Raw genomic sequence first — 57,108 nt, forward strand, 5'->3', positions numbered from 1 at the left:
ACCGGGCGCCCCCTCTGACACCCGGACCTTAAAACTCAAGCTCAGGGACCCCCTCACATACGTCCGACCGGGCAGTCTCGCCAGGCGGGGCTCCGCAACGCGCTGACGAGCACCACTACCGCATGCGTTCGTGCCGACAATTCGGCGGGAGTCAGTTATCCGGCCGGGACAACGCGGCTCGCTGCCCGCGTCTCTACCGTGAAGGCAGGAACATCGACGCGATGAGGAGTCGAAATGGCAGAGACCGTGCGGTCCGGCGCGCTGGGTTTGATCGAGACCAAGGGGCTGGTCGGCGCGATCGAAGCGGCCGACGCGATGGTCAAGAGCGCCAACGTCGAACTCGAGGGCTACCGCACACTCCGCAATGGGCAGGTCGCCGTGCTCGTGCGTGGTGACGTGGGTGCCGTCAAGGCCGCGGTCGACGCTGGGAGCGCGGCCGCCGGAGCGGTGGGCGAACTGTACGCCTCGCACGTCATCCCGCGCCCGCACGGCGAGACCGAGGGTGTCATCGGCCAGGCCGTGACCGGGCTCGGCTCCTAGCCCGCGGCGGCGTCTTCGGGGTCCTCCAGCGGGCGGGTGACCTGCAGCAGGCGCAGCGCGAAGTCGGCGCGCACGCGGTCCTCGTGGCGGGCGAGGTCGAGCCCGGTGAGCTGCTTGATCTGCTCCAGGCGATAGCGCAGCGTCTTGTAGTGGACGAACAGGCGCTCGGCGGCGACTCGCTGAGAGCAGTTCGCGTCGAAGAAGGCCCGCAGCGTGCGTACGAGTGCGCCGTTGTTCTCGCGGTCGTAGGCGACGAGCGGGCCCGTGAGTTCGTCGACGAACGTCTGCAGGTCGGGGTCGTCGCCGGAGCCGAGCAGGAGCCGGACGATACCGAGTTCTTCGTAGAGAAACGCGTTCTCGCCACCGAGGCGGCGTGCCGCGGCCAGTGCGGTCTTCGCCTCGTTCAAAGCGCTCGGGAGATCGACCACGTCTTCGTGCGCCCGGCTCGCTCCCCAGGTCGCGCGCAGCTCCGGCCAGTCCCCTCGGAGGGCAGTGGCGAGCTCGCCGACCAGGTCTTTGACCGCGGTCCGGTCGACGTTCACGGCGATGCCGGTGATCAGGTTTCCCCGCAATGCCGACAGGGCGACCACGTGATGGGTGTCGACCGCGCGGAATCTCCGCAGCACTTCACGGCGGACGCGGTCCGTTTGCGAGGTGTCCCAGCCGCTCTCGGCCGCGATTTCCTCCAGATTGTCGATGCGTCCGTAGAGGACGCGGAGCTGCCCGCGCAATGCGACGTTGAGCTGCTTGGCGCGAGTTCGCGCGGCGATGCGGTGTTCGACCGACCCCTGGAGCAGGTCCCACAGCAGCTGTTCGAGTTCCTCGGCGCGGGCACGGCTGGCGGCGTGCTCGCGCAGCAGCGTGAGAGAGCACGCCATCGCGACCTGGCCGACGATGACGTCCATCATTTCGGCCGAATGCTCGGCCGGGATGATGGCGGCCGAACCGACCTGGTCGCCGTCGGCGTAGATCGGCTGCAACCAGGCCGTGGCCGTGCTGCCGTCGGTGAGCGTTACCCGGTGGCGGCCCGGGGTCGTCCTGGTGGCCGCGGTCGACGGCAGCTTGCTGGTCAGGCTGCGGCCGCCGCAGGCGGCGACAAGGTTGCCTTCGGGTCCGTAGATGCCGATCCGGCAGTCGAGCTCGGTCGCGACCGTGCGGGCGATGGCCGGGAGACCGACGCCGGAGAGCACGGTCGCGAGCAGCTTCTGCTGCAGGCTGGACGAGCGCTTCAGCACCGAGACCTGCCGTTCAAGGGCGTCCCGGGTCTCCTTGAGCTGTTCGACGGCGTTCGCCTGCCGGTCGTTCAGCCGGGCGTTGTCGATCGTGATCGTCACGAAGTCGGCGAGGGTGACCATGCGCTGCACGTCCCGGTCGGTGAAGACCGACGGGCGGCGGCGCCACACCTCGAGGACGCCGATGAACTCGCCCTGCAAACGCAGCGGGACAGCGAGGGCGGAGAGCGTCTCCTCCTTCTCGGCCAAAGACATGAAGTCGTGGCTGATCGTCTCGTCGGCCAGGTAGTCGTCGACCTTCGACGGTTCGCCGGTGAGGAAAACCAGGCCGGCGACTCCTTGGCCGCGGGACATGCGCAACCGGGCCGTCTCGACGGCCCGGTTGCCGACGCAGGACTTCATCGCGACTTCGTCGCCGTCGACGAGCATGACCCCGCAGATGTCGGATTCGAGCAGGTGCAGGGTGCGATCGGCGATCGACAGCAGCACCTGGTCGAGGTCGCGCACCGTGAGGAGCTGCCCGACGACGTCGCGAAGGGCGTTCATCTCCTCCCCGGCTTGCTGGGCTTGCTCCCGGACCGCGTCGATGGCCAGGGCGGCGGCCAGCCAGGCGCAACCCTGGCGCAGCAGCGTGGTCACCGCACTCGACGGCTGCTGCGGGGAGCACCAGCGCAGGGTGGCGTTCGCGCAGTCGACCCGCTGCCCGCCCGGACCGGCGGGTGCGGGACCGGCGAGCAGGCAGTCGCCCGTCATGACCGCCACGTCCGCGCCGAGGGCGGCCGATGCTGCTTTGGCAAGGGCGGGGGCGGCGAGCGAACTGGTCGTCGCGGGCTTGGTCAGCAGAGCGCGGAGAGCGCCGGTCGCGTCGGCAACGGCGATCCGTTTCTCCGCACGTGACGGCGTCATTGCCGTTACCTCCAAGCTTTACAGCCTGATCAATGCCTTGAGCGTACGTCGTTCGGCCATTTGCCGGTACGCGTCGGGCGCGTCGGCGAGGAGAACCGTCGCCGAGGCGACCACCGCGGGATCGATGGCGCCGGCCCGGACGAGGGCGAGGATGTCGTCGCCGTCTCGCAGGAAGTCACCGATGACGAACCGCAAGGTCAGCTCGTCGGCGAACGCCTGGCCGGCCGGCAAGGGCCAGCTCTTCGCGGGCAGCCCGACGGAGACGATGGTGCCCCGGCGGCGGACGAGCCCGAACGCGGTGTCGAGACCGGGAGCGCCGCCGATGGCGTCGACGACTACGTCGGCACCCCGGCCCGCGGTCACCCGTTCCACCAGTTCACGGGCATTCTCCGGGGCCGCGGTGAGCGCCCCCTCGGCGGCCGCGGCCGCGCGTCGCGCTTCGACGGGTTCGACGAGAACCACGGTTCCGGCACCGCACGCCTGCGCGGCGAGGCTGGTCAGCTGCCCGACCGGGCCGCCCCCGACGACCACGGTGGTGTCTCCCGGGCGCAGCCCGGCGCGCTGGACCGCCGCGTGCGCGGTGGCGAGGGTGTCGCCGAGGAAGACCGCGGCGTCGGCACTGATCTCTTCGGGAACCGGACGCAGCGCAGCGTCAGCGAAGGGGACGCGGACCAGCTGGGCTTGTGCTCCGGCCAGCTCCGGCCCGAACGAGGTCCCGGTGCCGAAGAACTGCCGTCGCGGGCACTCCCAATGGTCGCCGCGACGACACCACCAGCACGTTCCGCACGCGGTGAAGTCGCCGCCGGCCACCCGGTCGCCGACACGGTGTGCGGACACGCCCGCGCCGGCGTCCACGACGCGGCCGGTGAACTCGTGGCCGAGCACGAACCCAGCCGGAAGATGCTCGCCGTCGGCGATCAGGTGCAGGTCGGTGCCGCATACCGCGGCACGCTCGACCTGCACGATCGCGTCGGCCGGGTCCTTCAGGACCGGATCGGGCACGTCGGTGACCTCGACCCGGCCGAGCCCGGCGTAGACGACGGCCCGCATCAGGACACCGCGGCGAGCTGGCGGAGCCGGTCCTTGATCCGCGTGGCGGCGTCGCGCAGCGCGCTCAGCTCGTCCGGCGTCAGGTCGAGTTCGACGATCTCCCGCACTCCGCCGCGGCCGAGCCTGACCGGCAGGCCGACGTAGACATCGCGAATGCCGTAAGTGCCGTCGGCCAGCACGGCGGCGGGCATCACCTCGCCGGTGTCGCGGGCCATCGCCAGCACCATCCGGGCGGCCGACATGCCCGGCGCCATGAACGCGCTGCCGGTCTTGAGCAGGCCGACGACTTCGGCTCCGGAGCCGCGCGAGCGGTCGACAACCGCGTCCAGGGCGGCGCGGTCGACCAGCTCGGTCAGCGGCCGGGCACCGCTGCGTGCCTGCGAGAGCGGGATGACCATCTCTTCGCCGTGGCTCCCGAGCGCGACGGCGTCGATGCCGTCCGCGCGGCCCGCGCCCGCGAGGGCGGACAGCGCCTGGAAGCGAGCGGTGTCGAGGACGCCGGCCATGCCGACGACGCGTTCGGCCGGGAAGCCGGAAGACCGCCAGGCGTGCTGGGTCATCTCGTCGAGGGGGTTGGTGACCACGACGATGACCGCGTCCGGCGAAGTTCGCGCGACTCGCTGGGCGAGATCGCCGACGATGGCGGCGTTCGTGCTGACCAGGTCGGAGCGGCTCATGCCGGGCTGGCGCGGGCGACCGGCGGTGATCACGACGTAATCGGCCGGACCGGCGTCCTCGACGGCGCCCGTCCCGCGCACCCGCGTGGCGAAGCAGCCGAGCGCGGCGGTGTGGGCCAGGTCGAGCGCGACGCCGGCCGCACGGCCCTCGTCGATGTCCACGAGCACGATCTCGTCGAACAGGTCCGCGCCGGCGAGCCGCAGCGCGGTGATCATCCCGACGTGCCCGGCGCCGACCACGATCACCCGGCCGGTGCCTCCCCCGCCGGCGGCCAGGCCCTGCGGCAGCGGGGCGCCGCGACGGAACAGCGCGCCGGACGGCGGCCGCATCGCCGGCACCGATCCCCTGCCCGAGGGAGGGCGGGCGGCCGGCGGTGCGTTCCGGGACGGTGGAGCCGCCGGTGGGGGTGACACCGGCGGCGCCGGTGGATTCGGCGCGGCCAGGACGATGTCGATCCCGAGCTCGCGAGCCCGTTCCCGCGCGAGCGGGGTCACGAGGTCCTGCTGCCCCACCCGCAGGGTGCCCGCGCTCGCGGCGTCGACGTCGCCCGCTCCCCAGACCTTCATCGCTTGTCCTCCCTGCCGTGCATGTCCTCAAGCGCGGCGACCGCCGCGTCCCGGGCCGTCTGCACCTCGCTTTCGCTGCCGGACAGGAACATCCGGCCGAACCGGCCGACGGCGCGCAGTTCGATGACGGTGATCGCCGCGGCCTTCTCCGCCTCGTTGGCGGCGACCGAGATGTAGGCGGCCGGCGCGACCTCCATGACGAACAGGCTCTGCCCGGGCAGCAGCATGCTGCCCTTGCGCCACTTGTTGAGCAGCTGAGCCTGGTAGGGGTGCACGTTGGTGATGAACTGCGTGGAGGCGATCGCCGGCTTGATCCGGTCGGACTCGGTCATGCCCAGCTCGTCCAGGATCGCCTGGCCGGACGCGAGAACCTCGGCCTGCTGCTCCGAGTGGATCTCCAGCAGCCCGAACTCGCGCTCGATGATCTGCAGCGCCGGGCGCACCCCGGCGGCTTTGAGCGCGATGTCCGCGGCGCGGAACACCTCGTTGCCCGGCGCCATCTCGATATAGAGCTCGGCCATTCCGGCCAGGGGGACGTCGCCGGGGCTGGTGGCGGCGATGTGTGCCGCGCATTGCGGCTGCATCCGGTCGACGAACGCGTACGTGCGCAGTGTGGGCCCGCTCATGCCGCCGACCTCGCGATCCCGAGCGGGGTGATGAGCAGGGCGTGCGGATAGGTCATGACCGGCCTTTCCAGGTACTTGGCCAGCACGTCTCCCGCGCCGGCGATCATCAGGGCGCCACCCGCCAGGTACAGGGGGAGTTCCTCGGCGCCTGCGGTCATCGCCCGCACCGATTCGGCGATCCGCTGCAGGCCGGGCACGAGGATCGGCAGCGCCTTTTCCGGGTTTTCCCGCTTGTACGCTTCGGCGTCCTCGACGCTGACCGCCAGGGCGCCGGCGAGCATCAGGTCGAGGTGGTGACCGCCGCCGGCCCGGTCGTCGAGCGCGACCAGCTCGCCGCCGCGGAACACCCCGGTCCCGGTCGATCCGCCGCCGACGTCGACGACCACCCCGTCGGACACCTCAAGGGTCCGCTGGGCGGCCGTGACCTCGTCCACCAGTACCGCGTCCTCGAATCCGGCGGCCTCGCAGACGTAGGTGCAGGCCTTCGCGTCCTTCTCGGGGATGCACGGCGGGTACGCGGTCGCGGTCGAGGTCAGCGCCGTGCCGAGGACTCCCTCGGCACGGCCCTTCAACCGCCGGACCGTCTCCGCGGCACGGGCGAAATCGACCACGACACCGTCGCGCAGCGCGCCGGAGGGGTAGCTGTCCACCCAGACCGGCTGGTCGTCGCCGTCGAGCACGACGAGCACGCAACTCGCCGTGCCGAGGTCGACACCGACCCGCAGGGTGTCCGCCGAGACCTCCGCGGGCGGCCGGGCAGCACACCGCGCGCCCGCCCGCAGCAGCTCGACCACAGAGCCCGAGGTGTTGGCGACCGCCGGCATCACAGCTCCACCGGGTCGTACACGGTCCGCCAGGGGCGCACCTCGTGGGCGATCCGCTTGATGTTGATCAGGTGCAGCGGGGTGACGTTGTCCGAGCAGATCGAACCGCTCCATGTGCCGGTGCCCAGCTGGAAGGACGGGTCGACGTCGGTGGAGTAGCCCATCCCGCCGAACAACGCCGGGGTGTTGATCACGATCCGGCCCGCGGGCAGCGTCCCGAACGGCGCGATCTCGGCCGGATCTTGCGCGTGGACGGCGCACGTGTGGCCTTCGCCGCCGAGCGCGAGGATCTCCCGGCAGCGCCGCCGTCCCTCCGCGGCGTCCCGGACCCGGTAGACCGACAGCACCGGCCCCAGGATCTCGCGGGAGAGCAGAACGTCCTCGCCGACCTTGTCGAGCTGTGCGGCCAGCACCCGGGTCCCGGCCGGCACACCGAAGCCGGCCAGCTCGGCGAGCCGGGCGGCGGTCTGCCCGACCGCGGCGGGCCGCAGCCCGCCGCGCTCGTCGAACAGGACGCGAGCGAGCGCGTCTTGCTGCCCGGCGTCCAGGAACACCGCTCCCCGGGACTGGAACTCCCGGGAAAACTCCGGCGCCACGGCCTCGACGACCACCACCGACTGCTCGGCCACGCACGCGGTGCCGTTGTCGAACGACTTCGACGTGATGATCATTTCGGCGGCTTCGCCGACGTCGGCCGCACTCGCTCCGACATAGGCCGGCACGTTGCCCGCTCCGACGGCGATGGTCGGCTTTCCGCTGGAGTAGGCCGCGCGGACCATGCCAGGCCCGCCGGTGGCCATCACGAGAGCGATCTCCGGCCGGCTCATGAGCTCGGCGGTGGCCGGGAGAGTGGGGTTCTCCAGACACGAGACGAGCCCGTCCGGAGCACCGGCCGCGACCGCGGCCTCGGCCATGATCTCGGCCGCACGCAGCGTGCACTTGGCCGCGCGGGGGTGCGGGGCTTGCACGATCGCGTTGCCGGACTTGACCGCGGCCAAGCTCTTGAACAGCGCCGTGGAGGTGGGATTGGTGACCGGGATGATGCCGGCGATCACCCCCATCGGCACGCCGACCGCGGTCACCCGCGACGGCTCGTCGACCCAGAGCACGCCGACCGCGCGGCGCTCGAGCATCCACTTGGCGACGAATCCGGTGTTGTACCGGTTCTTGTAGATCTTGTGCTCGTAGACCCCGTAGCCGGTCTCGTCCACAGCCAGCCTGGCCAGTTCCTCGGCCGCTGCGGTACCGGCCAGCGCCATCGCCCGCACGTAACGGTCGAGGGTCTCCTGGTCGGTGCCCTCAAGCTGGTCGAACGCGCGTCGCGCGGCCCGGGCCTTGGCCCGGACATCGGCCAGACCGGCCAGGTCGGCGTCCAGTGAGGCGGTCATGGGCGGACCCCTCTCAGCTCTTGGGGCGGGTCAGGATCGCGAGGATCCCTTCGGTCTCGTCGTGCGGACGCGGGATCACGTGCACCGAGACGACCTCGCCTGCCTTGCCCGCGGCGACCGCGCCGGCGTCGGTGGCGGCCTTCACCGCACCGACGTCCCCGCGCACCATCACGGTGACCAGGCCGCCGCCGATTTCGCGGTGGCCGAGAATCTGCACGTTGGCCGCCTTGACCATCGCGTCGGCGGCTTCGATCGCCCCGACCAAGCCCTTGGTTTCGATCAAGCCGAGCGCCCCGCGCAGCGCGGGCGCGCCACCGGCGGCGGCCGTCGTTGTAGCCATCCGTTCCTCCTGGATTTCCGTGTTCGCTCCGGTCACGCCTTCTGGTACGTGACTTCTCCCGCGCGGACGACCGAGTCGACGATCGCCACCACTGCCCGGTCCGTGGGCACGTCGGGACCGACGGCGGCTCTGGCCGCGCCCCCACGCGCGACGAGCACGACCTCGCCGGTTCCCGCACCCGATTGGTCGACCGCCACGTACACCGCGCCGCCCGGTTGTGTGACATCGGCATCCACAGCGTCCTGCACCAGCAGCAGCGTGAAGAGGCCGAGCTTCGGTTCCTTCACGGTCGCCACGACCTGACCAAGCACTGTCGCGAGCTGCATGCCCGGTCACCTCCGTTGGCGCGGATCGCGGCGCGACGTGAACGCTCCGCCTGTGAGCCAGGACAGTAAGAGCGAGAGTGTGGTCGCGGCCCTATCCCCGCGGGACAACATCACCGGGGCCCGCTGTCTCCGCATTCCCTGGCCCGGGAGCGTTCCGCACGGGATGGTGCTCTTGACGCTCGGCACGACTGTCCGCACCACCAGGGCCAGGAGGGTTCACCGGTGATCCGTCCCGAAGACGCACAGTTCCACCCGCCGACCAGCGAAGACCCGTTATGGGCCGAAACCAACTACTTCGGCCTCTACGCCGGCCAGGACACCGCGACGCCGGTGAACATCGGCGTCTACGGCCTCTTCCGCGAGCCCCTCGGCGTCGCCGGTTCGACAGTGTCGGTCAACAGCAAGCGCGTGACGACGCCGTGGTCCGCCGACTACTGGGACGCATGGGAGCACCTGGCCCTGCCCAAACCGGGCAACCTGCTGCACTACGAGCTGGCCAACGGCCTGACCGTCGACTGCGTCGAGCCCAACCAGATCTGGGACGTCGCCTACACCGACCCGGCCGCCCAGCTCGACCTGCGCTTCCGGTTCTCCGCGCTGATGGAGCCCTACGACATCAACGACCCCGGCCAGGACCCGCTCGCCGCCGGCCGCGACATGGACCTCACCTGGGGCCACGCCTACGCCGGGCACTTCGACCTCACCGGCCGCGTCGAAGGGGAGATCTCGCTGCGCGGCGACCGGCTGCCCATCGACTGCGTGTCCACGATGGACCACAGCTGGGGCGTCCGCGCCGAGCGGCAGACCTCCCGGCTGAGCTGGCTGCACGCGCACTTCTCCCCCGAGTTCGCCGTGCACGCGCTGTTCGACTTCACCACCGGCACCGGCCCGGACGCACCCGGACCGCTGCAGCTGACCCACGGCTACGTGCTCGACCACGGCGAGGTCTACGGCCTCAAGGCCGGCGAGGGGACGACGTGGCGCTCCGGGTTCTATCCCGAACGCGTCGAGCTGCGCGTCACCGACTCCCGGGACGAGACCTTCGAACTGCGCGGCTCGGCGCTGACGACGTTCCCGTGGCAGGCGTGGCCGGGCACCGTCGGGCACAACAGCCTGCACCGCTGGACCTGCGACGGAGCGACCGGGTACGGCGAGATCATGGACTTCATCGGCCTCGGCGAACTCGGCGCCGCCTACAACAAGGCCTGATCATGGCAGCCCCGACACGCCCGGTACGGGCGGTGCTCTTCGACCTCGACGGCACGCTGGTCCAGACGAGAACCGCGTCCTGGGAGATCTTCTCCCGGATCAACGACCGGTTCGACCTCGGCGTCGACAGTCCGCAGCGGTACTACGAACTGTTCCAGGGCAATGTGTTCGAGTCGATCCGCCGGATCTGCCGCAATCAGGCTCACGCCGCGGCAGTCACCGACGCGTTCCTGGCCCTGCTGCGCGAGGACTATGCCCCGCCGCTGGTTCCGGGCGTGTCCGACGTCGTGCGCACCTTGGCCGGGCACTGCACGCTGGCGGTGATGTCGTCGAACGCCATGCAGGTGCTCCGGCGCGTGCTGACCGACAACGGCCTGGCGTACTGCTTCGCTCACGTCTTCGGCGGCGACGTCGCCCCGGACAAACGCACAGCGATCACGTCCTTCCTCGCCGACGCGGGCAGCGGGTTCGGCCGGCGGTGTTCGGCCGACTACGACGAGACCGGAAAGGTGCTCCCCCCGGACCCCGCCGCCACTGTGCTGGTGACCGATACGGCGGGCGACGTACGCGACGCGCTGGCCGCGGGCATCCGCGCGGTCGGAGTCGCCTGGGGCATGCACGGTGTCGAGGAACTGACCGCCGCGGGCGCCGAGTTCGTCGCGCTGTGGCCACAGGAGCTTTCCGCCCACCTTCTCGGCGATGCCGCCGCGGCGGGGCCGGTCGGCGCGTGCGCGCTGCCCGCGACAACCGCAGCACCAGCTCGGCCAGGAGGTTGCGGGTGCGGCTGTGACGGCAAGGACCAGACGCAGCCGTCGGTGGCGGCGCGCCGGCAGCGTCGTCGCACGGCGGTCGCTTCCCTCGCCGCTCCAGCCCCGATCAGCTCGGCGGTGCCGGACGAGCTTCTGGCTGCGATCGTTCGAGTCTGCGAAGGGGCTTGACATGCCGTTCGATCTCTCCCCCGGCTTGACCGGCGCGTACAACTTCCGCGATCTCGGCGGACTGCGCACCGGCGATGGACACAAAGTCCGCGCCGGTGCGCTGTTTCGCAGCGACACCCTTCAGGCGCTGACCGAGCAGGACGCCGCCAACCTGGTCGACGCGCTCGGCGTCGAGCTGATCGTCGATTTGCGCGGCGGAGCCGAAGCCGTCGAACAGGGCCGCGGGCTCCTCGCCCGCGCGGCGGTCTGCTACCTCAACGCCCCGCTGCGCGACGCGCCGGTGACCGACCTGGACCCCGCGGAGCAGACGCTTCAGTTCTACCTGCAGACGTTGACGGCCTCCGGCGCGATGCTGACGAACGTGGTGCGGTTCCTCGCCGCGCTGGCGGGCCGGCCCGCGGTGTTCCACTGCGCGGCAGGCAAAGACCGGACCGGTGTCGTCACGGCCCTCGTGCTGTCGCTGCTCGGCGTTCAGCGCGAGGAGATCGTCCGCGACTACCTCACGACGCAGCAGAACATGCCGCGCATCGTCGAGCGGTTCCGGCGATGGCCCTACTACCGCGACCACATGGCCGCGGTGCCGCCCCAGCTCTACCAGACCGACGAGAACACCATCCGGGCGTTCCTCGACCACCTCGACAAGCAGTTCAACGGCGCCAAGGGGTGGGCACGCACCCGCGGCGTCCCGGACGAAGTGATCGATCGCCTCAAGGCCGGCCTGCTGCAGACCGCCGCACCCTGATCGCGCCCCGGGCGGGTTCAGCGCCCCGTCCAGCCGGCCAGAAGTGCTCCGGCCGAGCGAGACTCCCGGCTTCGTCGTCACCGCTCAGGCCGTCCCGCGCCCTCGACCCGGGCCGGACCGGCCCGACCGCCGCTTCGAGGGCGGCCAGGCCGGATCACCCGCCACTCCGCGCGGTCAATCCGCACTCGGCCGAACACGACACCTCAATCGATGCCGGCGGGCTGGCGACTTCGCAGGGTCCGTCTTCGAGCGGCGATGCACCGGCTCCTCCGCGGCCGCGATGGCTGTTCCCCCGACGCGCTTCACCCTACCGGCGCAAGAGACAGGCGGAGTCCTCGGCGGCAGTACGCCCAGAACCGCACCGCGGGCAGGCCGATCACCCGCACAGCGCTGGGGTGATCGGCCCCGGGGTTCGGTCCGCCCTCACCCGGCTGCCGCGGCCTTGGCCAGGGCCAGCAGCGCCGGCCGGGTCTCGCCGGCGTCCACGGCGAACCGCCGGAAACCTTTGCCGTAAAGCCCGGCGACCAGCGATTCCGACACCGTTCCGGACAGCCGGACCCCCACGAGGCCGCTGCCGCGATCGGCGAGCGGTGTCAACGCCGTGTCGAGCGACGGGTCGATCCCGGATCGCGGATCCGTGCTCAGCATGCCGCGCTTGACATAGCTGTCCAGCGGCTCCGCCGTGAGCAGCTGCCGGGCCGGGATGCCGAACATCGCCGCCTGCAGCACCCGCAGCTCCAGCCAGATCCGATCGCCCACCGCGGCGATGCCGGCGAAGTTCGCCAGCGCCCGCGGGCTGGTGAGGTACGCCCCCACGCGCAATCCGCTCTCGTCCGGCGGACTCATCTCGTGCAGGGCGACGACTTCAGCCGGGTCCGAGACGTGCCGGATCGCGAGGTGGACCTTCGCGGGCGTCCCGGAGTCGCGGATGGCCCGCCGAAGCCCGGCGAGCTGGGCCTCGACCAGCGCCGGAATGCCCAGTGGCACCGCGAGGGCCGGGTATCGGCTGGTCAGGGCCGTTTGCCGCATCAGCTCGCGGGACTCGTCGGAGACCAGGTCGATGGCGCGTACGCCGACTTCGACGCGGCCGGCCTCGCGCAGCAGCGGCGTGAACTCCGCGGCGACGATGTCGGCGACCGAGCCGAACCGGTCGGCATCGGCTGCTCCGTCCCGCATCAGCGCCTCGACGAGCGCGTCCAGGTGGCCCGTCGCGGCGAGGACGTCGTCGAGGGCGGTCACCAGTCCGTGGGCGCCGGCCGACAGCGCGGTCTCGACATTGCCGGGCAGCGTTACCTTGCCGAAGACCGCGACGTCGGTCAGCTGGCGGCTCGCGGCGTCCAGCAGAGCGCCGAGGGCACCACTGGCCGCCGCGGGCGTTCCGCGTGTGAACTCGCCGGTGAAGACCTCGCCGGTGGCTCCGTCGAGGGAAACGGGCTCTCCCTCGGCCAGGACCTGTCCGTCGACGGTGGCCGTCCGGGCGGCCGAGTCGATCTTCATCGCCGAGGCGCCCACGACGCACACCTTGCCCAACGCCCGCGCGACCACGGCGGCGTGACTGGTGGATCCGCCGGTAGCGGTCACGATGCCCTGGGCGGCGATCATGCCGTGCAGGTCTGCCGGGCTGGTCACCGCGCGGGCGAGGACGACGTCACGGCCCGCCGCGGCCTCAGCCTTCGCTCGATCGGGATCGAGCACGAGGTTCCCGCTGATCTGGCCCGGGCACGCACCGGTGCCGGTCGTCAGCAGCCTCCCGCCGGCCCGAGCCCGTTCCACCTCGTCGGTGTCGAAGCCCGGCCGCTGCACCTGCCGGACGTGCTCGGAGGTGACGCGCGAAAGGACCTTCGCGGGCGAGACGGAGCCGTCGGCGAGAAAGTCGGCGGCGATCCGCACCGCGGCCTCGGCCGTGCGCTTGGCGCTGCGGACCTGCAGGAAGTACAGCGTCGACCGTTCTACGGTGAATTCGATGTCGAGGACGTCGCCGAGCTGTCCTTCCAGTGCCGAGCAGGTTCGNCAGGTTCGCTCCAGCTCTTCGAACACCGGTGCCGGCAGCGCGTCCCGGACCGGATCAGGCGTGCGCGTTCCGGCGACGACGTCCTCGCCCTGGCTGTGGGCGAGGTACTCGCCGAACAAACCCGGTTCGCCGGTGGCCGGGTCCCGGGTGAAGACCACGCCCGACCCCGAGTCCTGGCTGATGGTGCCGAACACCATCGACTGGACCACGACGGCCGTGCCGATGTCGTGCGGGATCCGGTGGAACTCGCGGTAGGTGCGAGCCCGGCTGTTGTTCCACGAACCGAACACCGCCCGCACCGCGCCGGCCAGCTGCTCCCGCGGATCTTCGGGGACCCGCTCGCCGGTTTCGTCCAGCAGACGCTCGGAGCAGGCCGCCCACACCCGGTCGAAAACCGCGCCAGGGTCGTCAGTCGCCTCGATCGCGACGAGATCGTCCAGCGACGTGTCGTCGCCGAACGCGCCGAGGACGATCTCCCCGTACATGGAGTGGAACCGCGCGACCAGATCCGCCACGAACCGGACATCGCCCGTCGCCGCGGCCAGGGCGATCGCAGCGTCGCGGCACACGCCGAGGTTGAGGATGGTGTCCATCATCCCCGGCATCGACACCGGAGCCCCGGAGCGCACCGAGAGCAGCAGCGGCGTCGGGCCGGCGCCGAATGTCTTGCCGGTCGCGGCCTCGAGCTCGGCCAGCCGCGCGTAGACCTCGTCCAGCAGGCCGGCCGGCATGCTGTCTTCCTCAAGGTAGTTCCGGCAGGCGTCCGTGGCGACGATGAACCCCGGCGGGACGCGCAACCCCTGCTGGGCCATGCGCGCCAAGCCGGCGCCCTTGCCGCCGAGGCGGTCGACCGCCTCCGGGTCGGCTTCGTCGAACCGGAGAGTGAACTGCGGGTTCTGCACCGGGTCCGCCTTTCCGCTCATTCGGCGCGTTCCCGGCCCAGCGTGCGCAGCAGGTCCTCGTGGAACTCGAACCAGATGTTGTGGATCGAGTCGGCGGTGGGCGAGGACACGAGCTCGTGTTCGCCGCGGTCGACCGCGTGAGTGGCGGCGGTGAACCGGCGCTGGTACATCGCGAACCGGCGGTCGTGCTCGGCGAGCGCGTCGAGCAGCGGAACCAGTTGCTGGATCAGCCGGCCGAGCCGGAAGACGACCTTGTCGTCGTAGGCCGAATCGGTGTGGGTGTTGGCGATCTTCTTGCCGCCGGCGTCGATCAGCTGCCACGAGGACATCGTCTTGAGGAAGTGCCGGTTCACCGTCTCGAATTTCTCGACCAGCGAGCCGACGAGCGGGTCGGTCCGGACGGAAGCGTAGATCCGTGCCGCAGCGTCGAGGAGCGCGGGCTCGGCCTCGTCGGTGGGCAGAGCCGCTCCCGAGGCCACGGCCACGAGACCTTGCGCGGCGAGGCGCTCGAACGCGGTCTCGACTTCGGCGGTGTCGCGGCCGCTTGCCCGCACGACGGCGGCGGGGGTGGCCATCTTCTTCAGCGTGATGGTGTTGAGAACGTCGTAATCGGTCTTTTCGAGAGCGGCCACAGTCATGTGCGTCCTTTGCCCAGGGGGACGGGGCCGGCGCGCCGGCCCCGTCCACTCGGATACGGAAGGGATCAGAGCCAGCGGTACTTCGATCGGCGCACGTCCGCGCCGTCCGGGAACGGCAGGTAGCCGGCGCCGGAGAAGATCTTGCTGGGCACCGTCTCCTGGGCGAAGCCGCGCTTGGTGATGTCGTAGTAGTAGTTCGCGACGCGCTGGTCGACCTCCCACAGGTCGTAGTCGCGGCAGGCCTTTTCGTAGGTGCCTGCCAGCCGCAGGTGCGGGAGGATCATGTCGACGTAGTAGACGTACTGACCGTTCCAGATCAGGTCGCGACGGCACATCTTCGACGTCTTCGCGTACAGCTTCAGGGTCGCGTTCTGCACCCGGGTCAGGTGGTCGCCGAGGTCGGCGATCTTGATCGGGTAGACCTCGCCCATCGGGGTGTTCCACTTCTCGCGGGCGAACACCGCGCCCCCGACGATGGCTTCGATGTAGTTCTTCGGCCGGGTGAACGTCGTCGAGATGTCGTTGACCCGGATCTCGTTGAGCCCCATCTTCTCCGGGTCGATGGTGAGGGCGAGGGTGTAGCAGTGCGGGAGCTTCTCGTCCTCGCACACGTCGCTCCAGTGGAAGACCTCTTCGTTGACGAACAGGTCCCGCAGGATCAGCAACCGGCCGTCCGGCAGCTCGTAGGGCCCGGTGTCGCCGAGCCCGAGCCGGCAGTCGTAGTGGTCCAGGAAGGACAGCAGTTCGGCCGCGGCGTTGAACTGCGTGAACGCCGAGTGGGCCGGGCTGCCCGCTTCCAGCGGCTCGCTCTGCGAGGTGATCTGCTCCAGGAAATCCGCTTCGTGGATGCGGCAGCGGTAGCGGTCCTGCGAGTTGAGGATGTAGCCGTCCTGCCGCTTGCCCCACAGCACGCGCTGCATGAACTTGAGGATCTCGTTGGACTCGCCGATGTACTCGTCGGGCTTGATCGCCTCCAGCGCGAGCAGGCCGCAGCGGCCCATTCCGAAACCGACCGCGCCGATGGCCCAGTCGTGCACCGCGTTGACCTTCGTGCCGATCTCGCGGCGGGCGGTGGCTCCGATGTCCATGACCCCCTGCGCGCCGACCTCGTCGGTGGTCATCCGCAGGAGTTCCGGCCAGCGGTAGAACTCGTGCATGAACGCCAGGATTTCGTACTCCTGACGCGGAATCATCCCCGAGACGCCTTCGGTGGCGCGCATGACCAGGACGTCCCAGATGTTCCAGGCCAGGTAGTTGTTGAGGTCGTTCAGCTCGTCGATCGTGAACTCGGCGCGCAGGACGTCCTCTTTGGACACCCGCTCCAGCACGCCGCTCTTGGCACGGGCGCGCATCATCTTGTCGCCGAGGATGCCGTCGGTGACCGGTTCCATGCCGACGAAGTTGCCGGTGTAGGTCAGCTCCTGGAATCGGAGGCCGTCGTCGGCGTCTTCGTAGCGCTTCTTGTACGTCGCCTTGCTGCCTTCAGTGGTCGTCATGCATGGACTCCTTCGAGGAAAGCGAAGTGGTTTCGATGGCGATCAGTCGGCGATGATCCGGCCGGTCTCGTGGTCGCTGCAGTCCAGCCGGACCTTGCGGCCGTCGAGCTCCTTCGCGATCTCCTCGAAGTGCGCCTCGTCGGTGTTGCCGACGACGTACCGCGACTCGCTGGCGGTGAGGTGCGCGGTCATCACGCACGGCGTCTGGAATTCCCGGGAGAGGATGCCCAGGTGCGACTCCGGCGCACCCGACATCGTGATCACGCCGATCGCACCCATGCTCAGCGCGGGGGCGAGGAAGGTCGTCGTGCCGCCGCGGACGAGCAGGATGTGGTCCTTGAGCTTGCCGGACTGGATCAGGGAGATCACTTCGGCAGGCGACGACAGGTATTTCACCGTCCCGCTCGGCGATTTCGTCGTATCGAAGACGTTGTAGCCCTCTGCCAGAACCTCGCCCATTCGTTCCTCCTTGAACTGATGGTGTGTCGCCCTCGTCACAGTGCCGCTCAGTGCCCGGCCGGCCGATGGAGCAGGCGGACAAAAGTCTCCGGCGCGGATGTCCGGCTGGGACAAGACGAACCGATCCGCCGCTCACGGTAGGCGGGCGCACGCTGTAGCGGCCCACCCGTTCGGGTGTGCCGCCGGACGCGCGGGTCAGGTCTCCGGTCGTCTCCGAGACGAGGAGGTCCCGTGAACGGTCCAGGTGACATCCCGCGAGCCGCGGCCGCGCGATTCGGCGGCAAGGCCGCGTTGATCACCCGGCGAAGACGCTGAGCTTCGCGGAACTCGACGCTCTCGCCGGCCTTCTCGCACGCGGCGTCCGTCCCGGGCAGCCGGTATCGCTGCACTCCCAGAACCGGCGGGAATGGATCGCCGCCTACCGCGGAGCTCTCCGGGCCGGCGCAGTCGTCGGCCCGGCGAACGTCATGCTCACCATGGCAGAACTGGCGTTCGAGCTGCGGGTCTGCGGAGCAGCCGCCGTGTTCACCAGCACCGCGGGTCGCCGAGCTGAGCCGCGATCTACCGGCCCCGCGGGCCGTAGTCGCCTTCGGCCGAGGCGCGGACGGCGCGCTCGGATTCGACGAGCTTCTCGCGGCCGAGGGCGAACCGCCCGCCTTCACCGCCGATCCGACCGCGCCCTGCACGATCGGCTACACCTCGGGCACGACTGGCCACCCGAAGGGCGCGGTCCAGAACCATCAGGCGGTTCTGCTCAGCCGCGCGCTGACCTCGACGATGCACGGCCGCGACGAACGGGACATCGTGGTCACCGCGCTGCCCGCTCCCCTAGTCTAGGGCGACGTCGCCCTCAACGGGACCTCCCTGGCCGGCGGCACGGTCGTGCTGATGGAACGCTTCGCCGCGGCCGAGGCCCTCCGGCTCCTCACCGAGCACCACGCGACGATGGCCGAAGGCATCCCGGCGATGTACCCGATGCTGCCTGTCCGCCCCGAACTGGACGAGGCCGACCTGTCCTCGCTGACCCGCTGCACCGTCGGCGGTCAGACGATCCCGCTGTCCACCATCGAGCGCCGGCAAACGCGCTCCGGTGCCCCGCTGATCGAGCTGCGGGGCACCCCCACACCCTCCACGCGCAACCGGTGCCAGGCTCCATCGGCGTGGCCCTCCCCGGGCTGAACGTCCGCATCGCCGACGTGGGACACGACGCGCCCGCGGGGAAGCCGGGCGAGCTGATGGTGCGCGGTCCACCGGGTGATGCTCGGCTACCACGGCAACGCCGAGGCGACGGCGGAGGCGATCGAGCCGGACGGCTGGTCGCACACCGGCGACATCGCCACGACGGACGGAACCGGGCACGTGTTCGTGGTCGATCGGCGCAAGGACATGCTCGTCACCGGCGGTTACCATGTCTGCCCGGCCGAGATCGAGCGGGTGCTGGCCGCGCACCCGGCCGTCGCGACGGCGGCGGGCCCGGTCGGCGACGAGGTCCGGGGCGACGGAGGAGGAGTTGCCCGCCTATGCCAGTGAACGCCTCGCCGCCGGCAAACGCCCGCGCCTGGTTCGCTTCCCGGTCGACCTGCTTCCCGCGACGTCGACCGGGAAGATCATGCGCCGGGAGCTGGTCAAGCAGTTCACTCCGCAGGACGGGCACGACGAACGGGACCGCATCGTGGCTGAGGCACCGGAACCGAGCAGCGACCACCTCGTCACGCTCCTCGATCGCAACGCAGAAGCAATGGCGAACCTGACCTCCGCAGACCGGTCCTTCCGCTCCCCTGGTTCGGCCATCATGCCCACGGCCCCCTCAGCCGATGCCCGGTTCCCCGAACAAATCACACGGCCGCCCTCGGCGCGCCCCACCGCTGGCATTGAGGACGATCGAGGGCCACACGGACGGCGCACCATACGCGAAGAAGCAGGTCCGCCCCAGCCCGAAAGTCCCCTTGCCGCCGGCACGACGAGGCCATGATGAGCGCCCTTTCTCTTGCTGCTGCCAGGCCAAGGCGTGGCCATGGGACCAGGGCGAGGAGGGCCGCTCGGCCCGGCGGCGCGGCGAGAACGCGGTCAGGCTCGCGGTGCTGATCGACGCGGACAACGCACGCCCCTCGAACGTCGCAGGGCTGCTCGCCGAAGTCGCCAAGTACGGCACCGCAGATGTCAAACGCGCCTACGGGCACCAACTTCAAAGGCTGGAAGGATCACCTGCTCGCCCAGTCGATCCAGCAGTTCGCTTACACCACCGGGAAAAACGCCACCGACGCCGCGACGGTCATCGACGCGATGGACCCGTTCTGCTCGGGCCGCTTCGACGGCTTTCTGCATCGTTTCCAGCGACTTCACCCTCCTCGCCGCACGCCTGCGCGAATCCGGCCCCACCCGCTACGGATTCGGCGATACGAGACCCGACATGGGCTTCGGCCATCGGTCCGCCAGAGACGAGCAGTGCCGGGCAAGGGTGCCTGGTCTCCTGGTGTGCGGATCGTATCTTCGTCTGCTTCCCGTCAGGAACGTTCTGGATGTCCGCACGGCCGTTGAAATTGCTGGACCCTACAACGCCGACGAAGATCCACTGTGGCATTGCGGCGGTTAGGCTGGGGTAGCGGCTTCTCTCCTGATGCACCGGGCTGTGGGCAGTCGGCGGACCATGGAGATCGGGTTGCGGATCGCGACCGGCGCGCAGGCTGCGGCCTCGGTCTTCGGACGGGGCTGCTGCTGCGGAGTCGCCGAGAGCTTGGTCTTCGTCGCCAGAGCACCTCGGACGTGGCGTCGGAAAGGTGCTGCCGGGCAAACAAGTCACGGCCGACGGCGACAACGGCCTGCCGGGTCCATCGAATTGTGCGGACTCGAGCCTGGACTGATTGGCGAATGTGCCGCAGCGGCCATCCCACCTTCCTTGAGATTCAGCCGGTCTTCGTGCCAACCGGCCGAATCCTGCGGCTGTGCGGCCGCGCGAACGGGCAAGCGAACCGGCTGGCGGACGTCGGGTCGTGTCCTGAACCCGCGGGGCGGGCTGGAGATTCGGCTGTCCCAGCGACCCGGGACTGATCGGCGGCCCCGCAATCCGGAGCTGTTCGGTCAGCCCTTCCGGCGGGATCGACGCGTGAGCGTCTCGGCCGCGAAGGAGATCACGAGCACCGCGATCGCTGCGGTGAGACTGCCGAGTGCGGCCTGGTCCCAAGGCTCGCCGAAAAAGACGGTGAATCCGAGCAGCAGCACCAAGAAGAGTGCTGGGGGCGCGAACAGCCAGTACGTCCGGGATTTCACGTTGTCCTCCTTCACTCGTTCGGTGCCGCTCGCAGGCGCAGCAGGGCCTTGCCCAGCCTGGTGCGCTCATGCAGGAACATGATTGCGAGCCCGGTGAACCAGACCGCGCTGAGCACCGCGAGCCCATTGCCGAGGACCGCAGCGAGCACGCTGAACCCGGCAGCCGACCAGCAGGAGATCAGCGCGCTCTTGCGCTGGCGGCGGTGCTGCGCCAGCCGGTAGACCCCCAGCCGAATGGCCGCTTCGCGCAGCCGGGGGTCGTCCGGCCCTCGCCCGGAGCGGCTGGCGCGCGCGGCGCCGCGGAACTGCTGCCAGTTCAGCTCCTCTCCGGCGGCCCGCCACATCCCGCGCTCCGCCCGGGCGAACGCCGGTCCCGCCAGCGCGCCGAACGCCGCGCCCGCTCCGATGCCGATCAGCGTCGCGCCCCAGAAAGGGGCTTGCGGCAACGACACCGTCGCCGACAGCACCGTCATGCAGGCCGCGAACCATGCTCCGGTCAGCAGCCCGATCATTCCAGCCCGGCGAGATCCTCCTCGCGTCGTCATCCGTCCATCCTCGGCCGAACCGAGTGCCGCCGCCCGGCGACTACGCCTCGTGGCCTAATCACCAGGCCGCTCGGGTGTTCCGGTCGGGATTGGCGGCGACTGAGCCGCTGGAATCCCTGGCGAATGGGAGCTTCGCCGGTTGATTCCCACGCTCGGCGACTCGCGCTCCACGCTTACCGCACTGCGGTGCCGGGTTTTCGGATGTTCGCCGGTGACTGCGGCCTTCTGTTGCCTGGCAACACGTACTCCTTGTCGCTCAGCTGGCGGCGCGGTGCCGCGCAGTCGGGCCGCATTCCGGCTTGCCCGGTGGGGAGCGACCGGGCTCGAACAGCCATCCGCAGCGCGGACCGCGCACCGGAAACCTCGACGACATCGCTCACCGTGGACGCGCGGATCGTCGTGGCCAGCATGGACACTTGCCCGCAGTTCGCCAATGCGTGCTTTGAGCGCCACGACACTGCCCGACCTGCCGGACGAGGGATTGAGAAGGGCACCCGAAGCCGAGCACCTCCTGGCGACTGCGATTCGCGACGCGGCCGCCGCGCTGCCCACACATATCGGGCCGTATGCGGAACCGGCGGAGCGCGATCTGATGAAAGCTGATGGAACATCAGGCACCGCGCCGAGCCAGGCGGGCTGACCGGCGAGCAGCAGGAACGGCCCGGCCTCGCCTTGCGGCCGATCGAACACCGGCTGACGGAGCTTTTGCGACCACTGCGGGCATTCCGCGGCCGATCTGAACCTCGACCTCGGTGCACTGGGCACCAGCTGTGACCGTGTCGCCATGACCGCAGGTGACGATCGCTTGGGCCCGGCCCGCGATGCGTCGAGCCGTCCAGAAAAGGAATTAGTTACGGTTTACCTCAATCAGGTGGACTTTTGACAGATCCGGACAAAGCATCGTGCTTCGCCGAAGCATTCCGAGCAAGCCAGCAGCGCTCGTCGTTGCTGGGCCTATTCAACGATTCCTTCGCTGGACGGCGTCTGCCCGGGCGAAGAAACCACGAGTCGCGGGAGGACGAAGACCAGAGGCGCTGGAACCCGGCCTTCTCAGCTCAGGAGGCCACCGTCGCGAAACCAGCCCGCAAGATTCCGGAAGCATTGTCTCGCGCTCACGCCACGGACCGGGAGCCGACGAGCATATTTCCCGGAAAAAGAGTGATCTTTGCACGATTTATACTCCGCCGCGCGGTTTCGCCGCCGCCAGTCAGACGAGCGCTATGAGAGCTGCTCGTTGTAGTCGGGGAGCTTGAAGCCCTTCTCGTAATTGCCTCCGGTAAAATCGCCGGGGCGGTTCCCGACGTTGGCGATGATGGTGTATCCGGCTGCGGCGTAGTCCTTGCGGCAGCGCTGCTTGGTATCGGTGGCGTGCTTCTCCGAGCTTTTCCGGACGCAGACCCGGTCCACCGGGTAGCCGGCGTCGACCAGTGCTTCTTTGGCGTCCGAGGCGCTGCTGCGGTAGCTCGCCACCAGCACGGCGACACCTTTTTCTTTTGCGTGCTTGATGAAAGAGAGCACGTCGGCGGTCGGTTCGCCAGGGCGGTAATAGGTTTCGAGGGCCGTGTTGTCGATATCCGTGACCACAGCCAGCTTCTCGCCGCCCTGCGCGATCCTGCCGTCGAGGTACGCTGCGCCGCCCTGCATCGCCGTGTGCACGTCGGTCAGCCAGGTCTGGTAGCTGGGGACCCGGCTCGCGGACACCGCGGGCGATGCGGCGAGACAGGTCATGGCGCCGGCGATCACGCCCGCGGCCAGGACTCTTCCTGCACTGCTTTTCCTCATCCGCCTGCCTTCCTCTGGATCGGATTCGCGCTGCGAGAACAATGCGACTGGAATCTAACCGGTCGCAATCGGCCGGGAAACCCCTCCGGGAGAGCTTCCGTAAACAGAGATAAGCTATTCCCAGGTCCAGTGCAGGCCGTGGACTCCAGGAGTCGCGTTGCGCCGCGCCAGGCGGACGGTGCGCCGGAGGTCGGGCCGCACGTCGATCCAGCCGGTCGTCGCTCCCTCGGGAGTGCGGGAGCGCCACGTCCGGCACGCGAGCGGTTCCGCGCCGGACGCGAAAACGAAGCGGGCTCGGTAACGGGCGACTGATTCGGCGATCCGGCGGTGATGGCGGTCGGCGAAGGCAGGCCGGGGGTATTCCTGCACATAGGAAATGGCGAGCCGTTCACCGCGCCCGAGCGTCTTGGCCAGCACCAGTTCGGTCAGGGAAAAGCCCTCTTCCAGGAGGGTGAGGACGGTGCCCGGCCGGCACTGATCGCCACGCGAGATCAGCGGGGGCGGGGCGCCCGGCCGGCTCCGGGCCGCGACAATCATCGTGCGCGTCTCGTCGCGCCTCGCTTCGACCAGTTCCCGGACCTCGATTCGCTGGACGCACCGGTCCGCTGTCACGTGCAACGACTCGCTCAGATCGACTTTGCGAACAGGATCTTCCACGCCGCCGGGAAGCCGGGCGAGCAGCGACGGCAGGAAGGCAGGGAAGCCCCATGCGCGGTGAAGACGGTCGGCCGGTTTCGCCGAACGGACGCCACGGCCCCGCGGCCGGCCAGGACCGAGCAACCGAAGCAGGCATCCCGGGTGCAGCGCGAGTATGTCCTCCAGCAGCCCTACCGCCCGGAGCGATTCAGGCTTTTCCGGCAGGCTCCGCCCGCTCTGCCAGTAGCTCAGCGTCATGACGCTGAGCGAGACGCCCTTGGCACCGAGCCGGTACTGCAACTGGCGAAGACTCAGTCCGCGGCTGCGCGCGGCCGCGGACAGGGCGCGGCAGAACGGCCCGGCTTGCAGCGCTTCGGCGAGTTCGTCCTTCGTTGTCATGGTTCACCTCGCCCCGACAGTCTGAGAGACGCCGCCGGACCACACCACCGTCCTTCGTCTGGCCAGGACTTCCGGCCCGCCCGGACCTTGACGCTGTCCCGAGCCGTTGCCCACGGCACGCCGACGACCGGCTCGGCCCGTACTGTCACGCGGCTCCGGAACCGGCGCACTCCCCTGCCCGCCGAAAGCCCGATCGACCATCGTCAGCACTCGCATCCGCAGGTCCCCAGACCGCGATTCACGGCGGACTCCACCCGGCGCGCCCCGGTTCCGCGACGCTGGTACCCGGCGGCCAGCGTCCGCACAAGAGCACCCGTCCAACCGCCTCCGTGCCGCCCGGAATGCCGGACGAAGCGGACTGGATTACACGCACCCCGGCCCGCGTCGCCCTATCGGCATTTTCGCCGACTGCGGCTCCTTGGAATCCGGCCCGCGCCGGAGGCGCGACGTCCGGCGACCGGGCGCAGGTCCTGGACCTGCGCGGGCGCACAGCGTGCCGAAGCCGCGATGACGCATACGTTCGGCGCGGCCCGGACACGGCGATGCGGTCAGTCCGTTTCGCAGCAGTGGCCGGGAATGCAGACTTGCCGCGTCGGCCCGGAGTTCGGCACCGATTTCCCGCTGCGCGGAGAATCCTCTGATCAGCAGGCTCGGCAGGCACTCATGTTCTCCGGGCAAGAAGGAAGGCGCGCGCTGCGGTTGTCCGAGAAGTACGCGACTCCGGGCAGCGACGGCACTTCCTGCCCAGGAGTGAACGGAAAAACCGAACCGCCGCATGATGCCGGAGAGTTCTGCCGCCGCTTCGGCGGTGCCGGGACTGGCCGATAATGTCCTCAATGGACAGACCCCGATGCGAGACGGCGCGGAAGATCCCAGCCGAGGACCGCACGTAACCGATCATCGTCAGCGGATCGAGCGGGGCGGGAACTGGCCGCCTAGGGGATCTTTCACTGTCCGCGACAGGCAGCACCGTGGTCATGTGGTTGCCTCACCAGCGGTCCGGGGTGCGGAATGGTCGCTGTTCTGACTCGTGCTGCCGCAGCGCCAGCGAGCCAAGATCGGCTGCGGTGAAGTGCGCGCTGCGGCAAGTGTCGTCCACGGCAGGTCAAGGCCCGCTGACGTGACAGGGCATGGTTCACGAAGTGGCGGGACTCTTCACGCCGGGAGGACGTCCGGGCGCGGAAGAAAGCCAGTCTCGCGAAAAGGACGCGGACCCGCCCGCCGGAGCGTTCACGCCGTCGCACGGCTCTCAAGACGGTGCGGACCGACACACCTCCAACCGCTGGACAGACCACCGCGGGAGAACTCGCGCGGTGAGCAAGGCTTCCCAGCTACTGGTCTCAGCGGTCCCACCTTGACGATGAAGCACACGCAGCGCGGCCACCGTACGGGCCGCGCGCCGTCTCCGGACTTGTCATTGGTCGAGCCGTCCGTCACAGTCATCGAGGAGCGTGGGGCGAAATCACCGCTCGCCCAGCTGGACCTGCGCTGACCCCTGGTGCGCACCCGGTTCCAGCGGATTCTCCTGATCTCCGCGTGCGCGATCGATAGGCGGTGGCGCGCTCGGCATTGCGAGTAGCCAAGCCTCGGCATCGTGCCGTCTCGGCGAGCTGGCTTCCTTCGTGCAAACTGTTGCGCCAACGCGGAGCTTGCGCGCGCCGTGTTCGTCTCGCGTCAGTCCATGAACCTGGTGCTGCGTGGACTGGTCGCCCGCCCGGCGAGCACATCGCACGGCAGAGCCTTGCCCAGCCACCTCACCCTGGCAGGCCGAGAGCAGCTTCGGGCAGCCGGCACCGTCGTGGAGTCGGTCGAAAGGCGGATGCGCGCGCCGCCCTCCACGGCGGGGCTGGACCGCCTGCGCCGACGCACTGGCGCACTCCCGAACAGTGAAACCAAATCCGACCTGGTTGCTAACCTGCCCGCACTCGATCGTGCGCCAGAGCACCGGGACCGGCCGCCACCACCAGGCGCTGTCGCAACTGGCTTGCCGAGGCCGTGGTGCCCACCCGCTCCCGGCGACGGCCGCGCAACGACGCTGCGCCCTCGGTGACGCCGAGCAGAACCGCCGGCACCTCCTGCGCAGGACCGGGGTTTGACGGCGGCGCACGACACAGGACGTCGCGATGTTCGTCATGCGGTGCCGCGCGGCCTGTCGGGCAGCATTTCACTGGTCGATCATTGTCATGCTGTGCGTGCCGTAGCGGTCGCCGCGGGCACCCGCTGGGGGAAGGGCGGCGTCGATGCGGGCCAGGTCGTCGGGGGTCAGGCGGAGGTCGATGGCGGCGAGGTTGTCATGCAGGTGGGTACGGCGGGAGCTGCCGGGGATGGGAACGATGTCGGTTCCTCGGGCGAGAAGCCAGGCGAGGGCGAGCTGAGCGGGCGTGGCGCCGAGGTCGGCGGCGATCGCGCTGACGGCCTCGACGGTGCCGAGATTCGCGGTCAGGTTGGCTCCGGTATAGCGCGGGGCGGTGGCACGGAAATCTCCGGACGCGAAGCGCGTGCCGGCGCGAACCGCGCCGGTGAGCAGGCCCCGGCCGAGCGGGCTGTAGGCGACCAGGCTGATCGACAGTTCGCGGAGGGCGGGCAGGACATCGTCTTCGACGTGGCGTTCCCACAGCGAGTATTCCGTTTGCAGCACGGTGATCGGGTGCACCGCGTGGGCACGGCGCAGAGTGGCTGCCGAGACTTCCGACAACCCGATACGGCGCACCTTGCCCGCCTCGACCAGTCCGGCGAGCGCACCGACCGAATCCTCGATCGGTACCTGGGGGTCGATTCTGGCGAGGTAGTACAGGTCGATGTGGTCGGTTCGCAGCCGGCGCAGCGAGGCGTCGCAGGCCTGGCGCAGGTAGTCGGGGCGGCCGTCTGCCACCAGCCCGTCGGCGGTTCGGCGCACGCCGGTTTTGGTGGCCAGGACGGCCTTGTCGCGACGGGAGGCGAGGGCCGAGCCGAGTAGTTCCTCGTTGGCGCCGTCGCCGTAGAAGTCGCCGGTGTCGAAGAGAGTGATGCCGCCGTCGAGAGCGGCCGCGAGGGTGGCCCGTGCCTCGTCCGGGTCGGCGGATCCGTAGCTGCCGGCCATGCTCATACAGCCGAGCCCCAGTCGCGAGACGACCGGACCCGTGGTTCCCAAGTTGGTGGTGCGCATGGACATGTGATCTCCAGGTTGAGTGCGGTTAGCGCCGCGAAGTGCGGACAAGAAGCAGGAACACCAGTGCGATGAGGCCCAGGTCTGCCAATGCGATCCACTGCATGGCGCGGACCGTGCCGTCGTGCGGGACGACGGCGAAGAAGACGCTGCCGAGCGCCGCGACCCCCGCTGCGGCCGCGAACTGCTGGGCGGTGGTGAGCACGGCCGCGCCGATCCCGGCGTGTTCGTGCTCGACATCGACCAGACCCAGGCCGATGAGTCGCGGGAGTGTCAGGCCGTTGCCGATCCCGACGAGGGCGAGCGAGGCGATGACCCAGCCCAGTGCCGTCGCGATACCGGTGGTGTGCAAGCACAGGACGAAGCTGGCCAGTCCGAGTCCGGTCAGGACGGCCCCGACGGCGACGGCGCGGGCTCCGTGCCGGGCGACCAAACGAGAACTGAGGACGGAACTCACGGAGAACAGCGCGCCCATGGGAGCGAACACCAACCCGGCGGTGACCGCGTCCAACCGCAGACCCTCCTGCAGAAACAGGGTGAGGGTGAACAGAAACGACGCGAAGTAGGCCATGAATGCCGTGACGGTCCCCAGCCCGGCCCGGTAGGACGAGCGGCGCAGCAACGCCGGTTCGATCACCGGTGTGCCGCCGCGAGCGTGCAGGCGACGCAGCCACGCCGCCGTCCCCCACCCGGCGGGGATGCTCAACCCGAGGCAAGCCCAGGTCCAGGGCGGCCAGCCCTGGCTGTGGCCAAGAGTCAGCGGCACCATCACCAGCGCGAGTGTCGCGGCCAGGCCGATGGCGCCGACCGGGTCTTGGCGGCCGGGTCCGCCGGGGCCGGTGCGGGGCAGCAGCCGGTGCGCCAGCAGGACGACCGCCACGCCGACCGGGACGTTCACCAGGAAGATCACCCGCCAGCCGAGGCCGAGAAGATCGGCGTGCAGCAGCAAGCCGCCAAGGACCTGCCCGGCGATCGAGCCGAGGCCGCCCGCCACGCCGTACCAGCCGAGCGCACGAGTCCGCGCGCCGCCGCGACAGCTGACGGTGATGACGGCGAGCACCTGCGGCACCATCACGGCACCGGCCAGGCCCTGGGCCAGCCGGGCGGCGATGAGCTGGTCCGGGCTGGCCGCCAGCCCGCACAGCAGCGAGGTCAGCGCGAATCCCGCCACGCCGGCGACGAACACCGGCCGATGACCGAACCGGTCGCCCCATCGGCCGCCGGTGATCATCCCTGCCGCGTAGGTGAAGGCGTAGCCGCCGACAATCAGCTCCAGCGCGCCGGCGTCAGCGTGCAGACCGTGCGCGAGCGAGGGCACGGCGACGTTGACGACGAACAAGTCGAACTGGGCCAGAAACCACGCCGACAACAGCACCACCAGCGTCGGCCCACGCAGCCGGACCGCCGGGCCCAGGGTCGTCGTCGCGGTCACCAGCATCGCCCGGCAGCCGAGACGAACCCGTCGAAATCGTCATGGTGGATCACGTGCCCGGCCCCGGGCACGGTGCGGACGACGAACCCGTCGCCGGCCAGCCGAGCGGCGGCCTGCGGCGGGACTACCGGGCTCGGGTCGGCCAGCACGACCAGCGCGCTCGTCCCGGACGCGACGGCGGGCCAGTGTGCGAGCTGACGGCGGACCAGGCCGGCCGTCGCCGGGTCCCATCGCCCCAGCGCGGCGAGTGTGGCCTGGCGGGCTGCCTCCGGCCAGCGGGGAGAGGCCGCCCGCAGCTGTTCGGCTGTCGCGTTCCGGCGAGCCTCGAACGCTCTGGCGACCTCTTCGGTCCCCGCGGACCAGGCCGGGTCCTCGTAGATCACCTTGGCGGGACGAATCCGGTCCACGGCCATCGAGACCAACCGCCCGCCAAGGGAGTGGCCGACGATCAGCTCCGGGCCCGGCGGCACCGCGGCCACCAGCGCGTCGGCCATCTCCTCGAACGTGTAGCCGGGCCATCGCGGGCTCCGGCCGTGACCGGGCAGGTCGACCGCCAGCACCTCGTAACCGCGCCCGGCCAGCTCCGGCCCCAGGCGCGACCAACTGCCCGAGTCGGCACTCATGCCGTGCACCAACACCGCCACCTGGCCGCCGGCACCCCACCGGCGGACGTGCAATCCGCGCACCTTCACCCCAGTTATTACAGACATTTAATGACCGGAATAGCTATACTCGGGTCATGAAGCTTTCGCAAGGAGTGGAGTGGGGCCTGCACTGCGTCACGCTGCTGGGCCTGGCGCCCGCGTCCGCCAGCGTCCGCCGCGACACCCTGGCAGGACACTACGGCCTGCCCGAAACCGTCCTGGCCAAGCATCTGCAGGCCATGGCCCGAGCGGGGCTCCTGCATGCGGTCACCGGCCCCAAAGGCGGCTACCGGCTGGCCCGGCCGGTCGCCGCGATCACAGTGCTGGACGTCGTCGAGGCCATCGAAGGATCGGCCGCGCCCTTCGTCTGCCAGGAAATCCGGCAGCGCGGCGCCGGCGCCCTGACCACGCGCCAGTGTCGCGAACCGTGCGCCATCTACGCGGTGATGAACGAGGCCGACCAGGCCTGGCGCGCGTCTCTGCGGTCGGTGACCGTCGCCAACCTCCTGGACCGTCTTCCGCCCGGCATCCGCGAACGCAACCAGTCCCTGCTCGCCGAGGCCGTCTCGTGAAGCCCGCGAAGTCCTCGGAGACCGTCGATAAACCTCGGCGCGCTGGGCGCCGCGGCCCTGCTCGGCGAGACGGCCGCCTGCGCAAACTCGGACCGCGCGTTCATGCCAGTTTTCCGGAGCAGAACTTGAGCAAAGCCATGCTTTCGAGGACGCCGGCCGGTGTTGCTCCTGCGGACTTGCGATAACCGCAGGTCAGTGACATCCGGCCACCGCGATACGGGGCAGCGCCACAACACGCGCGACCCGCCGGACGCGCTTCGCCATGCCTATCAGCGCGGGAAAGAAAATTCCCGGCGGCAATGAAGTTGAACTCTCGCGGCTTTAGCTCGATCGTCGCACCCATGAGGCACCAGTCAGCCCCTGACCGCGATTCACTACTAAATCGCCCCCGCTTGCAGGCAAGGCGAAGTCCAGGTCGCCGACTTGGGCTTGGCCCGCCGCGCGGGCTCGAACCAAGAATCCGCCGGTTCATTCTTCCAAGCAGCTTCGCGAAATCGATGAAATTCGATCCAGCTGGGACAGCTTCACCTATCCATGACCTGATTCGACGGCAATCAGCCTCGCCCGATCGCCGCCCTGGCGCTGGGCGACGCGGTGCGCGGCCTGCGCCCGCACGACGATCCCGGTGATCTGGTGCTCGACCAGGTCGTGCAGCTCACGCGCGAGCCGCAACCGTTCGGCGGGCAGCCGCGGCACCGGCGCGGGCGTCGGCGTCACGCAGCAGCAGCCCGACAGCCAGCGCCGCACCCCACGCGACGGCGGCGGCCGCGGCGAACAACGCTGTGGGCGAGCCGAGCACCGTCGCGACTCCGCCCAGCACTGCCTGCGCGAAGGCGGGTCGCGGCCGCAAACGGTGGCACGCCGAGCCGACAACCAGCGCGATCGCGAGCGCCTCCGCTCCGCTCGGCTGGGGCGGCAGCCATTGCCCGAGCGCGGCGACAAGCGCGGTGCTGACCAGCGATAACCGCGACACCGCTGTCGCAACCGCCGCGACGTGCCCGGGGAACCGTCGCCGCAGCACGGCCACGACCGGACCGAGACCGGGCGCGAACTCGGCGGCGACCGTCGCTAGCCACCCGGTCGCCGGACCGGAACGCGCGAACAGCACGGCGTCGACGGGCACCAAGGACGATCAGCACCGCGATCTCGGCCACGAGCGGGCCCCGCCTGCCGGTCCACGGGATAGCGCTCATGCACCGATCGTGCCCGGTACCGCTCCGGACCGCCTCCTGCGGGTGCGAACCCGAGTCGGCCGTGCGAGCGAGGCACCGGCGTGGTTCACGGTCCGCGCCGAGACGCCGCTGCCGCCGGACATCGGCCTCGGTGTCCACAAGCGACAGATCCAGCGCATGGGAACAGCCGCGGGCACGCCCGGCCATGCCCGCACGAAGCCCCGTCGCACCGGAATTGCCCAGTCAGGCCGACGAAACCCGCTCCCGCATGCGCGAGGGACGCCGGACGAGCTGGATAGGTGTCCGACGGCAGGGCATCAGGCCCGGCGACGAAGAAGGGCTACCGGCGGCTGTGGTCGGCGCTGGGGTCGTCGGTCGGAATCGGGTCCAGCGGCTCCAGCTTGGACCCGGTCCAGTGGTAGCGCACGTCCGCCGCCCCGCCGGTGTTCTCCGCGTTGGGGTCATTCGCCTGGTACAGCTGGTAGGAGAGGGTGATCGTGGTGCTGTCCTGTGCTTTCTTGCTCATGTTGGCGCTGGGCGTGGCGGTGTCGGTGCCCAGGAACCGGCCGTCGTGGAAGAAGAAGGCCATCTGGCTGGACGAAGTCTGCGCGTCGGACTTGAGCGCCACGATGACGTTGAGGTCCTTCGGCCGCGGCCAGGAGGTGTCGGAATTGGGGGTGTAGCCCTTGCTGCGCACGAGCTTCTCCGCCGCGGGCAAGGACGCGTCCGCGGGCTGCTCCGCCGGGGCCGCCGCGCTGCGGGAGGGCCCGGAGGTCTTCGCCGAGGCGGGAGACGGGTCGTGCGGTGCCGACTTCGCCGCCCCGCCGGCCGCACTGCTGGCGCTCCCGGCTCCCGCCTGGTTCCCGCCCCCGGCACAGCCCGCCAGCACGAGTGCGAGTGCGCTGATGCCAGCAACGCCGATGACGCGGCCGGTAGCCATGATGCCTCCTAAGTCAGGTTGCCAGCTATTGTTGATCACTGTTCAGGAGACGCGCGAGGCGGCTGACAGTTGCCCCGGCGGCCGCCGCTCCGCTGACCGGGCCAGTTGGCCGCGGTGTCTCGCGGGCAGATCTTCGCCGGTGATGTGCGAGATGGCCGGGCCGGCAGGGCAGCCGACGTCTCCGGTGCCGCCGCTGCGAAGGGTCCTGGCCGGCACGCCCGGCCACGACGCATCGGGACCGTCGCGACGATGCGCGATGCAGGATCTCTTGGGCACGACGGCCTGGCCTGCGCTTCGCTCTGCAAGCGTGCTCGCCAGCTCGATCGTCGCCACGGCGCACCGTCGAGTGCGGACTCCCGCTTCACGGCACACGCGAGGACAGCTCAGTCTTCTCCGAACCGTCAGTGCCGCCTAGGCCGGTTCCGCCAGCAAGCGCGGGCAGGCGAGCAACGGGCCGAACGCATGCTCCACCGCCCCGCTGAGGACCGGGCCGGCGACGGTTCCCGCCACCACGGCCGGATCTTGTGCGCGCGCCACGACCGAGGCCGCCAGTTCCTCGTGAATCCGGCCCGGGGCGACCCGGAGGTACTCCCCCAGCACCCCGCTCAGCACCATCCGGTCCGGGTCGAACAGGTTCGCCAGGCTCGCGAGTGCCCGGCCGAGGCACCGGGCCGCCGCACCGATCCGCTCGGCCGCCCCCGGCTCGCCCGCCGCCGCCCGGCGGAACAGCTCCTTGACCTCGGCCGGGTCTCCCGGGTCGGCGGGCGTCCGGCCCAGCAGGGCGCGGCCGTCCGCCGAGACTTCCAGGCAGCCGCGCATGCCGCACGGACACCGCGGGCCGGCCGGGTCGACCACGACATGCCCCGCCTCGACCGCGTTTCCGGCCCCGGTGAACGAAACCCCCTGCTGCAGCACGGCTCCGCCGATGCCGATGTGCTCGCAGGCCAGCATCAGCAGGGTGCGCGCACCGCGGCCGGCTCCCCGGCGGTGTTCGGCGAGCGCGGCGAAGGAGGCGTCCTTGCCGACGTCGACCCGCGGGATCTCCGGCAGCTCGGCGGCGAGGATCTCCGCGGCCGGGACCGCGGTCCAGTTCAGGTGCAGGGCCGAATGAACCAGCCCGTCGGTCGCCCTGACCATGCCGGCCAGCCCGACCGCCGCGCCCGCGCACGGACGGCCGCTCTCCTCGACCGCCTGGCGCATCCGGGCGGCCAGCGCCGAGAGCGCCCGTCGCGGGTCGCTTCCCGGCGACGGCAGCGGGATCCGCCGCCGGGGCCCGGCCGTGCCGCCCAGTCCGGCGACCGACAGTTCGGCCTCGCTGGAATCCAGTCTGCCCACGACGACGACCGGGCCCGCCGGGTCCGGGCGCAAGAGCGGGGACGGCCGCCCGCGCACGGCTCCGCCGCCGGCGGCCTGACGCGCGGCCGGGCCCAGCTCGATCAGCCCCAGTTCGACGAGTTCCGCGACCGCCTCGCCTGCGGTGCTGCGCGGCAGATCCAGCCGGGCGGTCGCCTCGGCCCTGGTCAGGCCGCCGGTCCGGTGGACAAGGTCCAGCAGCCTCGCCGCGGCGCCCTCGCTCGGTTGGGGGTATGCCGACGTGGTCTGAACCACTACTTTGTTCATCGGGCGAACATAACTGGTCGTGACCGATCCGGCCAGCCGTTCGCCCGGGAGGAGCGTCTCGGACGTCTCCCAACCCTCTCGTCGCAAGCCCGCCGGTGCGCTCGCGACCAGCGAACACTTCAGGCCATCAGCTGGTTCGGAGCAGAGGAGAAGGCCAGATGACCAGAAACGGACCACCCCGGATGCCGACGCTCGGTGTCGGGCCGATGTCGAAGAACGCCGTGGACGCCACCGTCGAGCTCGCGCGGGACCACGACACCCGGATCATGCTCATCCCCAGCCGCCGTCAGGTCGAATCCGCCGCGCTCGGCGGCGGGTACGTCGAGCGCTGGACCACCGACGAGTTCGCCGGCTACGTCCGCGACCAGGACAAGGACGGCCTGCTGCTGCTCTGCCGCGACCACGGCGGGCCCTGGCAGCACCCGGCCGAGCGGGCCGGCAACTACTCCGAGGAGCAGGCGATGGCCGCCAGCCTCGCCTCCTTCCGCGCGGACATCGAAGCCGGATTCGATCTGCTGCACATCGACACCTGCCTCGATCTCGACGGCTCCGCCGCGCTCGAACGGGCGATCGCCCGGCTGGTGCAGCTGTACGGCGAGTGCCACGAGACAGCCCGGGAACTCGGCCGCGAGGTGCGGTTCGAGATCGGCTTCGAGGGCCAGGGCGTCGACACGAACGACCCGGCCGAGTTCCGCGACCAGGTCACCGAAGTGTGCTCCCGGCTCGCCGCCGACCGGCTGCCCGCTCCCGAGTTCGTCGTCGCCCAGACCGGGACGAAGGTGCTGGAGACCGAGAACACCGGCGCGCTGCTCACCGCTCCGTCCGCGGTGGGGTTCGCGGTCGCGCAACTGGCCCGCGTGTGCGCGGACGTCGGCAGCTCGCTCAAGGCGCACAACGCCGACTACCTCCCCGCGGAGTCGCTGCGGCGGCTCATGCAGCGCGGGGTGGCGGCGGTGAACGTCGCGCCGGAGTTCGGCGTCGTGGAGACCCGGGCGCTGCTTGAGTTGCTGGACGAACTGGGCCTCGCCGCCGAACGCGACGAATTCCTGCGGATCGCCCACGATTCGGGCGCGTGGCGGAAGTGGCTGAAACCCGGCACCACGACCTCCGACCACGAGCGCGCGGTCATCGCCGGGCACTACGTGTTCGCCACCGGCGAGTTCCGCGAACTCAAAGACCGGATCGCCGCCCAGGCCCCCGGGATCGACCTCGATGCCCGGCTGCGCGCGGCGGTCTACGCGGCCCAGCTGCACTACCTCGTCCACACCGGCGCGAGCGTCGCGCCCGTCCTCGCAGAAAGCGTCCGCACGGCATGACTGTCTCCAGCGATTACCTGCACGAGATCTTCCCGGCGGCCGGCGCGAGCGGCCCGGGCCTGGCCACCGGCGGCCTCACGATCACCTCGCTGAACGAAGCGAAGGTCGTGCGCAAGGGCTGGGGCGAGGAGCGGTGGCTGGTCTCGGAGGACGCGCCGTTCGGCTTCAAAGTCATCCACCTCAAAGCCGGCGAACGCACCAGCTTGCAATACCACGAGCAGAAGGAGGAGGCGAACCTCATCGTGCGCGGCGAAGGCGTCCTCCGCTACGCCGACCGCGCGGGCGAAGACCTCGCCGCCCGCGCGTTGGCCCCCGGCGACATCGTGCACGTGCGGCCGCTCGCCGTGCACCGGATCGAGGCGGCCACCGACCTCACCCTGGTCGAGGTTTCAACCCCGGAACTCGACGACGTCATCCGGCTGTCCGACGATTTCGGGCGCGGCGACGGACGCGTCGCGGCCGAGCACGAGGGGCGGGACTGACGTGGCCGAATACCGGGTCGGCCGCTACGACTATCCCGGCCAGCTCCCCGGGCTGGACGACGAACTGCTGCCGTCGATCCGCGAAACGCTGCTGCGCGGCGACTACGTGCTCGGCGCGGCGGTCGACCGCTTCGAGCACGCGTTCGCGAGCTACCTCGGCGCGCGGGACGCGGTCGGCGTCAACTCCGGGACCGACGCGCTGATCCTCGCGCTGCACGCCCTCGGAATCGGCCCCGGAGACGAGGTGATCACCGTGGCCAACACTTTCCACGCGAGCGCACAAGCGGTGGTGCGCGTCGGCGCGACGCCGGTGCTCGCCGACTGCGGTCCCGGCGACTACCTCATCGACCTCGAACAGGCCGAAGCGGCGATCACGGACCGCACCCGGGCCGTCCTCGTGGTCCACCTGTTCGGGCAGTCCGTCGACATGGCGGCCGTGCACGCACTGGCGAAGCGGCACGACCTGCTCGTGCTGGAGGACTGCGCACAGGCGATCGGCGCGTATTCCGGCGGAGTGCGAGTGGGAACGACGAGCGACGCGGGATGCTGGAGCTTCGCGCCGTCGAAGAATCTCGCGGCGGCGGGCGACGCCGGGGCGATCTCGCTCGGCGGAGCCGACGCCGACCGCCTCGCCGCGGTGCTGCGGCGGCTGCGCCACTTCGGGCAGGACAAGCAGAACGAGCACCGCGTGGTCGGGTTCAACTCGCGGCTGGACACGCTGCAGGCACTCGTGCTCGGGCACAAGCTCCCGCAGCTGGACGAGTGGACCGCGCGGCGGGTGGCGGTCGCGGCCGAGTACCGCGAGCGGCTCGCCGGGCTGCCGGTGTCCTTTCAGGACGGTGCGGGCACCGGCGAGCATGTCTACCACCTGTTCCAGCTGCGCACCGAGCGAAGGGACGAACTGCTCGCGCATCTGCGGGAAGCGGGCGTAGACGCCGTCGTCCGCTATCCGCACCCGATCCACCTGCAGGAGGCGTTCGCGTTCCTCGGGCACCGGCGAGGGGACTTCCCGGTGGCCGAGGACCTCGCCGGCACCACGCTGTGCCTGCCGCTGTTCCCGTCGATGACCGCCGACCAGGTCAGCCTCGTCTGCGACGGTGTGCGGGAGTTCTTCGCCCGCTGACCGCTTTCCCGCACAATCAGGAGCGACCATGCCCATCAGCCTGACCCTGCCGGACCGCGTCGTCCTGTCCTGTCGCGCCGTGCTGTTCGATCTCGACGGTGTGCTCGTGGACTCGATGCCGACAATCGTCCGGCAGCTTCGGGAATGGGCGGCCGGGAGGGGCCTCGAACCGGACCAGGTCGTGGAACTGTCGCACGGGCGCGGCAATCTCGACCTGGTCCGGCTCGTCGCACCGGCCCTCGACGCGGAGCGGGAGGCGCGGCTCATGGAGGCACGGGAAGTCGACGACGTCGACGGCATCACCGCCCGGCCGGGCGCCCGCGCGGCGCTCGAAGCGCTGCCGCCTGCCGCGTGGGCGGTGGTGACCTCGGGCAACGACGGGGTCGCGCGGGCCCGGCTCCGCGTCGCGGAACTGCCCGTGCCCGGCGTGCTCGTCACCGCCGACGACGTCGCCAAGAGCAAGCCGGATCCCGAGGGGTATCTCGCCGCCGCCGCCCGGCTCGGAGCCCGGCCGCGGGACTGCGTCGTGTTCGAGGACGCGCCGGCCGGGATCGCGGCGGCACGGGCGGGCGGAATCCGTGTCGTCGGAGTGGCGGGCACCCTCGGCACGGCCGAACTGGACACCGAACACACCGTGCCCGATCTCGCCTCGGTCGGCGTGGTTTCGTGGCAGTGACCGGAGTTCGGGAGCTGCCGGGCGTCCGGCTGGGCAGCGCGGCCGCGTTCCCGCTGTTTCTGGCCCTCGGCGCGGCGACAGCGGGTCTCGGCGCCGCGCTGCCCGCCGTCACCGAGCGGTTCGCCCGCACCGGCGATTCGGGCGGGCTGCTCGTCAGTGTCTACAACGCCGGCGCACTGCTGGCGATCGTCGGCTGCGGCGTGCGCAAACGGTCTGTCGCACCCCGCCGCGAACTCGCTGTCGTGATCGGCTTGTTCGCCGCGGGCTGCGCGGGCGCCGGGTTCGCTCCCTCGTGGCCGGTCCTGCTGATCTCGATCACGGTGGCGGGCTGCGGCTACGGCGGCGCGGTGCTGCACGTGAACACCGCGTTCGCACGCGGATCCCGGCACCGCGCGGTACTTATGCTCAACCTGGTCAACGCGACGTTCGGGATCGGCGCCGTCGCAGGCCCCTTCGTGGTCGGGCTCATCCCAGGCCCGGACGTGCCCGCAGTGTTCCTCGGCGTCGGCGCGCTCGCTCTGCTGTCCTTCCCTGCGTACCGGTGCGCCGACGGCCCGGCCGGCGAACCTGGTGCCCGCGAAGGGAAACCGGCGTTCGCGGTGCTGGCCCCGTTCCTGGCGCTCGCGTTCTGCTACGCCGGGCTGGAGACCGGCATCGGGGCCTGGGCCGCGACGCACCTGACCTGGACCGGGCTGACCCCCGCGGCCGCCGCGCAGTGGGTTTCGCTGTACTGGCTGGGGATCACCGCCGGCCGGTTCGTCGTCCCGCTGTTCGCGCGCGGACCGCGGCGGATCGTGGGCTGGTGCCTGCTCGCCGCCACAGCCGCGACCGCCGTCGCGGCTGTGCCCGCCGCGGCCCCGTATGCCTATGCCGTGGCCGGGTTCGCGCTCGCGGCGGTCTTCCCGACCGTGATCGCGTGGCTGGCGACGCTGGTCACGACCGTCCGGCAGGCGAACGCGATGCTGCTGGTGGCGGAGATGGCGGGCAGCGTGACCCACCCGCTGGCGATCGGCTGGCTCGCCGGGGCGTCGCGACCGGCGACGGTCCCGCTCGCCATCGCCTGCCTCGGCGTTCTCGCGCTGGCGGCCTCGCGATGGGCCCCGCGCCCGGTGCCGGCATGAGCGTCTTCGGGTATCTCGACCGGTTCTCGTTCAAGCCCGGCGACGAGGTCGCGTGCCGGTTCACCTCGGCCGGCCCGGTCACCGCGGACCTCGTCCGGCTGATCCACGGCGACGCCTCCCCGGCGGGCCCGGGCTTCCGCAGCGAAGAGATCCGCGCTGTCCCGCCGGTCACCGCGGCCGGCGGCGAGCAACCGATCCACCCGGGATCGTTCCTGCGCGCCGAAGAGGTCGTGCCGGCCGGGACCGCCGCCGTCCGGCTTTCGGTGCTCGCCTGGCCTGCCCTGCCCGCCGCGGGCACCCCGCAGGGTCTGCTCAGCCTGACCACAGCGGACGGTTCCGCAGTGCTTTCCCTCGCCCTGGACGAAACCGGTCATCCGCACCTGCGCACGGGCGACGGCGCGACAGCGGCCCGGCTCGGCCGGCCGCTGCTCAAGCGCCGCTGGTACCGGCTCACCGCCACCGCGAACCAGGACAGCGCCGAGCTCACGGCCGTCCCGCTCGACCCGGTGCCCGGGGACGAGGAACCGGGTCGCGCGGTCGGGCCCGGGCTGAGCCTCGCCGGCGCGTCCGGCGCGGTCGCCGCCGCGGTGGCGGCGCTGCCCCGCCCGATCGGCTGTTATCACGGGAAACTCGAACGTCCCGAGGTCCGGGACGGCACCGGGCTGACCCTGGCGAGCTGGGCCTTCGAGCGGGAGATGACCGGCGACCGGGCGATCGATGTGTCCGGCCGGGAAAAACACGGGTGGCTGGTGAACGCACCCGCCCGAGCGATGACCGGACCTGGCTGGACCGGGCAGACGCTCGACTGGCGGACGGCGCCGGAGCAGTACGGCGCCGTGCACTTCCATGGTGACGACCTGGCCGACGCGGGCTGGGCGGCCGGTGCGCTCCTGCGCCTGCCCTCAGACCTCCGCAGCGGGATCTACGCGGTCCGGCTGCGCTCCGGCGGGCACACCGACCACATCCCCTTCGCGGTCCGCGCCACGGGCAAACCGGCGGACGTCGCCTTTCTGCTGCCGACGTTCACCTACCTCGCCTACGCCAACGAACAGACGGGCGACCCAGCGGTCATGACCCACCCGCTGGACGTCGCGCTGCGCGAGCATCCCGGCTTCGGCAAAAGCCTCTACGACCGCCACCTCGACGGCTCCGGCATCTGTCATTCGACAGCGCTGCGGCCCATCCTCACGCTGCGTCCGGACTACCGGCACTGGCATTACGACGCGCCGCGGCACTTCGGAGCCGACCTCTATCTCGCCGACTGGCTCGAACACGCCGGCGTCGAATTCGACGTTCTCACCGACCACGACCTGCACGCCGAGGGCGCGGCCGCGATCGAGGGCTACCAGGTGGTGCTCACCGGGTCGCACCCCGAGTACCACAGCTCGGCGACGCTCGACGCGCTGCACGGGCACGTCCGGGCCGGCCGGTGCTTGATGTACTTGGGCGGCAACGGGTTCTACTGGGTGACTTCGTCCCGTCCGGCGCGGCCGGAGATCATCGAGGTGCGCCGCTCCAGCGGGGTCCGCAGCTGGGAAACCGCGCCGGGCGAAGGGCACCACGCGAGCACCGGCGAGCCCGGCGGCCTGTGGCGGCACCGCGGCCGCTCCCCCAACGCGCTGACCGGAGTCGGCATGGCGGCGCACGGCTGGAGCGAGCGCGGCCGCGGCTACCTGCGCACCCCGGCCTCCCGGGATCCGCGCTGGGCATGGGTGTTCGACGGCATCGCCGAGGACGTGCTCGGCGATTTCGGCCTGGTGATGAACGGCGCGAGCGGCGACGAACTCGACCGCTGCGACCCGGCGCTGGGCAGCCCGCCGCACACGGTGGTGCTGGCGACCTCCCAGCCGCACGACGAGAACTACCACCAGGCAGTGGAGGACGTGATGGAGATCCGGCCCGGGCTCAGCGGCCCGGGCAACCCCGCCGTCCGCTCCGATCTGGTCCTCGTGGAACACACTTCCGGCGGCGCGGTGTTCTCGGCCGGTTCGATCGCGTTCCTGGGCAGCCTGTCCCACAACCGGTACCGCAACCCCGTCTCCCGGCTGATCGCCAACGTCCTGGACAATTTCCGCGGCCGCGGCCGGTAACCGCCGGACGCGCCGCTCGGGCTGATCACGAGGCCGCGACGGACACCAGATGCGCTCGATGTCCAGGCCGGTGCTCCCGGGTGGATCCGTGGCCGGTTTCCCGCCGCAGGCCGACCTGGTCACCGGCTCCCGGGCCGGCCGGCCGGCTTGTCCCGATCTCGCCCCGGTGCCGCGGGAAATCGAAAGACGCGGTTCGCCGGTCGCCGCGCAGATCGGTCCGCGCCGGTGGCCGCCACGGCCGAAAGAAACCGCCGTCTGGTCAATCCCGGCGGCGGGGCAGCGTCAGCCGGCGGCAGGATAAAGTCGGGGCGTGACGACGGCAGGCCAGCAGCAGTCCCGGTTGCGATCGGCTGTTCTCGCACAGGCTTGGCGGCGGATCCCGGGCGTCGAGGTTCTCTCCGCGGGCGACGGCGGACCGCTGACCCGCACGGTGAAGAAGATCATCGATCCGCTGGTGCTCCGCACCGCGGCGCGGCCTCGGCTGGGCCGTCCGCTGCTGGCTCCCGAAGCGGCGGCGGAAGTGACGGAGTTGCTGCTGGCCGACGCGGCGCGGCTGGGTGCCACGGCGGCGTGGTTCACGCACTTGAAGCGGCAGCGCCGCGCCCTGCGCATTACGGCGGGCAATGTTCAGGACGTGTGTTTCCCCCTCGCCTACGAACTCGCGACGAGTTTCGGCAGGCCCGACGCCTCCGCGCCGGAACAGGCCGCGGCGGCGTTGCGCGAGTGGCACGGCGAAGACAGCGCGGCCGCGGTCGATCAGTTGAGCGCGTACTTGGCGGATCCCCGCGCCACGGCCGACTTGACCGCGGAGTTGCGCCGCCGCTGGCACACGACGCCGGACAACCCGGTGGCACCGGACTTCGTTCCCCTGCTCGACGCGGTCGCGAACGGCTTCGCCGACGAGGACTGGCAGGCACTCGCCGGCTCCCCCGCCGGACATGCGTTCGGCCTCGCGCTGCGCCGCCCCGGCGGTGCCGCCGCCCTCGCCCGGGCCGTGCACGAGGTTTCCGGTCTGCCCGCGCCTGATCTCGGCCTGCAACGCGGCGACCGCACCGCCGTACCCCCGCTGAACCAGCGCGACGAGGCAGGCGGCGAACTTCTCGAACGCAGCATCGAACGGCGGGTACGCGCGAGCTTGCGCCGCCTCTCCGCCGCCGAACCGGCTTCCATCGCCGATCTGGTCGATGACGAACTCAGCCGGACGGCCGCCGGATTCGGGCTCGAAACGCCGGTGCTGGCAACGTGTTTCGTGCTCGGTGTGGTCCTCTCCCCCGCGCTTAGGCCCCTTGACGGCAGCGCGCCCGGCGGAATTCCCGCGTTCGCACAGCGGCTCAACGCTCAGGTCGCGCGGGAGGGATACGTGCTGTATGCGCGCCGAGCGCTGGCCGGTTCGACACCGCTGACCGCGCGAGCGGACGCCGATATCCTGCGAGAGCTGCGCGAGTTCGCGAAGCGATTCCTCGCCCGGCTCTGGGTCCGGCTGCACGGTTTCGACGTCAGTGGCCAGACTCCGGCCGCCGCGGCCGACATCCGGGACCTGCTCACCGGCGTCGTCCGGTCGACCTCGCTGGACCTGCGGACGAAAGTGCGCCGCGCGCTCGTGGCCGGCCTGCCCCGGCTGGAGGCGGTCTCGTGAAGCATCCGGTGCACACTCCGGTGATCGCGGCCGACGGCGGCGTCCTCCGTTTCGCCCTGGCCGATCTCCTCGGCGGCGAGGCGCAGTCGATGCGGATCGAACTCCTCGACGCTGACGCCGCCGAACCGTGGCTGACCAGGCTCATCGGCCCCGAAGCCAGCCTGACCGCGCTCCGCGCCGGGCACGCCGAGGTCCCGGCCCAGCCGGACTTGGCCGCTCTCGCGCTCCTGCTGTGGGCCCGCCGCTGGTGGCCCGCGAGCCCGACGCTCGGAATCCCGTCGCTCGATCCGGCGCTGCTGGACCTCGAAGCGGCCGTGGCGACAACAGCGGTCGAAGACGTCGCCGAGGGGCTGCTCGACGGGTTCGAGGCCAGTCCGGCCGAACTGTTCGACCAGGCGAGCAACTCCGGCCTGTTCGCGGCCGCGCGTCCGGTGCCCGGCGAAGTCCGGCTCCGGTGTGCGCGGCTTTCGGCCTGGTTCGACAGCCAGGACGACCTCGTGCGAGCCGAAGCGGCGGCCGGTCTCGCCGCGCGGTTGGAGTCCGTCGCGCCTGGTCGGCGTGCCTACGCCTTGGCCGCGGGCTCCGGTCCCGGCGCGTCCGGCGAGGGCGTGCTGGCCGAGGGACGCGCGAGCGTCGACTGGGCTCGGGTGCCGCCGGGCATACTGGACGCCGCGGAGGACACGGTGACCTGGCGGATCGTCGCGACCCCGGCTGCCGCCCGGCTTGAGGTCGAAGTGGCGGGAGCGCTCGACGACGCGTCCCTCACCGCTGTCGCGACGCACGACGGCGAACCGTTCGCCGAAGCCGCCCTCGATCTCGGCAGCGCCGGATTCGCCGGGACGGCCGACCTGGACGAGGCTGGAGCCAGGCTCGCCGCGACGCCCGCCCTCCGCTTCGATCTCGTCGTCGGAGCAGCGGGCCAGGACGTCGAAGGCACCACGCCGCAAGACCGGGCCGAGGTGGTTTCCCTGGTGCGCGCTCGCGAGGCCCTGCCCCCTCAGGTCCAGACCTTGGCCGAGCGGGCCGCGAGCAGAGACGCCGACGAGGAGTTCTGACGTGCTCGCCGGGTTTCCGCCACCGCTCGCGCCGCCGGACCGGCCACCGCCCCCGGAACTCGCCGGCGCGGTTTCGCACGGCTACAACTGCCGTTGCGTCGCCGAGCATTTCGGCCTCGACCCGGCGGCTTGCCTGGAGTCGCCCGCGTGCGCGCTGACCGAAGCTGAGTACAACTCTCTGCTCGCCGAGGCCTTCGCCGTCCAGGCCGAGGCCAAGCGGCTCGCCGCGACGCGTGATGTCGCCGGTGCGCACCAGGCGTACGCGCGGATGCGGCAGCTCGCCCGGCAGCTCGACCGCGTCAGCCTCGAAGTCGCCGCGGTCAGCGATCTGGCCACCGTCTGCTACTCGGCGGGCGATCTCCGCAACGCGCGCCAGTGCGCGGAAGTAGTGCTCAGCGTCTTCGCCGTGAGCACCGCCGCTGTCGTCCACTTCGGACAGTATGCCGAACTGCGGATGCTCGAAGGCTCCCGCGAGGTGGCGGAGCGCGTCCTCATTTCCCTGTCCACTGAGGATGGTGACCTTGGCCGAGCGCGCGAGCTGCTCGCGGATCAGCGACGTCGCGCGGCGTTCCGGAAGGCCGCCGAACCCGGCCAGTTCCCGCGTGCACAGCTCGACCCGCACGGCGCCGACGAGCTGGAGTTGCGCATCCTCGAAGTGCGCGTGCAGGTGGCCGCCGGGGATCCGGCGGGCGCGCGGGACGCGATCGACGAGATCCTGACCGGCCTGGACCGCGTCGCGGAGGTCGACGAGGTCCGCGACCAGGTGGCGTCGCTGCGGGCAATGGCGCGGGCCGAACGCGCCCGCATCCGCCAGGCGGGCGGCGAGGAAGCGGACGCGACGGCGGATCTCCTGCGGCTCAATGCCCGGCACGAAGGTCCGACGGCGGCGAAATTCGCCATCAGCCTGGCCGAAACCCGCGCGCTCGACGGAGATTTACCCGGCGCGATGGCGACGATCGTCAAGGCCAGAGACGAACTCGCGGCAGCCGGAGTGACCGGCGACGTCGCCGAGGCGAGCTACGCGCTGGGCACCTTGCTCCTGCTCGCAGGCGATGCGGCGCGGGCGCGAGACCAGTTCGAGCACGCGGGAAAGCTGTGGGCGGCGAACGGCGACACCCCGGGCACGCGCCGGCTCGCCTCGGCGCTGGCTCGCTGTGCGGCGGCCGAGGGCGACTGGAGGTCGGCGGACGAGCACGTGGCCCAGCTCCGGGCGGCGGCCCGCGAGTCGGGCGAATGGCTGGAGTGCCTGCGAGCCGATTACCTCTCGGCCGCGATCGGCTGCGAACGCGGCGAAGACCCGCGAGCGGTGCTGGACCTGCTGTTGCCGGCGGCCCTCGCCGCGCAGGAGTACCGGTTCGCGTTCGCGTCGGCCCCGGCGCGCACTGCGTGGGCGAACAGCGTCGCGGGTCCGGCGACGGCACTGCTGATGGTCCTGCTGACCCGGCTCGGCGAAACGCGGCTGACGGCGGAGCTGATCGAGCGCGCGTGCGCGGTCGGGGCGTACCCGGAGAACCGTTCCCTGAACCTGACCGGCGCGCTCCCCGCGCTGGCACCGCCGGTCGAGGACGGTCAGCTTCCGCTGGCCGCATTGGGTTCGGTCACCTCGTCGCTCCCGCTCCGGCTCGCCCCGCCGCCCGGCCTGCGCTGGTCGCCGTCCTCGCCGATGGAGCTGGACGCCTGGTCCCGGCTGGCCGCCGAGCGATACGGGTGCACGGTGGCGCCTGGGACTGTCGAGACCTGGCCCGCTGCCGCACCCGGTCGCGAAACTTTCATCCTGCGCTACGCCGACGCCGGGCACACCTACCTCAGCTGGCGCACCACCAGCGACCTCGACACCGTCCACACGCACCCGATCGACGCCGATCTCGTCGACACCGCGCGCGGCTTCCTCGCCGAAGCTTCCCCGACACCGCGGGAAGGCGAGCCGGTCGCCGACGCGGTTCGTCGTTCACTCGACGCTTTCGGCAGTTTCGCCGGGGAGCAACGCCTTGCCCGCGTCCTCGCGCTCAACCTCCTGCCCGCCGATCTCGTCGCGCAACTCCGGCGCGCCACGCGTCCGCTGCTGCGAATCCAGCCGTCCCCGGCGCTCGCCGCGGTTCCCTGGGGCCTGCTCGCCCTGCCTGATCGCCGTCCGGACCACGTGCTCGACGCCGACGCGGTCGACACCTGCTTCGACAGCGACACCCGGATCCTCGACCTCGCCGACGTCTCGCTGCTCGCCCCCGCCGGAATCCCTCGCCGCGAACCGGCCCCCGCCGGACCGCCCGTCTACCTGCTCGACCCGCGGATCCCAGGTCACAGCGCGTTCGGCGAACTGGGGTCCGTGCTCGGCAAGCAAAACGCGACTTCCCCGTTGATCCGCCACCTCGACGCCCAGCTCGCCGCAGGGCCCGCCCGGCCCGCCGCCGCGCGCGGCCTCGACCTGGTCCGCCGCACCGACACCGACCGGCGGCTGCTCGCCGGTCTGCTGGCCGAACCGTGTTCGCGGCTGGTGTTCGCCGGGCACGTCAGCCGCATCCAGGACGTCCACGGCGCGCAGACCGCCCTGCACCTGTCGTGCCCGGCCGACCTGCCGGGCACCGCCGCGCCGATCGGGGCGCACCGGCCGTTCACCGCTGCCGACCTCGCACTGTCCGAAGTGGACATGCCCGCGCGGGTCGCGCTAATCGGCTGCGCCAGCGCGAGCGACTTCGGCCTGCCCGAACCGTTCGGCGTCCTGCTCGCCGCGGTCGCGTCCGGGGCCGGGCTGGTCGCCGCGACGGTCTGGGCGCTGCCGACGTCGGCCGCGGCGCCCGGCGCGGATCCGATGGCCGAGCTGGTCATCGCCGTCGACACCGCGCTCGCCGGGCCGGATCCGGTAGCCGACCTGTGCGCCTGGCAGCGGACCCGGCTCGCCCGCTGGCGCGAACAGTCCGAGCCAGCCCGCTCGCCGGTCTTCNCGGTCTTCTGGGCGGCTCTGACCTGCCTCGACGCCACCGACGACGGCAAAACCTGGGTTCGGTAGCAGCCCGCCCGCCCGAAGCTGTGTCCAGCACACCGGCACAGCGAAAGGCACCCGATGTTCAAGAAGATCCGCGACAAGATCACCGAAGCGACCCAGCAGGGCATGGCCCGCGGCGCGCAGGATTTCCAGCAGCACGCCGAGCAGTTCCGGCAGGCGGCCGCCGCGCAGGGGCACGACATCACCCCGCAGCTGCCGACGCCGCAACTGGCCGCGCAGGCCTACCGCACCGTCGCGGCCGACCCGGAGACGGCGGCCTTCCTGGCGCTGCCGACGCAGGAGCAGCTGCGCCAGCAGCAGGAACTTCAGGCCTACGGCACCGAACTGCGCCGGCTCTACGACACCGGGGAGAAGGCCACGCTGGTGATCCGCGCGCTGGAGCCCACCGGCCGGACGGTCGCCGGGCAGGCCCAGTACACCGCCACCCTGGACGTCACCCGCGCCGACGGCATGATGTACCGGGCAGTCACCCCGCTGATCACGCCGCGGGCGACGATCCAGCAGTACGCGCCCGGCACCCGCCACGAGGCCCGGCTCGACCCCGCCGATCCGGCGAAGGTCGCCGTGTTCGGCCCGATCGCGTAGGCGGCCGCGGTGTTCAGTTCCTTCGCGTTCGGCCTTCCGGACGACCCTGAACAGACCCGGGCGTCGAGCAGGCGGCTGTGGCTTCTCGGGATTCCCGCGACGCTCGCCTGGGCGGTCGCCGGCTGGTCCGGCGCGCTCGGACTGCTGGACGGCTTCCGGCTGATGTCGCTGAACCGCGTCGGCGCGTGGGGGGCCGACGCGGGACCGGCGGCTTCGCTCGTGTTGTTCTTCAGCCTGGCGGTCACGGTCGCGTCGTCGCTCGGTTTCGCGATGCTGTGGGGTGGCGGAATGTCGTTGCGCCGCATGGGGGTCAGCTTCCGGGCCAGCTCGCTGGCGGCGGCACTCGGCGTGACGCTGGGCAGCGGCGTGGCGGCTCCGTCGTGGACGCCGCCGGAATCCGTGGGCGAACGGCTGCCCTTCCTCGACGGCGAGGCCGAGCCGTGGTCCGATGTGGACTGGGTGGTCTACTACGAGCCGTTTCTGGTCCCCGCGGTGTCCGGGCTCGTCGCGCTGGTCCTGATCGTGGTGCTGCTGCGGGCTTTTCTCCGCGCGGCCGAGGCGGACGACCGCGAACAGGGACTGCTGCACTGCGGCCGCCAGGCGACGGGCGTTCTCACCCGCGTGGATTTCACCAACGTCTGGGTCATGGGGAATCCGCGGTTCACCGTCCACGTGCGGTTTCCCACCGAGACCGGCGAACGCGAGGCTGTGACCACGATGATCACACCGCTCTTCCAAGCCCCTTCCGCAGGCTCGGCAGTGCGGGTCCGCTACGACCCGCGGGATCCGAAAGCCGTTCTGGTGGAACCGGTTTCCCGCTGACCGCCCGAGAAGGGACTACTGCCATGGCAGCCCTCCGCACGATCGCGTCCGGGTTCCTCACCGGCTTGGTGATCGGAGCGACGCTGTGTTCGCTGGTCGTCGGGATCATCGTCGAGAGCGTTCCGTTGTTCGTGGCCGGGCTGGGAATTCCGCTCGGCTACGGCATCCTCCTGTACCTCGGCCGCCTGCCGCGCCGTGCCCGGGAGAAGGCGGTCCCGCCGACAACGGCGCTCGCGCGGATCGACAGCCTGCGCGCCGGAGGCACCGAAACGGGCGATCTTCCCGTCAGCTTCATCCTCACAGTCGCGCCGGACGGTGCGCCGTCCCATCGCGTGGAGGCGACGCACACGGTCAATCTGGTGGATCTTCCGGACTACCGCAAGGGCGACGTCCTGGTGGTGAGCTACCCGCCGGACCGGCCGTGGAAGGTGCGCATCGTGTCCAGCCCGCCGCCGGAATGGCAGCGCCGGGCGGCGAACGCGGTCATCCCGCCCGCGGCCGAATCCACTTTGGTCCATTCGCCGCCGGAGGGCTGCGCCGCCGGTGTCTTCACACTCGTAGGGCTGCTCCTCGGCGCGGGCGCCGTCCTCGGGCTTTTCCGGGCCGAGCTGTTCGCGCCGGAACCCAGTGCCGCTCAGCCGGAGCCGCCTGCCGCGGTAACCTCCTCGGGCTCCGCGACCGTCGACGTCGGCCCGCGACAGTCGCTCCTGGACGAGGGCGAACTGAGCCGCGCCGTCGCCGGGCTGGCCCGGAGCACGGATGTCTCGCAGACGCTCACCGCGGTCGTCCGGGAACACCGGCTGACGGTCGTCTTCGCCCCGGCCGGTGTCCAGGTCCCGCGATTCGACCTCCGCACCCTGCCCGTCCACGAGATCCCTCGTCTGGTCCGGAAAGCCTTGCAGACCCTCGACGTCGGAACGCCGCAGACCTGGCAGGTCACCGTCGTGCCACTGCCCTCCGCACGCACCATCCGCGTCACGGTGACCGGACCCCACGGCAGCGCTTCCCTCGCCGGATGATCACCCCGCCAGCCCGAGCGAAGCGCCGAGCAGCAAAAGTCCCTGGGCGGTCCGCGGATCCGCACCGGTGAGATTGGCGATCCGCGACAGGCGATTGTCCACTGTGTTCGGATGGACGTGCAGCTTCCGCGCGGTCTCCCGGCGGTTGAAGTCGGTCTCGAAATAAGTCCGGAGCGTCGCCGCCAGATCAGGCTCGCCGCTGAGCCGCGCCGCCAGCGCGCGCAGCTGAGGGGTTGCCGCGCTGTCGTGGTTCAGCTGGTATTCGAAGAGGTGGTCCGCGAGCACGGCGACCGTGCCGGGGACCGAATTCACCCGCAGCAACCGCTCCGCTTCCGCCACCGCCGCCGGAATGTGCGGCAGCTCGGCCGCGTGGGCGAACGCGCCGGTGATCTCGACGCCCGTCGTCTGGTGCGCCCGCGGCACCGCCAGCCGGGCCTCGGCCAGCGCCGCTTCGTCATTGTCCGAAGCAGCCGGAATCAGCAACAGACCGCCGTCGGGATCCAACGCGGCCAGCACGTCACCGGACAGTTCGCGACGCAGGTGCTGCAAGAGCAGCCGCGCCTTCCGCTGCCCGGCCAGATGGCGCCCGACCGCGTCGCCGACCGAATCCGCCGGGTCCGCGGCGAACCGCAGCGCCAGCACGCCGTACGCCGGGGCGAGCCGGACGTCCGCCGGCTCCGGGATCGACTCCCCCGCGGCCAGCCGCCGCACCAGGGCCCGTGCCGCCTCGCGTTGTTCGTGGTCCGCGGTCTGGAATTCCTTCTGGTGCGCCTGCACGGCCGCGTTCATCACCCGGTGCAGGCATTTCAGCAGCACCGCCGCCGTGCCGTCCGGCGGAGACCCGGCGGACACGTCGTCGACCTCGGCCCACATCTCCTCGGCCGCCAAGAGGTAGGCATGCACGAACTCGCTGACCGGCAGCCCCTCCGCGCCCCGCTCCCGGCCGCGCTGGCGGAACAGCTCCAGCCCGTCCTCGCCCGGCTCGCTCCCCTCCCGCGCGGCGCGCGCGAACAGCCGGCCGAACTCGCGGATGGTGTGCGCCATGTGCAGGTGCAGATGTGCGGGCACCTCGCCGCGGTAGTGCGGCGAGGTCGCCACATACCGGCGGATCGTCCGTTCGACCGCCTTCGGCAGCCGGTGCTCGAAGCTGCGCCACGACAGTTGTGACATGTCACAGCACGGTAGCCGAAAACCTGGGCAATGTGCGCTACCAGCTGGGCAGGCCAGCGGCGACAGTTGGGGTTGTGTCCATGACCGCGATCACAGGAGGTCCCGCACCGATGCGCTGCGAGCCGCTGTTCCGCCCGAAATCGGTCGCCGTGGTCGGCGTTTCCGCGACCACCGCGCTGTCCTGGGGACGGATCGCGCTGGACCGGCTGCTGCGCGGCGGCTTCGGCGGCGAGGTCTTCGCGGTCTCCCGCGGCCCGCTCGGCCTGCCCGGCGTCCGCACGGTCGGCTCGCTCGCCGAGATCGGCTACGGCCCCGACCTCGTGGTCCTCGCGACCCCGGCGGAAACGGTTCCCGCGCTGGTCAGAGAAGCCCGCGAACTCGGTTCCGGCGCGGTCATCGTCTTCGCGTCGGGCTTCGCCGAGGGCGGCGACACCGCGCTGGAGGACGAACTGCGCGAGGCCGCCGGAGACCTGCCGGTGCTGGGCCCGAACTGCCTGGGCGTGGTGAGCCACCCGGCGGGCGTGCAGCTCTCGACGACGGTTTTCCTCGACCGCGAGCGCGTGCCGCCGGGGCCGATCGCGATCGTCACGCAGAGCGGCGCGATGGGGTTCGTGCTCGCTGACCTGCTCGAACAGGCCGGGATCGGCTACTCCTACTACGCGAGCGTCGGGAACGAAGCCTGCCTGTCCAGCCATGAAATCGGCAGCGACCTGCTCGATCAGCCCGACGTCGAGGTGCTCGTGCTCTACCTCGAAGGCGTGCGCGACGCGGACGGTCTTCGCGCGCTCGGCCGGCAGGCACGGGCGGCGGGCAAGACCGTGGTCGCGCTCGCAGTGGGCAGCAGCGCCGCCGGTCGCCAGGCCGCGCTGTCGCACACCGCGGCCGTCGCCGGTGATCACTTCCTGCTCGCCTCGCTGTGCCGCCAGGAAGGGATCCACCTCGTCACCGACGACGACCAGCTGGTGGACGCGGTGCTCTGCGCCCGCAAAGGAACGACCCTTCCCCCGGCACCGCGGCTCGCCGTGCTCACGATGTCCGGTGGCGCGGGCGGCATCCTCGCCGACAACCTGACCGCGCTGGGGGTGCGAATTCCGCCGCTGTCCGGCGCGACCCGCGCGAAACTCGCCGAGGCCGGCGGTGCCGAGGCGGCTGAGGAGAACCCCGTCGACCTCGGCGGCAACATCGACCGCTGGCTCGACCGGGTCGGCGATCTGCTCGGCGCGCTCGACGAAGACCCGGAGCTGGACGGCGTCGTGCTCTATCTGACGTTCGGCGACCGGTTCCGCGAGGCCTACCACCGGCTGGCCGCGGCTGCCGCCGCGATGCGGACGCCGACGTGGTTCGTCTGGGCCTGTGCGCCGCCCGGCGAGCTGGCGGACGTCGGGCGGCCGGACACCGTGCTGCCCAGCATCGGCGCTCTCGTGCGACGGCTCCGGGTGCTGGTCCCGGACCGGGTCCCCGAGCCCGCGGACCACGCCGCGCCCGATGACCGTCCAGTGTGGACTGAACTGCGAGCCGTTCCGCTGCTGGAGGACGCTGGCATCCCGCACGTGGACACCGTCGCCGGAATCGATCTCGCTGCCGCCGTCGCGGAAAACGGCTGGCCGGAGCCGTACGTGGTCAAAGGCGATGCCGCCGACGTGCCGCACCGGGCCCGCGCCGGGCTCGTGCGCGTCGGCGTCACGGCGGCCGAACTGCCCGCAGTGCTGGCCACGCTCCAAGCGCGGCTGGACGAGGTCTCCGCCGATCCGGACCGGACCCTCGTCGTGCAACCTCTGCTGCCGCACACCGCCGAACTCGCCCTAGGCGCGACGCGGGATCCGTTGTACGGCACCGCAATCGTCCTCGGCGCGGGTGGTGACCGTGCCGAAGACCCCACCGCACCCCGCCGCGCGCTGCTGCTCCCGGCCACCCCAGCGCAGCGAGCTGAACTCGCCGCCTGGGCTGGCGACGTCCTCGCCGCCCCGGTCCCCGCCGTCGCCGCCGCGATCGACGGGCTCGCCCGCATCCTCGGCGACCATCCGGAATTCGCCGAAGCCGACCTCAACCCGCTCTGCGTCACCGGCGACGACCTGGTCGCCGTCGACGCGCTGTTCACCGAGAACGTTCAGGAGGCATCCCGTGACTGACCTGCTCGACTACGCCGACAAGGTCTGGCGGGGCGAGGCCGACACCCGCGTCTACCACACCGGCACGCTGCGCAAGGACGGTCTGCACGAGCTGGCCGAGGGCGTCTGGATGTGGCCGGCGTTCGGCAACGTCTTCCTCTTCCCCACCGCCGACGGCCTGTTCTGCTTCGACACCGGCGAACGCCGCACCGCGCAAGACCTTTTCGACGCGACCCGCGCCCGCACCGGCGCTCCGCTGCACACCGCCGTCTACTCGCACGGCCACATCGACCACGTCTTCGGCGTCGGCCCGTTCGATCTCGAAGCGCAGGAGCGCGGCTGGCGTCGCCCGTCCGTGCTGGCGCACGAAAACACGCCGCCGCGGTTCGACCGCTACGAGCGCACCCGCGGCTACAACACGGTGATCAACCAGCGGCAGTTCCAGTCGCCCGGATTCCGCTGGCCCGACCGGTACCGGCATCCCGACGTGACCTACCGGGACACCACGACGCTGCGGATCGGCGACCTCGACGTCCGGCTGACGCACGGCCGCGGCGAGACCGACGACGCGACGATCGCGTGGCTGCCCGACCGGAAAATCCTGTGCTGCGGCGACTTTTTCATCTGGTCCTCCCCCAACCCGGGCAACCCGCAGAAGGTCCAGCGGTATGCCGCCGAGTGGGCGCGGGCGCTGCGCTGGATGGCCGGGCTGGGCGCGGAACTGCTGCTGCCCGGGCACGGCGTGCCGATCGCCGGCGCCGACCGGATCCGGACCGCGCTGGCCGACACCGCCGAGTTCCTCGAAACCCTGCACGACCAGACCGTGGACGCGATGAACGCGGGAGCCACCCTCGACGAGGTCGTGCACGGCGTCACCGCGCCCGCCGAACTGCTGGCCAAGCCGTATCTCACACCGTCCTACGACGAGCCGGAATTCGTCGTCCGCAACGTCTGGCGGCTCTACGGCGGCTGGTACGACGGCAACCCGGCCAACCTCAAGCCCGCGCGCCGCGCCGAACTGTCGCGGGAACTGGCCGACCTGTCCGGCGGCTCCGACCGGCTGGCCGCGCGGGCGCGGGAACTGCTCGCCGCCGGCGAGCACCGGCTGGCCGGGCACTTCGCCCAGCTCGCCGTCGACGCGGCCCCGGACGACGAGACCGCGCACACCGCCCGCGCGGAAGTGTTCACCGCACTGGAAAAAGCCGCGACCTCGACGATGGCCAAGGGCGTCTATGCCTGGGCCGCCGCCGAATCCCAAGCCGTGCTCGACGGAACCGACCGCGCAGAGCAGCTGCGCGCCCGCACCGCGGGCCGCACCCGCTGGGCCTTCTGACCCGCCGCCCCGTCCGACAACGACGTTGAAATGGGGACCCCACGATGAACGCTCCCGCTCTCCCCGCCGAAACCGCCGCCGGACGGCGCACCGGCGGCACCAGCGCCCGCGGCTGGGTCGTCACCGGGCTGCTGCTGGTGTTCATGCTGATCAACTTCGCGGACAAGGCCGTGCTCGGGCTCGCCGCGAAACCGCTGATGCACGATCTCGGCCTGTCGCCCGAGGCGTACGGCCTGATCAGCAGCGGGTTCTACTTCCTGTTCAGCATTTCCGCGATCGTGGTCGGCTTCGTGTCGAACCGTGTGCCGACGAAGTGGATCCTGCTCGTGCTGGGCGTCGTCTGGGCGCTGACGCAGGCCCCGATGCTCGGCACGGTCGGGTTCGGCGCGGTGCTGGTCAGCCGGATCGTCCTCGGCGCGGCCGAGGGCCCGGCGAACCCGCTGGCGATGCACGCGGCGTACAAGTGGTTCCCCAACGAGAAACGCGGCCTGCCCAGCGCGCTGCTGAACGCCGGTTCCGGCATCGGCGTGGCGCTGGCGTCGCCGCTGCTGACCGCGCTGATCGTCGGCTACGGCTGGCGATGGGCGTTCTTCGCGCTGCTCGTCGTGGGCCTGCTGTGGTCGGTGCTGTGGGCGATCTTCGGGCGGGAGGGAAAAGTCGCCGGAACCGCTTCCGTGCACGCGACCGCGGTCAAGTCCGAAGCGGACGAACCGCGCGTGCCCTACCGGCGGATCCTGCTGAACGGCACCTGGCTCGGCGGGTTCCTCGCCGGATTCGCCGCGTACTGGGCGCTGGCCGTGCTGGTCGCCTGGGTGCCGCATTACCTCGAAACGGCGTTGCACTACAGCACGGTGACCACGGGGACGCTGGTCGCGCTGCCGTGGATCGCGTCGGTCGTGTTCAACCTCGCCCAGGGCATGCTGAGCGACCGGCTGATGCGGCGCGGCGTGTCGAGCCGGGTGGCCCGCGGCGTGCTCGGCGGGATCGCGGTGCTGGTCTCGGGTCTCGCGATGCTGCTGTTCCCGCACACCGGGGGCTGGTTCCAGATCGCGCTGCTGACCGTCGCGTTCAGCCTGGGCGGGGTGGTGTTCGCCCTCGGCGTCACGATGAACGCCGAGATCAGCCCGACCCGGCAGCGCGGCGCGGTGCTGTCGATCACCGTCGGCCTGGTCACCACCGCCGGACTGCTCGCCCCGTACCTCACCGGACGGCTGATCCAGGCCGCTTCGTCGCCGGTCAGCGGCTTCACGCTGGCCTTCACCATCAGCGGCCTGCTGTCCCTCGCGGGCGGTCTGCTTGCCGTGTTCTTCGTCAACCCCGACCGCACCGCGCGGCGGCTCGGGCTCCGCACCGAGGTGGTCGGCTGATGCCTTTTCAGGACACTAAGAACCCGCTCTACGGCAGCGGCCGGATCACCGAGGTCGCACCCGGCGTCCGCTCGATCGGGCTGCAGGGCAACAGCCTGGCGGTGGAAACCGCGTCCGGCCTCGTCGTGGTCGACACCGGACCGTCCCCGGACCTCGTCGCGCCGGTGCTGGACCAGCTGCGCGAACCGGTGCGCTGGATCGTCTACAGCCACGGGCATCTCGGCTACAACTACGGCGTGCCCGGGTTCTTCGACTACGCCGCCGCGCACGGAGAGCGCCGCCCGGCCGTCGTGGCGCACGAGAACGTCGTCCGGCGCTATCAGCGGTATCTGGAGACCGCCGGGCTGCAAAACCACATCAACACCCGGCAATTCCGCCGCCCGATGGCCGATATGGCGGCCCCTCCGCCCATCACCTTCCCCGACCAGACCTACCGGGAAGCGCTGACGCTGGCCCCGGACGTCCGGCTGCTGTGGGCACCGTCCGAAACGGACGACGTGACCGCGGTCTGGTTGCCGTCCCAGCGGGTTCTGTACGGCAGCGCCGCGGTGATCAACGGCATCCCCAACATCGGGACACCCATGCGGACCATGCGCGACACGGTCCGCTGGGCCGACACGCTCGACCGGCTCGCGGCGCTGAACCCGGCCGTCCTGGTGCCGGAGTTCGGCCCGGTCGTGCGCGAGGACCCGGTCCGGCAGCTCACCATGACCGCGGCCGCGCTCCGGTGGCTGCGCGGCGCGGTCGTGGACCAGCTCAACCAGGGCCGGCGGGTGGACGACATCGTGCACGATCTCCGGTATCCGGCCGAACTGTTCGACGTGCCGTGGATGCGCGAGCACTACGGCCACCGGGAGTACATCGTCCGCGACATCGTCCGCTCGGAAACCGGCTGGTGGGACGGAAATCCGACGACCCTGCACCCGTCCCGCCCGGACTTGGCGGCCGCGGCCCGCGCGGAGGCGATCACGGACAAGCAGGCGGTGCTCGACCAGGCCGAGCGGCTGCGCGGGGACGGGCGAGTGCAGGAAGCGTTGCATGTCATCGATTTGCTGGCGCTCGCGCCCGGGGACGATCCGTTGGTGAAGCAGGCGCGGGCGGTGAAGGAGGAACTGTGCGCGCTGCGGGCGGCGGAGGCCAGCAGTTACGTGTCGCGGAGTTTTTACCGCAGCGGGTGGTGACGCGGCTCGCCTGCAATTCACCACCAGCCCTCTCGCGAGCGCTGCGATAAATTCTCTTCGCCGGACAACTTCGCGGGCATGAGCCGGCCCCTCGGGACGAAGCCGCGATCTTGGCCCCCGCGCCGCAGGCACCGCTGCCGGACGCCTGCTTTTCCGGCTGGTTCCGGAGCGAACCGCGCCCGCGTGGTTCACGGTGTGGCTCGTCCTCGCGGCCCTGATACTGCTCAGCTGGCTTGCTGGTCCGTGAGTTCCCGGAGCTCTCGCTGCCAGCGGATGGACCTCGGCCCGGCGCGAGCGGGTTCGCCGGGAGACTTCCCGGCGAACCCTCGGCCACCACGCGGGCAACGCCGTCTTCCAGGTCAGCTCCAGCCGCTGCGGTCGTGCGGTCAGCCACGGCACCTCGGCCGCGAGCTCCAGATCCGGAAACCGAGCCCGCAGCGTCGCCAGTGCGACCTGCAGTTCCAGCCGCGCCATCTGGGCGCCCAGGCAAAGATGCGGTCCGTGGCCGAAGCTCGGCGTGGCGCGGTACGGGGACTTGACCGAGGCGATCGCCAGATTCGCACGGCCGGTGCCCCTGCCCTCGACCGTCCGGTTCTCGGTGGGCCCGACCCCGGACCCCGCCCGGTTCCGGCTGTTCGCGAGCACCCGCGACGGCGAGGTGCTCAAGGCCGCGTCTTTCCGCGTTGCGGATCGCGGGAGGCTAGCGCATGATAGGGCTGTCGGTCGATAGCCTCGGAGACAGGAGGACGCTTGTGCCGATCAAGCAACTGGACAACATCGGGATCGCGGTCAAGGACGTCCGGCGGGCAGCGGAGTTCTTCCGCGACAAGGTGGGCCTGCCGGTTGAGCTCAGTTTGGCCGGCGAGCCACCGTCGGCCCAGGTCACCACCGGTTCGCAGTACCTGTACGTCTTCGAGGTCAAGTCGTCCGCGGCCGCCGCGGAGCGGCACAGCGATCTGATCGGCAATCCGCCGGGCTTCGACCACGTCAGCTTCACCGTGGACAACGTCGACCAGACCTACCGGGAACTGCGGGACCGGGGAGTCGCGTTCGACAGCGAGCCCGTCACCGAAGAGGCATGGGGAATACGCATGGCAGGATTCCGCGACCCGGAAGACAACAGCTACTTTCTCGTTCAGACGCTGGCTCCGCAGTGACCGGCGCCGCCGTCTTCGACAGCGCCCGGCCCCGGTACAGCAAGCTCATCGAGATCGCGACGGAACTGTTCAGCAGCAACGGCTATCAGGCAACCACGATCCGGCAGATCGCGGGCGCGATGGAGATCAAGAGCGCCAGCCTCTACTCGCACGTCGGCAGCAAAGCCGAGATTCTGCGCGAGATCGTGCTCGACGTCGCCCGGGAGTTCACCGATTCCGCCCTTGCCGCCGTCGCGCCCGCGCACACCGGCGAAGACCAGCTCCGCGCCCTGTGCCGAGCCCACATGCGCGTGATGACGGACCGGGCGAGCGCCGTGATCGTGTACTTTCACAATTGGCGGACCTTGAGCGACGAACACCAGCGAGAGATCATCTCGCTCCGGCGGCGGTACGAGGGGTTGTTCCGCGCCGCGATGCGCAAGGCGATCGCCGAGGGAGCCTATCGCGAGACGGACGTAGCTCCTTCGGTCCGAGTCCTGCTCGGTGCGCTCAACTGGACCTATGAATGGCGTTCGCCGAGGCGCCGCTCGGACCCCGATATCTTGGCCGACGAGATACTCGGCGTCGTCGCCGGGGGTCTGCGCCGGACGGACAAGAGGAAGAAGCCGTGACAGCGCGGCGCGCACAGTTCCTGCTCGACCTGTCCGTCTACGTCGAATGCCGGCCGAACCCGAATCCCGAGTCTCCCGCCGTCCTGCCGCGCCCCGGTGCCCGGGTCCTCGCCCCGGTCTACCGTCAAGGCTTCCACGCCGGGTACGCACCGGGCACCGTGGTGTCGCGCGACGAGATCGACCGGATGGCGACCGTCGAGTACGACGAGCAGCAGGACGGCGAACCGGGC

General features: G+C 71.0%; 52 protein-coding genes and 2 pseudogenes (1 of these 54 only partly in view). 28 read left to right on the plus strand and 26 right to left on the minus strand.

Features of this window, described 5'->3' with window-relative positions:
• The first annotated feature begins 234 nt into the window (after nt 1-234).
• Nucleotides 235-540, plus strand: a complete 306-nt coding sequence (locus tag A4R44_RS38665; protein ID WP_067592412.1) for a BMC domain-containing protein — start codon at nt 235-237, stop codon at nt 538-540.
• On the opposite strand, the gene A4R44_RS38670 is transcribed toward A4R44_RS38665, so the two are convergent.
• Genes A4R44_RS38670 through A4R44_RS38705 form a run of 8 tightly spaced genes read right to left on the minus strand, consistent with a single transcriptional unit; the run spans nt 537 to nt 8,476 of the window.
• Entirely contained in the window at nt 537-2,678 is a 2,142-nt protein-coding gene (locus A4R44_RS38670) for a helix-turn-helix domain-containing protein (RefSeq protein WP_067592415.1), read from the minus strand. The two genes, A4R44_RS38665 and A4R44_RS38670, sit on opposite strands and share 4 nt — an antisense overlap.
• 18 nt (nt 2,679-2,696) lie before the next feature.
• Nucleotides 2,697-3,728 (minus strand): alcohol dehydrogenase catalytic domain-containing protein, encoded by a 1,032-nt coding sequence (locus A4R44_RS38675; RefSeq protein ID WP_067592418.1) that lies wholly within the window; start codon nt 3,726-3,728, stop codon nt 2,697-2,699.
• Entirely contained in the window at nt 3,728-4,972 is a 1,245-nt protein-coding gene (locus A4R44_RS38680) for a malate dehydrogenase (RefSeq protein ID WP_093575292.1), read from the minus strand. The genes A4R44_RS38675 and A4R44_RS38680 overlap by 1 nt, the downstream gene beginning before the upstream one ends.
• Nucleotides 4,969-5,598, minus strand: coding sequence for a BMC domain-containing protein (locus A4R44_RS38685; RefSeq protein ID WP_067592421.1), 630 nt, complete (start codon nt 5,596-5,598; stop codon nt 4,969-4,971). Before A4R44_RS38685 ends, A4R44_RS38680 begins: the two co-directional genes overlap by 4 nt.
• On the minus strand, nt 5,595-6,422 hold the full coding sequence (gene eutJ / locus A4R44_RS38690; protein ID WP_093575291.1) for an ethanolamine utilization protein EutJ: 828 nt from the start codon (nt 6,420-6,422) through the stop codon (nt 5,595-5,597). The genes A4R44_RS38685 and eutJ overlap by 4 nt, the downstream gene beginning before the upstream one ends.
• The gene (locus A4R44_RS38695) at nt 6,422-7,810 is read right to left on the minus strand and encodes an aldehyde dehydrogenase family protein (RefSeq protein WP_067592423.1); all 1,389 of its coding nucleotides are present in this window, start codon (nt 7,808-7,810) and stop codon (nt 6,422-6,424) included. Before A4R44_RS38695 ends, eutJ begins: the two co-directional genes overlap by 1 nt.
• Nucleotides 7,811-7,823: 13 nt before the next feature.
• Complete coding sequence (locus A4R44_RS38700; RefSeq protein ID WP_067592795.1) at nt 7,824-8,150, minus strand: BMC domain-containing protein; 327 nt, start codon at nt 8,148-8,150, stop codon at nt 7,824-7,826.
• Nucleotides 8,151-8,182: 32 nt separating this feature from the next.
• Nucleotides 8,183-8,476, minus strand: a complete 294-nt coding sequence (locus tag A4R44_RS38705; protein ID WP_067592425.1) for a EutN/CcmL family microcompartment protein — start codon at nt 8,474-8,476, stop codon at nt 8,183-8,185.
• Nucleotides 8,477-8,698: 222 nt separating this feature from the next.
• Between A4R44_RS38705 and A4R44_RS38710 the strand changes: the two genes are divergently transcribed.
• From A4R44_RS38710 to A4R44_RS38720, 3 genes are read left to right on the plus strand one after another with little or no spacing between them, the layout of a single operon-like run.
• A complete protein-coding gene (locus tag A4R44_RS38710; protein WP_067592427.1) occupies nt 8,699-9,685 on the plus strand; it encodes a hypothetical protein in 987 nt (328 codons plus the stop codon).
• Nucleotides 9,686-9,687: 2 nt separating this feature from the next.
• Nucleotides 9,688-10,623, plus strand: coding sequence for an HAD family hydrolase (locus tag A4R44_RS38715; protein WP_095213877.1), 936 nt, complete (start codon nt 9,688-9,690; stop codon nt 10,621-10,623).
• Between the two features lies 1 nt (nt 10,624).
• Nucleotides 10,625-11,365, plus strand: coding sequence for a tyrosine-protein phosphatase (locus A4R44_RS38720; protein WP_067592435.1), 741 nt, complete (start codon nt 10,625-10,627; stop codon nt 11,363-11,365).
• 423 nt (nt 11,366-11,788) lie between these two features.
• Here the strand turns inward: A4R44_RS38720 and A4R44_RS38725 are convergent, their stop codons facing one another.
• The 4 genes from A4R44_RS38725 to A4R44_RS38740 all read right to left on the minus strand — a co-directional run bounded on the left by A4R44_RS38725 (nt 11,789) and on the right by A4R44_RS38740 (nt 16,871).
• Nucleotides 11,789-14,299 (minus strand): pyruvate, phosphate dikinase, encoded by a 2,511-nt coding sequence (locus tag A4R44_RS38725; RefSeq protein ID WP_067592443.1) that lies wholly within the window; start codon nt 14,297-14,299, stop codon nt 11,789-11,791.
• Entirely contained in the window at nt 14,296-14,916 is a 621-nt protein-coding gene (locus tag A4R44_RS38730; RefSeq protein WP_067592445.1) for a hypothetical protein, read from the minus strand. Before A4R44_RS38730 ends, A4R44_RS38725 begins: the two co-directional genes overlap by 4 nt.
• Nucleotides 14,917-14,981: 65 nt before the next feature.
• Nucleotides 14,982-16,412, minus strand: coding sequence for a hypothetical protein (locus A4R44_RS38735; protein WP_067592465.1), 1,431 nt, complete (start codon nt 16,410-16,412; stop codon nt 14,982-14,984).
• 42 nt (nt 16,413-16,454) lie between these two features.
• Nucleotides 16,455-16,871: a PEP-utilizing enzyme gene (locus A4R44_RS38740; protein WP_067592468.1), complete on the minus strand. Its 417-nt coding sequence runs from the start codon at nt 16,869-16,871 to the stop codon at nt 16,455-16,457.
• Nucleotides 16,872-17,182: 311 nt separating this feature from the next.
• On the opposite strand from A4R44_RS38740, the pseudogene A4R44_RS52850 reads away from it, so the two are divergent.
• From A4R44_RS52850 to A4R44_RS49685, 4 genes and pseudogenes are all read left to right on the plus strand, one after another.
• A pseudogene (locus A4R44_RS52850) lies at nt 17,183-17,410 on the plus strand (AMP-binding protein); the annotation flags it as partial.
• A gap of 10 nt (nt 17,411-17,420) precedes the next feature.
• Nucleotides 17,421-18,050: pseudogene (locus A4R44_RS51355) on the plus strand (AMP-binding protein).
• A 75-nt stretch (nt 18,051-18,125) separates the two neighbouring features.
• Nucleotides 18,126-18,401, plus strand: a complete 276-nt coding sequence (locus tag A4R44_RS49680) for an AMP-binding protein (protein ID WP_067592472.1) — start codon at nt 18,126-18,128, stop codon at nt 18,399-18,401.
• Nucleotides 18,382-18,843, plus strand: coding sequence for a hypothetical protein (locus tag A4R44_RS49685; protein ID WP_198545625.1), 462 nt, complete (start codon nt 18,382-18,384; stop codon nt 18,841-18,843). The genes A4R44_RS49680 and A4R44_RS49685 overlap by 20 nt, the downstream gene beginning before the upstream one ends.
• A 188-nt stretch (nt 18,844-19,031) precedes the next feature.
• Here A4R44_RS49685 and A4R44_RS48585 read toward each other — a convergent pair whose 3' ends face one another.
• The 9 genes from A4R44_RS48585 to A4R44_RS38795 form a co-directional block, all read right to left on the minus strand.
• Nucleotides 19,032-19,214, minus strand: a complete 183-nt coding sequence (locus A4R44_RS48585) for a hypothetical protein (protein WP_157905109.1) — start codon at nt 19,212-19,214, stop codon at nt 19,032-19,034.
• A gap of 735 nt (nt 19,215-19,949) precedes the next feature.
• Nucleotides 19,950-20,138 (minus strand): hypothetical protein, encoded by a 189-nt coding sequence (locus A4R44_RS38755; protein ID WP_157905110.1) that lies wholly within the window; start codon nt 20,136-20,138, stop codon nt 19,950-19,952.
• Between the two features lie 11 nt (nt 20,139-20,149).
• The gene (locus A4R44_RS38760; RefSeq protein ID WP_143132504.1) at nt 20,150-20,683 is read right to left on the minus strand and encodes a hypothetical protein; all 534 of its coding nucleotides are present in this window, start codon (nt 20,681-20,683) and stop codon (nt 20,150-20,152) included.
• Between the two features lie 173 nt (nt 20,684-20,856).
• The gene (locus A4R44_RS51360) at nt 20,857-21,141 is read right to left on the minus strand and encodes a hypothetical protein (protein WP_157905111.1); all 285 of its coding nucleotides are present in this window, start codon (nt 21,139-21,141) and stop codon (nt 20,857-20,859) included.
• Between the two features lie 760 nt (nt 21,142-21,901).
• Nucleotides 21,902-22,465 (minus strand): HAD family acid phosphatase, encoded by a 564-nt coding sequence (locus A4R44_RS38770; protein WP_067592481.1) that lies wholly within the window; start codon nt 22,463-22,465, stop codon nt 21,902-21,904.
• Between the two features lie 114 nt (nt 22,466-22,579).
• Nucleotides 22,580-23,500, minus strand: a complete 921-nt coding sequence (locus A4R44_RS38775; protein WP_067592489.1) for a hypothetical protein — start codon at nt 23,498-23,500, stop codon at nt 22,580-22,582.
• 2,164 nt (nt 23,501-25,664) lie between these two features.
• On the minus strand, nt 25,665-26,645 hold the full coding sequence (locus tag A4R44_RS38785) for an aldo/keto reductase (RefSeq protein WP_338080243.1): 981 nt from the start codon (nt 26,643-26,645) through the stop codon (nt 25,665-25,667).
• Nucleotides 26,646-26,673: 28 nt separating this feature from the next.
• Nucleotides 26,674-28,083 carry an MFS transporter gene (locus A4R44_RS38790; protein WP_067592495.1) on the minus strand — a complete coding sequence of 470 codons (1,410 nt, stop codon included), beginning with the start codon at nt 28,081-28,083 and terminating at the stop codon, nt 26,674-26,676.
• Nucleotides 28,074-28,787, minus strand: coding sequence for an alpha/beta fold hydrolase (locus tag A4R44_RS38795; protein ID WP_067592501.1), 714 nt, complete (start codon nt 28,785-28,787; stop codon nt 28,074-28,076). The genes A4R44_RS38790 and A4R44_RS38795 overlap by 10 nt, the downstream gene beginning before the upstream one ends.
• A gap of 29 nt (nt 28,788-28,816) precedes the next feature.
• Between A4R44_RS38795 and A4R44_RS38800 the strand changes: the two genes are divergently transcribed.
• Complete coding sequence (locus tag A4R44_RS38800; protein ID WP_067592504.1) at nt 28,817-29,293, plus strand: Rrf2 family transcriptional regulator; 477 nt, start codon at nt 28,817-28,819, stop codon at nt 29,291-29,293.
• Nucleotides 29,294-29,821: 528 nt separating this feature from the next.
• Here A4R44_RS38800 and A4R44_RS51365 read toward each other — a convergent pair.
• The 4 genes from A4R44_RS51365 to A4R44_RS38815 form a co-directional block, all read right to left on the minus strand.
• Complete coding sequence (locus A4R44_RS51365) at nt 29,822-29,989, minus strand: histidine kinase (protein WP_232791968.1); 168 nt, start codon at nt 29,987-29,989, stop codon at nt 29,822-29,824.
• The gene (locus A4R44_RS51370) at nt 29,949-30,416 is read right to left on the minus strand and encodes a hypothetical protein (RefSeq protein WP_067592507.1); all 468 of its coding nucleotides are present in this window, start codon (nt 30,414-30,416) and stop codon (nt 29,949-29,951) included. Before A4R44_RS51370 ends, A4R44_RS51365 begins: the two co-directional genes overlap by 41 nt.
• Before the next feature lie 389 nt (nt 30,417-30,805).
• A complete protein-coding gene (locus tag A4R44_RS38810) occupies nt 30,806-31,405 on the minus strand; it encodes an LppP/LprE family lipoprotein (protein ID WP_067592509.1) in 600 nt (199 codons plus the stop codon).
• Nucleotides 31,406-31,816: 411 nt separating this feature from the next.
• Nucleotides 31,817-33,025, minus strand: a complete 1,209-nt coding sequence (locus A4R44_RS38815) for an ROK family transcriptional regulator (RefSeq protein ID WP_095213879.1) — start codon at nt 33,023-33,025, stop codon at nt 31,817-31,819.
• Between the two features lie 158 nt (nt 33,026-33,183).
• Here A4R44_RS38815 and A4R44_RS38820 point away from each other — a divergent pair, with 158 nt between their 5' ends.
• The 12 genes from A4R44_RS38820 (at nt 33,184) to A4R44_RS38880 (ending at nt 47,951) form a co-directional block, all read left to right on the plus strand.
• Complete coding sequence (locus A4R44_RS38820; protein WP_067592510.1) at nt 33,184-34,341, plus strand: tagatose-6-phosphate kinase; 1,158 nt, start codon at nt 33,184-33,186, stop codon at nt 34,339-34,341.
• Complete coding sequence (locus A4R44_RS38825; protein ID WP_093575279.1) at nt 34,338-34,823, plus strand: cupin domain-containing protein; 486 nt, start codon at nt 34,338-34,340, stop codon at nt 34,821-34,823. The genes A4R44_RS38820 and A4R44_RS38825 overlap by 4 nt, the downstream gene beginning before the upstream one ends.
• Before the next feature lies 1 nt (nt 34,824).
• Nucleotides 34,825-35,946, plus strand: a complete 1,122-nt coding sequence (locus A4R44_RS38830; RefSeq protein WP_067592511.1) for a DegT/DnrJ/EryC1/StrS aminotransferase family protein — start codon at nt 34,825-34,827, stop codon at nt 35,944-35,946.
• Between the two features lie 28 nt (nt 35,947-35,974).
• A complete protein-coding gene (locus tag A4R44_RS38835; RefSeq protein WP_067592513.1) occupies nt 35,975-36,622 on the plus strand; it encodes an HAD-IA family hydrolase in 648 nt (215 codons plus the stop codon).
• The gene (locus A4R44_RS38840) at nt 36,619-37,743 is read left to right on the plus strand and encodes a sugar MFS transporter (protein WP_067592516.1); all 1,125 of its coding nucleotides are present in this window, start codon (nt 36,619-36,621) and stop codon (nt 37,741-37,743) included. The genes A4R44_RS38835 and A4R44_RS38840 overlap by 4 nt, the downstream gene beginning before the upstream one ends.
• On the plus strand, nt 37,740-39,833 hold the full coding sequence (locus A4R44_RS38845) for a N,N-dimethylformamidase beta subunit family domain-containing protein (protein WP_067592804.1): 2,094 nt from the start codon (nt 37,740-37,742) through the stop codon (nt 39,831-39,833). The genes A4R44_RS38840 and A4R44_RS38845 overlap by 4 nt, the downstream gene beginning before the upstream one ends.
• Nucleotides 39,834-40,143: 310 nt before the next feature.
• Nucleotides 40,144-41,469 carry a hypothetical protein gene (locus A4R44_RS38855; protein WP_067592529.1) on the plus strand — a complete coding sequence of 442 codons (1,326 nt, stop codon included), beginning with the start codon at nt 40,144-40,146 and terminating at the stop codon, nt 41,467-41,469.
• Nucleotides 41,466-42,524 carry a hypothetical protein gene (locus A4R44_RS38860; protein ID WP_067592532.1) on the plus strand — a complete coding sequence of 353 codons (1,059 nt, stop codon included), beginning with the start codon at nt 41,466-41,468 and terminating at the stop codon, nt 42,522-42,524. The genes A4R44_RS38855 and A4R44_RS38860 overlap by 4 nt, the downstream gene beginning before the upstream one ends.
• 1 nt (nt 42,525) lies before the next feature.
• Entirely contained in the window at nt 42,526-45,528 is a 3,003-nt protein-coding gene (locus A4R44_RS38865) for a hypothetical protein (protein ID WP_067592535.1), read from the plus strand.
• 54 nt (nt 45,529-45,582) lie between these two features.
• The gene (locus A4R44_RS38870; RefSeq protein WP_067592538.1) at nt 45,583-46,110 is read left to right on the plus strand and encodes a hypothetical protein; all 528 of its coding nucleotides are present in this window, start codon (nt 45,583-45,585) and stop codon (nt 46,108-46,110) included.
• A gap of 9 nt (nt 46,111-46,119) precedes the next feature.
• On the plus strand, nt 46,120-46,932 hold the full coding sequence (locus A4R44_RS38875; RefSeq protein ID WP_067592541.1) for a DUF3592 domain-containing protein: 813 nt from the start codon (nt 46,120-46,122) through the stop codon (nt 46,930-46,932).
• Nucleotides 46,933-46,955: 23 nt separating this feature from the next.
• The gene (locus A4R44_RS38880) at nt 46,956-47,951 is read left to right on the plus strand and encodes a hypothetical protein (protein ID WP_067592544.1); all 996 of its coding nucleotides are present in this window, start codon (nt 46,956-46,958) and stop codon (nt 47,949-47,951) included.
• On the opposite strand, the gene A4R44_RS38885 is transcribed toward A4R44_RS38880, so the two are convergent.
• Entirely contained in the window at nt 47,952-49,121 is a 1,170-nt protein-coding gene (locus tag A4R44_RS38885) for a CdaR family transcriptional regulator (RefSeq protein ID WP_067592547.1), read from the minus strand. It abuts the gene before it with no gap.
• An 80-nt stretch (nt 49,122-49,201) separates the two neighbouring features.
• Between A4R44_RS38885 and A4R44_RS38890 the strand changes: the two genes are divergently transcribed.
• From A4R44_RS38890 to A4R44_RS38920, 7 genes are all read left to right on the plus strand, one after another.
• Nucleotides 49,202-51,250: an acetate--CoA ligase family protein gene (locus tag A4R44_RS38890; RefSeq protein ID WP_232791969.1), complete on the plus strand. Its 2,049-nt coding sequence runs from the start codon at nt 49,202-49,204 to the stop codon at nt 51,248-51,250.
• Nucleotides 51,243-52,562 carry an alkyl sulfatase dimerization domain-containing protein gene (locus A4R44_RS38895; RefSeq protein ID WP_067592553.1) on the plus strand — a complete coding sequence of 440 codons (1,320 nt, stop codon included), beginning with the start codon at nt 51,243-51,245 and terminating at the stop codon, nt 52,560-52,562. The genes A4R44_RS38890 and A4R44_RS38895 overlap by 8 nt, the downstream gene beginning before the upstream one ends.
• A gap of 44 nt (nt 52,563-52,606) precedes the next feature.
• Nucleotides 52,607-53,929, plus strand: coding sequence for an MFS transporter (locus tag A4R44_RS38900; RefSeq protein ID WP_067592555.1), 1,323 nt, complete (start codon nt 52,607-52,609; stop codon nt 53,927-53,929).
• The gene (locus A4R44_RS38905) at nt 53,929-55,110 is read left to right on the plus strand and encodes an alkyl sulfatase dimerization domain-containing protein (protein WP_067592559.1); all 1,182 of its coding nucleotides are present in this window, start codon (nt 53,929-53,931) and stop codon (nt 55,108-55,110) included. The genes A4R44_RS38900 and A4R44_RS38905 overlap by 1 nt, the downstream gene beginning before the upstream one ends.
• A 752-nt stretch (nt 55,111-55,862) precedes the next feature.
• Nucleotides 55,863-56,267 (plus strand): VOC family protein, encoded by a 405-nt coding sequence (locus A4R44_RS38910; RefSeq protein WP_157905112.1) that lies wholly within the window; start codon nt 55,863-55,865, stop codon nt 56,265-56,267.
• On the plus strand, nt 56,264-56,878 hold the full coding sequence (locus A4R44_RS38915; RefSeq protein WP_067592566.1) for a TetR/AcrR family transcriptional regulator: 615 nt from the start codon (nt 56,264-56,266) through the stop codon (nt 56,876-56,878). Before A4R44_RS38910 ends, A4R44_RS38915 begins: the two co-directional genes overlap by 4 nt.
• Nucleotides 56,875-57,108, plus strand: the 5' portion of a protein-coding gene (locus A4R44_RS38920) for a hypothetical protein (RefSeq protein WP_067592569.1). It continues 93 nt past the right edge of the window; 234 of the gene's 327 nt are visible here — the first part of the coding sequence; its start codon is at nt 56,875-56,877; the stop codon falls past the right edge of the window. Before A4R44_RS38915 ends, A4R44_RS38920 begins: the two co-directional genes overlap by 4 nt.

Origin of the sequence: Amycolatopsis sp. M39 (assembly GCF_001651785.1) — a bacterium.
GTDB classification, from domain to species: domain Bacteria; phylum Actinomycetota; class Actinomycetes; order Mycobacteriales; family Pseudonocardiaceae; genus Amycolatopsis; species Amycolatopsis rubida.

Excerpts from the sequence above, each read along its gene's own strand:
- A4R44_RS38870 (WP_067592538.1), top strand. The coding sequence starts at position 45,583 with ATGTTCAAGAAGATCCGCGACAAGATCACCGAAGCGACCCAGCAGGGC.
- A4R44_RS38775 (WP_067592489.1), bottom strand. The coding sequence starts at position 23,500 with ATGACAACGAAGGACGAACTCGCCGAAGCGCTGCAAGCCGGGCCGTTC.
- A4R44_RS38680 (WP_093575292.1), bottom strand. The coding sequence starts at position 4,972 with ATGAAGGTCTGGGGAGCGGGCGACGTCGACGCCGCGAGCGCGGGCACC.
- A4R44_RS38705 (WP_067592425.1), bottom strand. The coding sequence starts at position 8,476 with ATGCAGCTCGCGACAGTGCTTGGTCAGGTCGTGGCGACCGTGAAGGAA.
- A4R44_RS38665 (WP_067592412.1), top strand. The coding sequence starts at position 235 with ATGGCAGAGACCGTGCGGTCCGGCGCGCTGGGTTTGATCGAGACCAAG.
- A4R44_RS38785 (WP_338080243.1), bottom strand. The coding sequence starts at position 26,645 with ATGCGCACCACCAACTTGGGAACCACGGGTCCGGTCGTCTCGCGACTG.
- A4R44_RS38695 (WP_067592423.1), bottom strand. The coding sequence starts at position 7,810 with ATGACCGCCTCACTGGACGCCGACCTGGCCGGTCTGGCCGATGTCCGG.
- A4R44_RS38815 (WP_095213879.1), bottom strand. The coding sequence starts at position 33,025 with ATGAACAAAGTAGTGGTTCAGACCACGTCGGCATACCCCCAACCGAGC.
- A4R44_RS38890 (WP_232791969.1), top strand. The coding sequence starts at position 49,202 with ATGACCGCGATCACAGGAGGTCCCGCACCGATGCGCTGCGAGCCGCTG.
- A4R44_RS38900 (WP_067592555.1), top strand. The coding sequence starts at position 52,607 with ATGAACGCTCCCGCTCTCCCCGCCGAAACCGCCGCCGGACGGCGCACC.
- A4R44_RS38700 (WP_067592795.1), bottom strand. The coding sequence starts at position 8,150 with ATGGCTACAACGACGGCCGCCGCCGGTGGCGCGCCCGCGCTGCGCGGG.
- A4R44_RS38670 (WP_067592415.1), bottom strand. The coding sequence starts at position 2,678 with ATGACGCCGTCACGTGCGGAGAAACGGATCGCCGTTGCCGACGCGACC.
- A4R44_RS38825 (WP_093575279.1), top strand. The coding sequence starts at position 34,338 with ATGACTGTCTCCAGCGATTACCTGCACGAGATCTTCCCGGCGGCCGGC.
- A4R44_RS38820 (WP_067592510.1), top strand. The coding sequence starts at position 33,184 with ATGACCAGAAACGGACCACCCCGGATGCCGACGCTCGGTGTCGGGCCG.
- A4R44_RS38880 (WP_067592544.1), top strand. The coding sequence starts at position 46,956 with ATGGCAGCCCTCCGCACGATCGCGTCCGGGTTCCTCACCGGCTTGGTG.
- A4R44_RS38885 (WP_067592547.1), bottom strand. The coding sequence starts at position 49,121 with ATGTCACAACTGTCGTGGCGCAGCTTCGAGCACCGGCTGCCGAAGGCG.
- A4R44_RS38795 (WP_067592501.1), bottom strand. The coding sequence starts at position 28,787 with ATGTCTGTAATAACTGGGGTGAAGGTGCGCGGATTGCACGTCCGCCGG.
- A4R44_RS38740 (WP_067592468.1), bottom strand. The coding sequence starts at position 16,871 with ATGGGCGAGGTTCTGGCAGAGGGCTACAACGTCTTCGATACGACGAAA.
- A4R44_RS38835 (WP_067592513.1), top strand. The coding sequence starts at position 35,975 with ATGCCCATCAGCCTGACCCTGCCGGACCGCGTCGTCCTGTCCTGTCGC.
- A4R44_RS38770 (WP_067592481.1), bottom strand. The coding sequence starts at position 22,465 with ATGAGGAAAAGCAGTGCAGGAAGAGTCCTGGCCGCGGGCGTGATCGCC.
- A4R44_RS38735 (WP_067592465.1), bottom strand. The coding sequence starts at position 16,412 with ATGACGACCACTGAAGGCAGCAAGGCGACGTACAAGAAGCGCTACGAA.
- A4R44_RS38790 (WP_067592495.1), bottom strand. The coding sequence starts at position 28,083 with ATGCTGGTGACCGCGACGACGACCCTGGGCCCGGCGGTCCGGCTGCGT.
- A4R44_RS38810 (WP_067592509.1), bottom strand. The coding sequence starts at position 31,405 with ATGGCTACCGGCCGCGTCATCGGCGTTGCTGGCATCAGCGCACTCGCA.
- A4R44_RS38715 (WP_095213877.1), top strand. The coding sequence starts at position 9,688 with ATGGCAGCCCCGACACGCCCGGTACGGGCGGTGCTCTTCGACCTCGAC.
- A4R44_RS38675 (WP_067592418.1), bottom strand. The coding sequence starts at position 3,728 with ATGCGGGCCGTCGTCTACGCCGGGCTCGGCCGGGTCGAGGTCACCGAC.
- A4R44_RS38760 (WP_143132504.1), bottom strand. The coding sequence starts at position 20,683 with ATGACGACGCGAGGAGGATCTCGCCGGGCTGGAATGATCGGGCTGCTG.
- A4R44_RS38800 (WP_067592504.1), top strand. The coding sequence starts at position 28,817 with ATGAAGCTTTCGCAAGGAGTGGAGTGGGGCCTGCACTGCGTCACGCTG.
- A4R44_RS38720 (WP_067592435.1), top strand. The coding sequence starts at position 10,625 with ATGCCGTTCGATCTCTCCCCCGGCTTGACCGGCGCGTACAACTTCCGC.
- eutJ (WP_093575291.1), bottom strand. The coding sequence starts at position 6,422 with ATGCCGGCGGTCGCCAACACCTCGGGCTCTGTGGTCGAGCTGCTGCGG.
- A4R44_RS38685 (WP_067592421.1), bottom strand. The coding sequence starts at position 5,598 with ATGAGCGGGCCCACACTGCGCACGTACGCGTTCGTCGACCGGATGCAG.
- A4R44_RS38905 (WP_067592559.1), top strand. The coding sequence starts at position 53,929 with ATGCCTTTTCAGGACACTAAGAACCCGCTCTACGGCAGCGGCCGGATC.
- A4R44_RS38845 (WP_067592804.1), top strand. The coding sequence starts at position 37,740 with ATGAGCGTCTTCGGGTATCTCGACCGGTTCTCGTTCAAGCCCGGCGAC.
- A4R44_RS38730 (WP_067592445.1), bottom strand. The coding sequence starts at position 14,916 with ATGACTGTGGCCGCTCTCGAAAAGACCGATTACGACGTTCTCAACACC.